The 57,312-nt window shown below is 74.2% G+C and carries 47 protein-coding genes and 1 tRNA gene (1 of these 48 only partly in view); 25 read left to right on the forward strand and 23 right to left on the reverse strand.

The annotated features are described in order from the left end of the window. Positions 1-315: 315 nt before the first annotated feature. Genes AB0O09_RS09200 through AB0O09_RS09210 form a run of 3 tightly spaced genes read right to left on the reverse strand, consistent with a single transcriptional unit; the run spans position 316 to position 5,820 of the window. Positions 316-2,667 (reverse strand): hypothetical protein, encoded by a 2,352-nt coding sequence (locus AB0O09_RS09200; protein WP_363540905.1) that lies wholly within the window; start codon positions 2,665-2,667, stop codon positions 316-318. A 49-nt stretch (positions 2,668-2,716) separates the two neighbouring features. Further along, positions 2,717-4,549, reverse strand: a complete 1,833-nt coding sequence (locus tag AB0O09_RS09205; protein WP_363540906.1) for an ATP-binding protein — start codon at positions 4,547-4,549, stop codon at positions 2,717-2,719. Between the two features lie 23 nt (positions 4,550-4,572). After that, a complete protein-coding gene (locus tag AB0O09_RS09210) occupies positions 4,573-5,820 on the reverse strand; it encodes a helix-turn-helix domain-containing protein (RefSeq protein ID WP_363540908.1) in 1,248 nt (415 codons plus the stop codon). Positions 5,821-5,978: 158 nt separating this feature from the next. On the opposite strand from AB0O09_RS09210, the gene AB0O09_RS09215 reads away from it, so the two are divergent. Together AB0O09_RS09215 and AB0O09_RS09220 are read left to right on the forward strand one after the other, a co-directional pair. Continuing rightward, a complete protein-coding gene (locus tag AB0O09_RS09215) occupies positions 5,979-7,136 on the forward strand; it encodes an acyl-CoA dehydrogenase family protein (protein ID WP_363540910.1) in 1,158 nt (385 codons plus the stop codon). A gap of 13 nt (positions 7,137-7,149) precedes the next feature. Continuing rightward, positions 7,150-8,829: a class I adenylate-forming enzyme family protein gene (locus AB0O09_RS09220; RefSeq protein WP_363540911.1), complete on the forward strand. Its 1,680-nt coding sequence runs from the start codon at positions 7,150-7,152 to the stop codon at positions 8,827-8,829. Positions 8,830-8,842: 13 nt separating this feature from the next. On the opposite strand, the gene AB0O09_RS09225 is transcribed toward AB0O09_RS09220, so the two are convergent. Then, entirely contained in the window at positions 8,843-9,115 is a 273-nt protein-coding gene (locus AB0O09_RS09225) for a hypothetical protein (RefSeq protein WP_363540913.1), read from the reverse strand. Positions 9,116-9,227: 112 nt separating this feature from the next. Between AB0O09_RS09225 and AB0O09_RS09230 the strand changes: the two genes are divergently transcribed. Beyond that, a complete protein-coding gene (locus AB0O09_RS09230) occupies positions 9,228-9,560 on the forward strand; it encodes a cupin (RefSeq protein ID WP_344622760.1) in 333 nt (110 codons plus the stop codon). Positions 9,561-9,566: 6 nt separating this feature from the next. Here the strand turns inward: AB0O09_RS09230 and AB0O09_RS09235 are convergent, their stop codons facing one another. Further along, positions 9,567-10,169: a TetR/AcrR family transcriptional regulator gene (locus AB0O09_RS09235; protein ID WP_363540914.1), complete on the reverse strand. Its 603-nt coding sequence runs from the start codon at positions 10,167-10,169 to the stop codon at positions 9,567-9,569. A gap of 109 nt (positions 10,170-10,278) precedes the next feature. Here AB0O09_RS09235 and AB0O09_RS09240 point away from each other — a divergent pair, with 109 nt between their 5' ends. From AB0O09_RS09240 to AB0O09_RS09255, 4 genes are all read left to right on the forward strand, one after another. After that, the gene (locus tag AB0O09_RS09240) at positions 10,279-11,853 is read left to right on the forward strand and encodes an MFS transporter (RefSeq protein WP_363540915.1); all 1,575 of its coding nucleotides are present in this window, start codon (positions 10,279-10,281) and stop codon (positions 11,851-11,853) included. Positions 11,854-11,975: 122 nt separating this feature from the next. Next, positions 11,976-12,254 carry a Sec-independent protein translocase subunit TatA gene (tatA, locus tag AB0O09_RS09245; protein WP_363540916.1) on the forward strand — a complete coding sequence of 93 codons (279 nt, stop codon included), beginning with the start codon at positions 11,976-11,978 and terminating at the stop codon, positions 12,252-12,254. A 122-nt stretch (positions 12,255-12,376) separates the two neighbouring features. Then, positions 12,377-13,642 carry a hypothetical protein gene (locus AB0O09_RS09250; RefSeq protein ID WP_363540917.1) on the forward strand — a complete coding sequence of 422 codons (1,266 nt, stop codon included), beginning with the start codon at positions 12,377-12,379 and terminating at the stop codon, positions 13,640-13,642. After that, entirely contained in the window at positions 13,639-14,172 is a 534-nt protein-coding gene (locus AB0O09_RS09255) for an ion channel (RefSeq protein WP_363540918.1), read from the forward strand. Before AB0O09_RS09250 ends, AB0O09_RS09255 begins: the two co-directional genes overlap by 4 nt. Before the next feature lie 9 nt (positions 14,173-14,181). Here the strand turns inward: AB0O09_RS09255 and AB0O09_RS09260 are convergent, their stop codons facing one another. The 5 genes from AB0O09_RS09260 to AB0O09_RS09280 all read right to left on the reverse strand — a co-directional run bounded on the left by AB0O09_RS09260 (position 14,182) and on the right by AB0O09_RS09280 (position 20,312). Next, positions 14,182-15,732 (reverse strand): protein kinase, encoded by a 1,551-nt coding sequence (locus AB0O09_RS09260; protein WP_363540919.1) that lies wholly within the window; start codon positions 15,730-15,732, stop codon positions 14,182-14,184. A 63-nt stretch (positions 15,733-15,795) separates the two neighbouring features. After that, on the reverse strand, positions 15,796-17,964 hold the full coding sequence (locus AB0O09_RS09265) for a bifunctional polysaccharide deacetylase/glycosyltransferase family 2 protein (protein WP_363540920.1): 2,169 nt from the start codon (positions 17,962-17,964) through the stop codon (positions 15,796-15,798). 10 nt (positions 17,965-17,974) lie between these two features. Then, on the reverse strand, positions 17,975-18,445 hold the full coding sequence (locus AB0O09_RS09270; protein ID WP_363540921.1) for a hypothetical protein: 471 nt from the start codon (positions 18,443-18,445) through the stop codon (positions 17,975-17,977). Between the two features lie 278 nt (positions 18,446-18,723). Further along, positions 18,724-19,581 carry a hypothetical protein gene (locus AB0O09_RS09275; RefSeq protein WP_363540922.1) on the reverse strand — a complete coding sequence of 286 codons (858 nt, stop codon included), beginning with the start codon at positions 19,579-19,581 and terminating at the stop codon, positions 18,724-18,726. Beyond that, positions 19,578-20,312 carry an RNA polymerase sigma factor gene (locus tag AB0O09_RS09280; protein ID WP_363541057.1) on the reverse strand — a complete coding sequence of 245 codons (735 nt, stop codon included), beginning with the start codon at positions 20,310-20,312 and terminating at the stop codon, positions 19,578-19,580. Before AB0O09_RS09280 ends, AB0O09_RS09275 begins: the two co-directional genes overlap by 4 nt. A 215-nt stretch (positions 20,313-20,527) precedes the next feature. Between AB0O09_RS09280 and AB0O09_RS09285 the strand changes: the two genes are divergently transcribed. Both AB0O09_RS09285 and AB0O09_RS09290 read left to right on the forward strand, forming a co-directional pair. Beyond that, positions 20,528-21,217 carry a DUF4304 domain-containing protein gene (locus AB0O09_RS09285; RefSeq protein WP_363540923.1) on the forward strand — a complete coding sequence of 230 codons (690 nt, stop codon included), beginning with the start codon at positions 20,528-20,530 and terminating at the stop codon, positions 21,215-21,217. Positions 21,218-21,328: 111 nt separating this feature from the next. Beyond that, complete coding sequence (locus tag AB0O09_RS09290) at positions 21,329-22,024, forward strand: tyrosine-protein phosphatase (protein ID WP_363540924.1); 696 nt, start codon at positions 21,329-21,331, stop codon at positions 22,022-22,024. 19 nt (positions 22,025-22,043) lie between these two features. On the opposite strand, the gene AB0O09_RS09295 is transcribed toward AB0O09_RS09290, so the two are convergent. Continuing rightward, entirely contained in the window at positions 22,044-22,613 is a 570-nt protein-coding gene (locus tag AB0O09_RS09295) for a GNAT family N-acetyltransferase (RefSeq protein ID WP_363540925.1), read from the reverse strand. A gap of 17 nt (positions 22,614-22,630) precedes the next feature. Between AB0O09_RS09295 and AB0O09_RS09300 the strand changes: the two genes are divergently transcribed. Further along, a complete protein-coding gene (locus tag AB0O09_RS09300; RefSeq protein ID WP_363540926.1) occupies positions 22,631-23,077 on the forward strand; it encodes a GNAT family N-acetyltransferase in 447 nt (148 codons plus the stop codon). Positions 23,078-23,092: 15 nt separating this feature from the next. Here the strand turns inward: AB0O09_RS09300 and AB0O09_RS09305 are convergent, their stop codons facing one another. Beyond that, positions 23,093-23,587, reverse strand: a complete 495-nt coding sequence (locus AB0O09_RS09305) for an NUDIX hydrolase (protein WP_363540927.1) — start codon at positions 23,585-23,587, stop codon at positions 23,093-23,095. Positions 23,588-23,713: 126 nt separating this feature from the next. Continuing rightward, on the reverse strand, positions 23,714-23,992 hold the full coding sequence (locus AB0O09_RS09310; RefSeq protein ID WP_363540928.1) for a hypothetical protein: 279 nt from the start codon (positions 23,990-23,992) through the stop codon (positions 23,714-23,716). 244 nt (positions 23,993-24,236) lie between these two features. Here AB0O09_RS09310 and AB0O09_RS09315 point away from each other — a divergent pair, with 244 nt between their 5' ends. Beyond that, positions 24,237-26,612, forward strand: coding sequence for a lysylphosphatidylglycerol synthase transmembrane domain-containing protein (locus AB0O09_RS09315; RefSeq protein WP_363540929.1), 2,376 nt, complete (start codon positions 24,237-24,239; stop codon positions 26,610-26,612). A gap of 52 nt (positions 26,613-26,664) precedes the next feature. Here the strand turns inward: AB0O09_RS09315 and AB0O09_RS09320 are convergent, their stop codons facing one another. Further along, positions 26,665-26,889 (reverse strand): hypothetical protein, encoded by a 225-nt coding sequence (locus AB0O09_RS09320; protein WP_030272841.1) that lies wholly within the window; start codon positions 26,887-26,889, stop codon positions 26,665-26,667. Between the two features lie 92 nt (positions 26,890-26,981). After that, positions 26,982-27,908, reverse strand: a complete 927-nt coding sequence (locus AB0O09_RS09325) for an AraC family transcriptional regulator (RefSeq protein ID WP_363540930.1) — start codon at positions 27,906-27,908, stop codon at positions 26,982-26,984. Between the two features lie 167 nt (positions 27,909-28,075). Between AB0O09_RS09325 and AB0O09_RS09330 the strand changes: the two genes are divergently transcribed. Next, entirely contained in the window at positions 28,076-29,005 is a 930-nt protein-coding gene (locus tag AB0O09_RS09330; protein ID WP_363540931.1) for an NADP-dependent oxidoreductase, read from the forward strand. Positions 29,006-29,012: 7 nt separating this feature from the next. Here AB0O09_RS09330 and AB0O09_RS09335 read toward each other — a convergent pair whose 3' ends face one another. The 5 genes from AB0O09_RS09335 to AB0O09_RS09355 are packed head-to-tail and all read right to left on the reverse strand — an operon-like array spanning position 29,013 to position 34,552. After that, positions 29,013-29,609: a GNAT family N-acetyltransferase gene (locus AB0O09_RS09335; protein ID WP_363540932.1), complete on the reverse strand. Its 597-nt coding sequence runs from the start codon at positions 29,607-29,609 to the stop codon at positions 29,013-29,015. Beyond that, positions 29,609-31,675 (reverse strand): penicillin acylase family protein, encoded by a 2,067-nt coding sequence (locus tag AB0O09_RS09340; RefSeq protein ID WP_363540933.1) that lies wholly within the window; start codon positions 31,673-31,675, stop codon positions 29,609-29,611. The genes AB0O09_RS09335 and AB0O09_RS09340 overlap by 1 nt, the downstream gene beginning before the upstream one ends. After that, entirely contained in the window at positions 31,672-32,496 is an 825-nt protein-coding gene (locus AB0O09_RS09345) for an ABC transporter ATP-binding protein (RefSeq protein ID WP_363540935.1), read from the reverse strand. The genes AB0O09_RS09340 and AB0O09_RS09345 overlap by 4 nt, the downstream gene beginning before the upstream one ends. A gap of 53 nt (positions 32,497-32,549) precedes the next feature. Next, positions 32,550-33,578, reverse strand: a complete 1,029-nt coding sequence (locus AB0O09_RS09350; protein ID WP_363540936.1) for an iron chelate uptake ABC transporter family permease subunit — start codon at positions 33,576-33,578, stop codon at positions 32,550-32,552. Beyond that, positions 33,575-34,552, reverse strand: coding sequence for an iron chelate uptake ABC transporter family permease subunit (locus AB0O09_RS09355; protein WP_363541058.1), 978 nt, complete (start codon positions 34,550-34,552; stop codon positions 33,575-33,577). The genes AB0O09_RS09350 and AB0O09_RS09355 overlap by 4 nt, the downstream gene beginning before the upstream one ends. 240 nt (positions 34,553-34,792) lie before the next feature. Between AB0O09_RS09355 and AB0O09_RS09360 the strand changes: the two genes are divergently transcribed. The 9 genes from AB0O09_RS09360 (at position 34,793) to AB0O09_RS09400 (ending at position 47,375) form a co-directional block, all read left to right on the forward strand. Continuing rightward, positions 34,793-35,845: an ABC transporter substrate-binding protein gene (locus AB0O09_RS09360; RefSeq protein ID WP_363540937.1), complete on the forward strand. Its 1,053-nt coding sequence runs from the start codon at positions 34,793-34,795 to the stop codon at positions 35,843-35,845. A gap of 7 nt (positions 35,846-35,852) precedes the next feature. After that, positions 35,853-36,719 (forward strand): siderophore-interacting protein, encoded by an 867-nt coding sequence (locus tag AB0O09_RS09365; protein WP_363540938.1) that lies wholly within the window; start codon positions 35,853-35,855, stop codon positions 36,717-36,719. Positions 36,720-36,853: 134 nt separating this feature from the next. Next, positions 36,854-38,416 carry an aspartate aminotransferase family protein gene (locus AB0O09_RS09370; RefSeq protein ID WP_363540939.1) on the forward strand — a complete coding sequence of 521 codons (1,563 nt, stop codon included), beginning with the start codon at positions 36,854-36,856 and terminating at the stop codon, positions 38,414-38,416. A gap of 34 nt (positions 38,417-38,450) precedes the next feature. Then, the gene (locus tag AB0O09_RS09375; RefSeq protein ID WP_363540940.1) at positions 38,451-39,743 is read left to right on the forward strand and encodes a SidA/IucD/PvdA family monooxygenase; all 1,293 of its coding nucleotides are present in this window, start codon (positions 38,451-38,453) and stop codon (positions 39,741-39,743) included. Further along, entirely contained in the window at positions 39,740-40,306 is a 567-nt protein-coding gene (locus tag AB0O09_RS09380) for a GNAT family N-acetyltransferase (protein WP_363540941.1), read from the forward strand. Before AB0O09_RS09375 ends, AB0O09_RS09380 begins: the two co-directional genes overlap by 4 nt. Continuing rightward, complete coding sequence (locus tag AB0O09_RS09385; RefSeq protein WP_363540942.1) at positions 40,303-42,090, forward strand: IucA/IucC family siderophore biosynthesis protein; 1,788 nt, start codon at positions 40,303-40,305, stop codon at positions 42,088-42,090. Before AB0O09_RS09380 ends, AB0O09_RS09385 begins: the two co-directional genes overlap by 4 nt. A 17-nt stretch (positions 42,091-42,107) precedes the next feature. Then, a complete protein-coding gene (locus tag AB0O09_RS09390) occupies positions 42,108-43,583 on the forward strand; it encodes an MFS transporter (protein ID WP_363541059.1) in 1,476 nt (491 codons plus the stop codon). Between the two features lie 106 nt (positions 43,584-43,689). Further along, on the forward strand, positions 43,690-44,661 hold the full coding sequence (locus AB0O09_RS09395) for a polyphosphate kinase 2 family protein (protein ID WP_363540943.1): 972 nt from the start codon (positions 43,690-43,692) through the stop codon (positions 44,659-44,661). Beyond that, positions 44,658-47,375: an HAD-IC family P-type ATPase gene (locus AB0O09_RS09400; RefSeq protein ID WP_363540944.1), complete on the forward strand. Its 2,718-nt coding sequence runs from the start codon at positions 44,658-44,660 to the stop codon at positions 47,373-47,375. The genes AB0O09_RS09395 and AB0O09_RS09400 overlap by 4 nt, the downstream gene beginning before the upstream one ends. Before the next feature lie 89 nt (positions 47,376-47,464). On the opposite strand, the gene AB0O09_RS09405 is transcribed toward AB0O09_RS09400, so the two are convergent. Then, entirely contained in the window at positions 47,465-50,098 is a 2,634-nt protein-coding gene (locus AB0O09_RS09405) for a valine--tRNA ligase (RefSeq protein WP_363540945.1), read from the reverse strand. A 206-nt stretch (positions 50,099-50,304) separates the two neighbouring features. On the opposite strand from AB0O09_RS09405, the gene gltX reads away from it, so the two are divergent. The 4 genes from gltX to AB0O09_RS09425 all read left to right on the forward strand — a co-directional run bounded on the left by gltX (position 50,305) and on the right by AB0O09_RS09425 (position 56,858). Then, positions 50,305-51,669, forward strand: coding sequence for a glutamate--tRNA ligase (gltX, locus tag AB0O09_RS09410; protein WP_363541060.1), 1,365 nt, complete (start codon positions 50,305-50,307; stop codon positions 51,667-51,669). A gap of 142 nt (positions 51,670-51,811) precedes the next feature. Next, a complete protein-coding gene (locus AB0O09_RS09415; protein WP_363540946.1) occupies positions 51,812-52,543 on the forward strand; it encodes a hypothetical protein in 732 nt (243 codons plus the stop codon). After that, positions 52,540-56,322, forward strand: a complete 3,783-nt coding sequence (locus tag AB0O09_RS09420; RefSeq protein ID WP_363540947.1) for a DUF6531 domain-containing protein — start codon at positions 52,540-52,542, stop codon at positions 56,320-56,322. Before AB0O09_RS09415 ends, AB0O09_RS09420 begins: the two co-directional genes overlap by 4 nt. 20 nt (positions 56,323-56,342) lie before the next feature. After that, positions 56,343-56,858, forward strand: coding sequence for a hypothetical protein (locus tag AB0O09_RS09425; RefSeq protein ID WP_363540948.1), 516 nt, complete (start codon positions 56,343-56,345; stop codon positions 56,856-56,858). A 94-nt stretch (positions 56,859-56,952) separates the two neighbouring features. Here AB0O09_RS09425 and AB0O09_RS09430 read toward each other — a convergent pair. Both AB0O09_RS09430 and leuE read right to left on the reverse strand, forming a co-directional pair. Then, positions 56,953-57,026 (reverse strand) — tRNA-Thr (locus AB0O09_RS09430). A gap of 99 nt (positions 57,027-57,125) precedes the next feature. Beyond that, positions 57,126-57,312, reverse strand: partial view of a leucine efflux protein LeuE gene (leuE, locus tag AB0O09_RS09435; RefSeq protein WP_363540950.1) — the 3' end only. Its footprint extends 479 nt past the window's final position; 187 of the gene's 666 nt are visible here — the last part of the coding sequence; the start codon falls outside the window, past its right edge; its stop codon occupies positions 57,126-57,128.

Here is a 57,312-nt window from a genome sequence, read left to right on the forward strand (position 1 = left end):
GCGGACGGCCCGCTCCGGTGCCCGGTCCGCGGGCGCCGCGGCAGGGGCCGGGGCGGGCCGTCCGCGGCCGCCCCTGGCCTTCTTGCCGCCGCCCGGCCGGCCCCGCTTCGGCACGTCCGCCACTCCTCGCCGCCCCTGGTGGCCGCGCCGGCCACGCTCCGATCCTGCGCCCCACCTTGCCCGATCGAACGCGCGGACGCACATGTCCACCGGGGCCGGGGGCGCGGCAACCGCAGGGCCGGCGGGCGGACGTGACGGACATCACGGACATCCGCCTCCGGGGCGGGGGCACCGGCCGGCCGGTGCCCCCGCGCCTCAGAGTCCGTACCGGCGCACGACGTCCTCGTGCCGGGCGGTGTCCGCGCCCGCCGCCTTCGCCAGGTCGAGCCAGCTCAGCGGGTGCTCCCAGTCCGCCGTCAGCCGCTGCAGCAGCGCGTCTGCGTCCGCCGAGGTGGCGGTCGGCGGCACGCCGAGGGCGGCGTAGACGCCGGGCAGGCCGACGTCCCCGCCGGCCGGGTCGGTGACGGCGTACTGGTCGCCGCTGTACGCCCACAGCCCGTAGCGCTCCTCGGCGAGCGCACCGCGGAGCGCGAACCAGGCGTCCTCACCGGGCCAGGCGCCGTCCAGCCAGTGCGTGGTGTAGCCGGCCGGGTCGAGCAGCGCCAGCTGCCGGAAGACCGGGCGCCACGACTCGCGCTCGGTCCCGTCCTCGGGGCGCTCGTTGAGCACGGCCGGACCGAAGACGACGACGTCCCGGTGGTTGAGCGGCACGTCCTCGCCGAGCACCGGCACGATCCGCGCGGTGGCCGGCCCGGTGCGGACGGCGGGCAGGTCCACGCTCGCCCCGTTGACGCGGGTGGTGCGGACGGTGACCATCTGCCACTCCTCGTCCACCGGCCCCTCGTCGGCGTCGAACTCGATGCCGATCAGCGCGCCGGTGCTGCGGACGACCGCCCAGTCCCGGTTGGCGGTCGCGGCGGTGATCAGGTGCCACAGGTCGGGCTCCTGGACGGTGCGGTGCTCCTCGTCCTCGCCCGCCCGGTCGGCGGGCACCGCGTGCTCCAGCAGTTCCTGGTACAGCCGCTGGGCCCGCGCGTGGTCGCCGAGGCGGGTGGCCGCGGTGGCGGCGAGCCGGCGGGTGTTCAGCGCGTCCGGCTCGTGCGCGAGGACGCCGTCGCAGTGCTCGCCGACCTCCTCCCAGCGGCCCTGCTCGGCGGCCCAGCGGGCCCGGATCCAGTGCGCCTCGGAGGGGTTGGCGGGCATCAGCCGGTCGGCGAGCCGGCGGACGCCGTCGCCGTCCTCGGCGTCGATCAGCACCTGGCCGAGCATGCCGGACAGGTGCTCGTCCGCCGGGTCCTCGTCGAGGCGGGCCCAGAGCAGGTCGGCGGCGGCCCGCGGGTGGCCGAGCGCGTCCAGCGCCCGCGCCCGTTGCAGGACGAGCGCCGCCGCGGCCTCCTCCGACCCGGCGCTCGCCGCGGTGAAGTGGTCCAGCGCCTGCTCGAAGGTGACCCGGCGGGTGCCGAGCCACTCCGGCAGTTCGGCGGCCGGCACCGGGGTCTCGGGCAGCGGCAGCGCCTCGGCGGCGGCCCTCAGCCCGACGAGCCGTTCGGCGACGCCGTCGGTGCGGCGCAGCTGCCCGAGCTTGCGCTCGCCGGTGGCGGCGAGGGTGAGGGCGACCGTCCGGGCGCCGCGGGCGACGGCCAGCCGGCCGGCGATCAGTAGTAGGTCCAGGCAGGGCCGGTGCGAGCCGGCGGTGTCCAGGTAGGCCACCCACCGGGCGAGCCGGACGCCGAGGGCGGCGTCGTTGTCGAGCTCTCCGTGCGGCAGCGCACCGGCCTCGGCGAGGGTCTGCACCGCGGTCGCCCAGCGGTGGCGGATGTCGGGGTAGCGGTCCGCCTCCTCCCCGTCCGGCAGTTGCTCCAGCGCCTGCGCGCTGCGGCCGAGCGCGGCCAGGGCGACGGCCCGGCCGGCGGCGAGCTTGCGCCGGTCGTCGTCGTCGAGCTGGTGGCGGGCCGCGTAGGCCCGTTCCGCGGTGTCGTAGGCCGCCAGGGCGTCCTCGGGGCGGCCGAGGTTCAGCAGCGCGGTGGCCCGGCTGTGCCCGAAGGCCAGCGAGACCTGGTCGCCGGCCGCCTGGATCCGGGCCTGGGCGCGGTCCAGGTGGGTGAGGGCGTCGGCGGGCCGGCCGTCGTCCTCCAGGGTGTCGGCGTACTCCCGGGACAGGCAGTCGAAGCAGGCGCGGGCGGGCTCGACCCGGGCCAGCGTCTCCTCCAGCACGGCCAGCCGCTCGGCGACGTAGCCGGGGCCGTCGATGTTGGCGTGGCAGATGGTGAAGTCCTGCACGGCGCAGACCGACTGGGGGCAGGAGGCGGTCTCCTCGCGGTGCGCGAACTCCAGCAGGTCGACGGCCTCGGCCATCGCGGCCTCGCCCTGGTGGCGCTTGTTCAGCAGGTTCTGCATCCGCCAGTGCCGCAGGAACACCTCGACCCACGGCAGGCCGAGCGCCCGGGCGGAGGCGAGCGCCTCCGGGTACATCGCGTCGAGCTGCTCGTTGCGGCCCTCGACGGCGTGCCCGGCGATCTCCACCAGGGCGGCGGCGAGCCGATGGTGGCCCGCCTCGGACAGCTGCTCGTGGGTGTCCCGCACCCAGGCCCAGATGTCGGTGGTCATACGGTCTGAACTCCTCGGATGAGTGGGGTGCGTCCCCGCAGGGCCGGCCTCAAGCCCAGGTCAGCGCGGCCACCGCGGTGCCGATGCCGGCGAGGGCCGCGGTGAGGTCGCCGTTGGCGGAGCCGCCCGCGGCGGCCATGATCACCTTGAGCGACCGCAGCAGCCCCACGGCGGTGGCGCTCCCGGTGTGCCCGGCGCGGTAGGCGGTGAGCAGGTCCTGGACGGCCGGCGAGGCGAGGTTGAGGTAGAGCCGGGCCTTGACCGTGCCGTCGGTGCGGGCGGTGAAGGCCCGGGCGAGCCGCAGCGCCGCGGAGGGGATCCGGGCGTCCGCCTGGTCGTCCTCGATGCGGGCCTTGAGTTCGGCCTCCCGGTCGGGCACGAGGACGAGCGGCAGCCCCGGCGGGTCGAAGCGGGCGGGTACGAGCTGTTCGCCGTCGTCGGCGAGGGCGGCGGCGAGCCAGGCGGTCTCCTCCGCGGCGAGCGGCTCCGCGGGGTCGCGGAAGAGTTCGCGGTTGCCGCTCTCGCTGCCGAGTTCGACGATCCGGCAGTCCTTGAGCTGGGCGTACCGCCGCAGGAACGGCAGGACGGCGTACCGGTCGCCGCGGGCGATCGGCACCTGCATGGCGCGGTAGAGCATCTCCTCGAAGCCGCCGCCGCTGCCGAGGGCGACGTGCAGGGCGCCGCGTCCGGCGGCGCGCAGGGCGCCGGCGGTGAGGTCGCCCTGGGAGGTGGGGACGGGGACGTCGTCGGCGAGCAGGGTGAAGAGGCGGTCGTCGCAGAGGGCGGCGCCGAGGAGGTCCTGGCCGTGCCGGGCCAGGATGCGGCGCCAGGCGGCGGGGTGCAGCCTGGCGGTCTCGTAGAGGCCGTCGACGACGGCGTCGGCGAGGGCCTTCTGCAGGGCGCGGTAGTGCTCGTCGCGCTGCAGGTCCTCGCGGCTGGCGGTGGGGGTGAGCCGGCTGGACTCGACGACGCCGCCGATGAACCCGGCCCAGCCGGGCAGCAGGTCGCGGGCGTCGTCGGCGAGCAGCATGCCGCGCAGGTAGACGGCGAGGTCGCGGTTGTCGGTGGAGCCGTAGGTGCCGCCGTCCTGGACCCAGAGCAGGCCGACGGCGTCGGTGGCGCCCTCGACCGGGGTGACGGGGAAGGCGGTGAGCGGCTCGAAGCGGCGGCCGAAGGCGGAGGCGAAGCGCATCCGGGCGGTGTGCGGGTCGCCGTCGACGTCCTGCCGCCAGGGCACCGGGACGTCGTTGACGGGGTGTTCGTCCTCGCCGACGTGCACCGGGATCGGCAGTAGGACGCAGTAGCGGCCGAGGACCTCGCGCAGCGCCTCCTCGTCGGCGAGGTGGCCGTGTTCGGCCTTGAGGCGGAGTTCGACGGCGGTGCCGGGGGCGGGCCGCGGTTCGACCGGTTCGACGCTGTACTGCTCGCCGCCGCGGCTGCGGTAGCGGTGGCCGAGGCCGGGTTCGCGGTGCGAGGTGGTGGTGACGGTGACCTCGTCGGCGACCGAGAAGGCGGAGAGGAACCCGAGGCCGAAGGCGCCGATGAGGTCCTGGTTGCCGGTCAGGTCGCGCAGCATCCGGGTGTAGCCGGTGCCGACGGTGGCGAGGTAGGCGTGGATCTCGGGCTCGGTGAGGCCCGCGCCGGTGTCCTCGACGGTGAGGGTGCGGCGGGCGGCGTCGGCCCGGACGCGGATCACCGGGGCGGCGGTGGACTCCGGGTCCTCCAGCCGGCGGCGGGTGTGCGAGTCGTGGGCGTTCTGGACGAGTTCGCGCAGGGCGACCAGCGGGGTGGAGTAGAGGTGGGTGGCGAGCACGCTCACCAGCCCGCCGAGGTCGACCTCGGTCGTACGCAGATTGTCGGCGGGCGGCAGACCTTGGGACATGAGGCCGGATTCTGCCAGTACGACTATCCGTCGACCAGCTCTTTTCCCGTACCGGACGGGGAGGCCGCGGGCAGTCCGAGGACGGCGCGGGCGGCGGGCTCCAGCAGTCCGGCCGCGGCCGTCCCGCTGCCGCCGGGGCGGTGCCGGACGCCGTCGTTGACGACGGCGAACATGGCGTGCACCCGGATCCGGGCCTCGGCGGTGTCATAGTCGGGCCGCACCTGCTGGAGCAGGCCGACCCAGACCCGCAGGAAGTCCCGGCGGAAGTCGACGGCGGCCCGCCGGTCGGCCGGGTCGAGCCGTTCGGTCTCGCTGAGCATGGCGCCGAGGTAGTGGCTGTGCCTGCGGGCGAAGTCCAGGTAGGAGCGCAGGCCGGCGTCCAGTGCCCCGGCCGGCCCGGTGCTGTCGGCGATCGCCCCCTCGACCTCGTGCCAGAGCCGCTCGCGGCTGCGGACGAGGGCCGCGGCGAGCAGCTCGGCCTTGGTGGCGAAGTGCTTGTAGACGCTGGGCCCGGCGATGCCGACGGCGGCGCCGATCCGGTCGGTGGAGACGTTGTCGAAGCCGCGCTCGTGGAACAGCCGGACGGCGGCGAGCAGCAGTTCCTCCCGGCGGGACTCGCCGGCGGCCGGGGCGGCGGGCTGTACGGCAGGTGGGGCGGGCGGCCCGGTGCGGTCCCCGGCCCGCGGGGCGACGGCGAGCAGTTCACCGCCGATCCGCCGCAGCAGCGTCTCGAACCAGCGGCGCGGCGGCGCGAAGGTGTGGTACGAGAGGCTGCCGTACCCGGAGAGCAGCGACCAGCAGAGGAACTCGGCCTGTTCGGCGGAGAGTTCGGGACGGGAGCGGGCGAGGGTGCGGGCCATCGCGCGGACGTCGGTGCGCAGTTCCCGGCGGAGTGCGGCGCGCTGCGCGGGGGCGAGCAGCCGGGCGTCGCGGTGCCAGAGGGTGCCGAGGGCCCGGTGGTCGACGGCGGCCGGGGCGAGTGCGGCGCACAGGTCGGCGGGGCTGCCGGCGCCCGCCCGCACGGCCGTCCGCAGCGCCTGGAGGTCGGTGTCGACGGCGCGCAGCAGCAGTTCGGGCTTGCTGCGGAAGTGCCGGTAGAGCGCGGGGGCGGTGATGCCGACCTCGGCGGCGACGTCGGCCATGGACACCAGGTGGTAGCCGCGCCGGTGGAACTGCTCCGCGGCGGCGGCGAGGATCTGCGCCTTCCGTCCGGGCGGTCGGCGCACCACCCGCCCCGCCGCGCCCGCCCCGGGTACGCGCTCCGCCGCCACGTGCGCTCCTCCACCTCGCCGATGATCGACGCCAGGGTAGCAAGGATTCACTTATGCGCCTGTGACCTGCGCGGAAAAGCCGCCGAGATGCTTTACAGCCGCAGCTACCGGCGATTAACTTGTCTGGCGATCAGCCGCCTACCGAAGGGAGCGCCGCCGTGCGCCGGACGGTGTTCAACGAGGACCACGAGGCGTTCCGGGCGACCATCCGGGACTTCATCGCCAAGGAGGTCGTCCCGGTCTACGAGAGCTGGGAGGCGGCCGGCCACCCGCCGCGCGACTTCTACCGCAAGCTCGGCGCCCTCGGCGTGTACGGCATCGAGGTGCCGGAGGAGTACGGCGGCGCCGGCGAGAGCGGCTTCAAGTACCAGGCGGTCGTCACCGAGGAGGTCGCCCGGGCGGGCGTGAGCTTCGGCTCGTCCGGCGTGCACACCGGCCTGGTGCTGCCGTACCTGCTGGAGTACGCGAACGAGGAGCAGAAGCAGCGCTGGCTGCCCGGCTTCGTCTCCGGCGACATCATGACGGCGATCGCGATGACCGAGCCGGGCGCGGGCTCCGACCTGGCCGGCATCGCGACCACGGCGAAGCTCTCCGAGGACGGCACCCACTACGTCCTGAACGGCGCCAAGACCTTCATCACCGGCGGCGTGCTGGCGGACCTCGTCCTGGTGGTGGCCCGCACCGCCCCGTACGACCCGGCGAACCGCCGGGCGGGCCTGTCGATCCTCTGCGTGGACACCACGTCCGAGGGCTACGCGGTCGGCCGGAAGCTGCAGAAGATCGGCCTGCGCACCTCCGACACCGCCGAGCTCTCCTTCACCGACGTCAAGGTGCCGGTGGAGGACCTGCTGGGCGAGGAGGGCAAGGCCTTCAGCTACCTCACCCACAACCTGGTGCAGGAGCGCCTGGCGATCGCCGTGGGCGCGTACGCCGCGGCGGCCGCCGCGGTGCGCTTCGCGGTGCAGTACGTGAAGGACCGCAAGGTCTTCGGCCAGGCCGTCGCCGAGTTCCAGAACACCAAGTTCACCCTGGCCGACTGCGAGGCGCAGGTGGTCGCCCAGCAGTCGATGGTCGACCGCGCCCTGGAGCTCTACCAGAACGGCGACCTGACGGTCGCGGACGCGGCGGCCGCCAAGCTGTTCTGCACCGAGTCGGCCTCCGACGTGATCGACAAGTGCCTGCAGCTGCACGGCGGCTACGGCTACATCCTGGAGTACCCGATCGCCCGCCTCTACACCGACAACCGGGTGTTCCGGATCTACGGCGGCACCAGCGAGGTCATGAAGACCATCATCGCCAAGTCGCTCGGCCTGTGAGGCCGGAGGGCCGATGACCGCCGCACCGGAGGACTCGCTCGCCGCCGTCGCCCGCGCCCACGCGGCCCTGGCCGCTCCCGGCGCGCCGTTCGAGGCGGAACCCGGCCCGCGGGGGCCGCGGTACGTCCGCGGCCCCCGCACCCTGCGGGAGGTGTTCGACGCCACCCTCGCCCACGGCGACCGCCCGTTCCTGGTGGCGGGCGACCGCACCTGGAGCTTCGCCGAGCACCACGCCGCGGCCTCGGCCCTCGCCCACCGCTGCCGCACGGTGTACGGGCTGCGCCCGGGCGACCGGGTGGCGATCGCGATGCGCAACCTGCCCGAGTGGCAGGTCGCGTTCTGGGCGGCCCAGGCCGCGGGCCTGGTCGCCGTCCCGCTGAACGCCTGGTGGGGGCCGCAGGAGCTGGCCCGGGCGCTGGACGACTGCGTGCCCGGCCTGGTCGTCGCCGATCGGGAACGGGCCGCGCGGACGGCCGCCTGGGCGGCGGCCCGCGGGGTGCCGCTGCTGACCGTCGGCGCCGACGGCCCGCACGACCGCTTCGAGGACCTGCCGCCGGCCGGCGCGCCCGCCCCGGAGCCGTCCGTCGGCCCGGACGACCCGGCCACCCTGATCTACACCTCGGGCACCACGGGCCGGCCCAAGGGCGTGACCGCCAGCCACGCCAACTGGTGCGCCGGCGCACACACCCCGCGGTTCTTCGCGGCGGGCGCGGCACTCCTGCGGGGCGACTCGCCGGCGGCCGCGGCGCCGCCGACGGTGCTGATGACCTTCCCGTTCTTCCACGTCGCGGCCTTCACCTCGGTGTTCCTGGCGATGGCCGCGGGCGGCACGGCGGTGCTGATGGACCGCTGGGACCCGGACGCGGCCCGGCAGCTGATCGCCCGCCACCGGGTCACGATCTTCGCCGGGGTGCCGACCACGGCGCTCGGCCTGCTGGACGCGGCGGAGGCCGCCGGCGACCCGCTGACGGGCCTGACCATGATCAGCACCGGCGGCGCCCCGGCCCCGCCGGGTCTCGCGGGGCGGATCGCCCGGCGGTTCGGCGGACGGGTCGAGGCCCGCAACGGCTACGGCCTCACCGAGACCTGCGGCGGGGTGACGGCCCAGGTGGGCGCCCGCTACCTGGCCCGGCCCGAGTCGATCGGCCGGCCGTGCCCCGCGGTGGAGGTGCGGATCGCGGACGCGGACGGCGCACCGCTGCCGGACGGCGAGATCGGTGAACTGCTGCTGCGCGGCCAGCCGGTGTTCGGCGGCTACCGGGGCGACCCGGACGCGACCGCCGCCGCGTTCACCGCCGACGGCTGGTTCCGCACCGGCGACCTCGCCCGGCTGGCCGACGGCGAGGTGCAGGTGGTGGACCGGTTGAAGGACGTGGTGATCCGCGGCGGCGAGAACGTCTACTGCGGTGAGGTCGAGGGCGTGCTGCTGGGCCATCCGGGCATCGCGGACGCCGCGGTGGTCGGTGTCCCGCACCCGCTGCTCGGCGAGGAGGTGGCGGCCGTGGTGGTGGCGCACACCGGTGCGGCCCCGGACGCCGCGGAGGTCCGCGCGCACGTGGCGGCCAGGCTGGCCGCGTTCAAGGTGCCCGCCCACGTGGTCTTCCGCGACGGGCCGCTGCCGCGCAACCCGACCGGCAAGATCCTCAAGCAGGCGCTGCGCCAGGAGGCCGGGGCGGCGGTGCCCCGGCCCTGACGACGGCGGCGGCTCAGTTGGCGGAGGCCGTCCGGCCCTCGGTCCGCCAGGCCTCCAGCCCGGCCAGCGAGGCGGCCTTGGCCTGCTGCATCGCCCGGCGCGCCTGCTCGCTCGGCGGGACCTCCATCCGGTTGACGTAGTCGCGGCCCGCCGAGGCGAGGGTCGCGCACGCGATCGCCGTGCCGGCCAGCGAGAGCACGGTGCCGATGCCGGCGAGGACCACGCCGGTACCGAGCATGGTGCGGTTGACGCGGAATCCGTTGCTGAACTTCTGGTTGGTCGCCATGCATCCACGATCGGGCCCCGCCGGAGGGCCCGCACGCCGAGCGGGTCCGGGTGCGGCCGGATGCCTGACAGGTGTCTGATGGATCGGAGCGCCGAGCCGCGAGGAGGCCGCGATGACCGAACCCGTCCGCGTCGACATCGACGCGCTCGCCGACGAACACGCCGCACTGGCCGCCGCCCACCCGCACGGGCGCAGCGCCCATCTGGTGCTGCACGACGGCGTCCTGCGGCAGACCGTCATCGCACTGACCGCGGGCAGCTCGCTGGACGAGCACAACGCCCCGGTCGCCGCCAGCCTGCTGGTGCTGCGCGGCCGGGTGTCGCTGACCATCGCCGGTCGCCAGCAGGAGGCGTCGGCGGGCGAGCTGCACGCCATCCCGCAGGAGCGGCACGGCCTGCTCGCCCACGAGGACTCGGTCGTGCTGCTGACCGCCGTCACCAACTGACGGCGGTCAGCCGGCCGCCGACCGGGCGCCGGCGGCCGGCAGCACGGCGGCACCGACCAGCCGGAGCCCCTCCAGGAACTCCTTGCCGTCCGGGGCGAGTTCGGGGGAGACCAGCCACTGGGTGGCGAGCCCGGCGAGCAGTGCCTGGTAGAAGGCGCCGCGGGCCAGCTCGTCCGGGGTGTCGGGCACCTCGGGCACGCCCTGGAACATCGCGGAGAGCCCGAGCCGGGCCTCCTTCTGCGCGCCGCCGAGCACCTCGCGCAGCTCGGGCGAGTGCTCCATCTGCGCGAGGATCTCGATCTGCACCGCCCACAGCCCGCGGTGCTCGGTGAAGCTCTCCACGACCTTGTCCCAGGCGGCGACGAAGCGCTCCTGGGGGTCCGTCTCCTCGCCGAGCGCGGCCAGCACCCTGCCGAGCTCGTCGCCCCACTCCCCCATCGCCTCCATCATCGCCCGCGTCAGCAGGGCGTCCTTGGAGCCGTAGTGGTAGCCGATGGCGGCCAGGCTGACGCCCGCGGACGAGGCGATGTCCCGGGCGGTGGTGCGCCCGTAGCCCTTCTCGAGAAGGCAGCGCTTGGCGCCGGCCAGCAGGTCCTCGCGATTTCCCATGCCCCGATGCTACCGCCGGACTGGACGATCGTCTGGCACGGTCGAGTGACACGATTGATTTAGACGCTCGTACTAGACAAGCGTTTCACACGCTCGTACAGTCACTGCCATGACCGCAACCCACGGCCGCGCCGGCCGACGCGAATGGACCGGACTCGCCGTCCTCCTGCTGCCGACCCTCGTCCTGACCATGGACATGGGCGTGCTCTTCTTCGCCGTCCCGTTCATCTCCACCGACCTGCGGCCGAGTGGCACCCAGCAGCTGTGGATCATGGACATCTACTCGTTCCTGCTGGCCGGGCTGCTGATCCCGATGGGTGCGCTGGGCGACCGGATCGGCCGGCGGCGGCTGCTGATGCTGGGGGCGGCCGGGTTCGCCGCGGCCTCGCTGCTGGCGGCCCGGGCGGACGGCGCCGGCGGGCTGATCGCCGCCCGGGCGATGCTCGGCGTGGCCGGGGCCACCGTCATGCCCTCCACGCTGGCGCTGATCCGCAACATGTTCCACGACCCCAAGCAGCGCCAGGCCGCGCTCGGCATCTGGACGGCCGCGCTGATGGGCGGCGCCACCCTCGGCCCGGTGGCCGGCGGGCTGCTGCTGGACCGCTTCTGGTGGGGCTCGGCCTTCCTGGCCGCCGTCCCGGTGATGCTGCTGGTGCTCGTCGCGGCGCCGCTGCTGATGCCCGAGTACCGCGCACCGCGGCAGGGCCGCTTCGACCTCCCCGGCGCCGCGCTGTCGATCGCCGCCGTCCTGCCGGTGGTGTACGGCGTCAAGACCCTCGCGGTGGACGGCTGGGCCGCGCCGCCGCTCACCGCGCTGGCCGCCGGGGCACTGGCCGCCGCCGCGCTCGTCCGCCGACTGCGCACCGCCGAGCACCCGCTGATCGACCCCGCGCTGTTCCGCATCCGCACCTTCACCGGGGCGATCACCGTCAACACCGTGGCGATGTTCGCGATGATGGGCTTCACCCTCTACACCTCGCAGTACCTGCAGCTGGTCAAGGGGATGAGCCCGCTGACCGCCGCACTCTGGGCGCTGCTGCCCTCGGTCGGCGTCGCGGCGGCCGCCGGGTCGGTGGGCGCGCTGGCCGGGCGGGTCCGGCCGGCCGTCCTGATGACCGCGGGCTTCCTGACCGGTGCGGGCGGCTACGCGCTGATGGTCCTCGTCCGCCCGGACACCCCGCTCTGGCTGCCGCTCACCGCGGCCGGGGTGATCGCGGCCGGCTCGGTCGGCACCATGACCCTCACCACCGAGATGGTCGTCTCGGCCGCGCCGCCCGAGCAGGCCGGCGCCGCCTCCGCCGCCTCCGAGACGGCCTCCGAGCTGGGCGGCTCGCTGGGCATCGCGGTGCTCGGCACGGCCGGCGCCGCGGTCTACAAGTCGCGCCTCTCGGACGGCATGCCCGCCGGGGTGGCCGGCGACGCCGCCCGGGCCGCGCACGACACGCTCGGCGGGGCCGTCACCGCCGCGGCCGGGATCGGCGGCCGCACCGGGGCCGAGCTGCTGGCGGTGGCGCGGAACGCCTTCGCCGACGGCATGCACGTCGCCGCGGTGGCCGGTGCGGTCTTCCTGATCGGTGCCGCCCTGGTCGCCCACCGTCTCATGAAGCACCTGCCGGCCGGTCCGACCAGCCGTCCCGCGCCCGAAATGGTCCAGACCACAACCCAAGAAACACCTGCATTTTGACCGTGGTTTCCGGACCGGTGTATACGCCCGACGACTCGGCCAGGCATACTGGCCGGAGTCGGGCACAACCGTCCGGCGTCCTAGAAACGACGAGAACTCCTCGGAAGGACCGGTGGTCAGGGATGTTCCGTAACGGTCTCGAGCCCTGGCACATCCTCGTGATGGTGGCAGTGCTCGTCCTGCTGTTCGGCTCGAAGAAGCTCCCCGAGATGGCCCGTGGACTCGGCAAGTCCATGCGCATCCTCAAGGCCGAGACCAAGGCGCTCCGCGAGGACGACGCCCAGGCCGAGGGCCAGAACGCCACCGCCTCCTCGACCGCGGCCGACCAGCCGCGTCCGGCGGTCAACCCGAGCAGCATCACCACGTCGGCCGAGACCAACAAGTCGGCCACCAACGCCTGAGACCACCCCGGAGCCGCCGGTACGTCACCCGACGTACCGGCGGCTCCGGCGTTCGCGCCGACTGGCCCGACCGCCGGAGCCGGTGTCTGCTGGGACGGACGCATCCCCGAGTGGAGGCACCGATGGCCAGCAGCACGCCGGACGGGCCCGACCGGCCCGCTCCGGCACCGTCACCGGCACGGCGACCACTGCGCTCAGCAGCGGCCGCCGTGCTGATCGTGCTGGCGGTGCTGCTCACTCCCCCGGCGGTCGTCGCGGCCTGGGCGAAGTCCGAGATCAGCGACCCGGACCGGTACGTCGCGACGATGGCGCCGCTCGCCCACGACCCGGCGGTGCAGGCCGCCGTGACGAACCGGGTGACCGCCGCCGTCGTCGAGCGGCTGCCGGTCGACTCGCTGGTCTCCGACCTCGTCCCCGGCGGCTCGCCGCTGCTGGGCGCGCTGCTGCAGCGGCTCGGCTCGGCACTGGAGGGCGGCGTCACCGGGCTCGTCCACGACGGGGTGCAGCGGCTGGTGCGCAGCGACGCCTTCCCCGCGATCTGGGACGGGCTCAACCGTGACGCGCACGCCGCCGTCGACCGGGCGCTCACCGGCGAGGGCGGCGGCGCCGTCGAGGTCCGCGGGAACACCGTCACCCTCGACCTCGCCCCGGTGATCGACCGCACCAAGCAGGCGCTGGTCGCCGACGGCGTGCCGGCGGCCTCGCGCATCCCGGAGATCCACACCTCGTACGTGCTGGTCAGGTCCGACCAGGTGGCACACGTCCGGACGCTGCTGCGGCTGCTGTCGCTGGCCGGGTACTGGGTGGCGGTGCTGGCGGCGGCCTGCGCGGTGGGCGGGGTGCTGCTCGCGGTGCGGCGGCACCGGGCGGCGGTGGCCGCGGCCCTGGGGGCGGCCGCCGCGGCCGCGCTGCTCGGCCTCGGGCTGACCGCCTTCCGGGCGGTCTACCTGGACCGGCTGCCCGCGGGCGTCGACCAGGAGGCCGCCTCCGCGGTCTACGACACCCTCGTCCGCTACCTGCGGGACGCCGTCCGGCTCGTGGTCGTGCTCGGCGTGCTGGCCGCGCTGGGCGCCTGGCTGTCCGGCCGGAGCCGCTCGGCGGGCGCGGTGCGCGGGTTGTGGGAGGCCGGGCTGGGCGGGGTCCGGACGGCCGCGGGGCGGATGGGGCTGCGGCCCGGGCCGGTGGGCCGCTTCGTGCACCGGTTCAAGGCCTGGCTCTGCTGGGCGGCGGTCGGCGCGGCCGTGCTCGTGCTGCTGCTCTGGGACCGTCCGACCGCCGAGGTGGCGGTCTGGCTCGGAGTGGCGCTGCTCGCCGTCCTCGCGGCGGTGGAACTGCTCGACGAACCGGGCACCGGCCCGGCAGAGGGAACCGGGGAGGTCCGGGTATGAGGCAGCGGCCGAACCTGTGGGGCCTGGTGACCATGCTCGGCGGGCCGGCGCTGATGCTGACCGCCTGGTTCCTGGTGCCGATCGGGGCCTTCGGCCCGGAGCACCCCGCAGTCAGCTGGACGACGTTCGCCGTGGCGCTGGTCGTCCTGGCCGCCGCGCTGATACACGAGATCTGGTCCGAGCTGACCGAGCGGCCCGGCCACCCCGCCTTCGTCATCATGGTGCTGATCGCGGCGGCCCTGATCGTCTTCGCGACGGCGTACCTCTCGCTGGCCCGGACCCCGGGAACGTTCAACGGCATCATGACGACCCGGCTGGACGCCCTGTACTTCACCGTGATCACCATGGCCACGGTCGGCTACGGCGACATCACCCCGGTCAGCCAGGAGGCCCGGGGCATCGTGATGCTGCAGATCCTCTACACGCTGATCTTCCTGACCGCCGGCGCGACCTCGGTCAGCCGGCGGACCCGCAACCTGGTGGGGCGCCGGATCGGCCGCACGCCGGAGGGGTCGTCCGGCCCGGACTGAGCGGGCCGCTCAGTCCGCCTTGGCGTGCACCGCGGCGGTGATCGCGGCGAGGCGGGTCTGCCAGGAGGCGAGGACGGCGGGCGGCAGCGCGTGCCGCTTGCCGAGGTCGCGGACCGTCCGCTGGGCCGACTTCAACTTGTCCTCCGCGGCCGAGAAGTCCTGCTCGCCGATCGCCTCCGAGGCCGCGTCGAGGGTGCGCAGCAACGACTCCTTGCGGTCCTTCTCCTTGGCCAGCTCGGTGTCGGCGACGTCGGAGCGCAGGTCGGCCAGCGCCGCCGCGGCGGTCAGCCGGCCGGCGGAGGGCGAGGCCGATCGGGAGGGCGAGGCCGAGTCCGTCGGGGTGGGCGTCGGCGAGGGGACCGCGGGGGCGGTGACGGAGACCGAAGCGCCGGGGGTCGCGGCCGCCGCGGTGCCCTCGCCGTCCGGGCCGCCGCTGAACGCGAAGGCCGCGACCGCGGCGACGCCCACCAGCACGGCGGCGCCGGCGCCGGCCAGCAGCCAGGGGTTGCGGCGCTCGGGCTCGTCCGACCCGTCCCGGTCGTCGGCCCAGGCCGGGGCGGCGGACGGCGGCATGTCCATCTGCGGCAGCAGCGAGGTGCGGTGCTGCTCCACGTACGGCTGCCCGCCCGCGGCGGGGAAGGGCGGGGGCGTCGGGAAGCCGCCCTGCTGGGCGGCCACCGGCGGGATGACCTGGGTGGCGGCGCCGAGCAGTTCGCTGGTGCGGTCCTGGGCGGCGGCGACCGGCACGGCGGCCAGCAGCTCGGCCCGGGCGGCGCCGGCGCCCGCCGGGCGGTCCTCGGGGTTCTTGGCCAGCAGCCGCATGATCGCGACGTCCAGCGCGGGCGGGATCTCCGGGCGGCGCAGCGAGACGGGGGCGGGCTGCTCGGAGACGTGCTTGAAGGCGATCGCGACGGGGGTGTCGGCGGTGAACGGCGGGGCGCCGGTGAGCATCTCGGTGAGCACGCAGCCGACCGCGTAGAGGTCGGAGCGGCCGTCCAGCGGGGCCGCGGTGGCCTGCTCCGGCGAGAGGTAGGAGGCGGTGCCGAGGACGGCGGCGCTCTGGGTGAGCTGCTGCCCGGCGGAGGCGTTGGCCCGGGCGATGCCGAAGTCCACCACCTTCACCCCGCCGTCGTCGGAGATCATGATGTTGCCGGGCTTGACGTCGCGGTGCACCACGCCGGCGTGGTGCGCGACCTCCAGCGCCTCGCAGACCGCGGCGGCGATGCCGACGGCGCGCTCCACCGGCAGGATCCGCTGCTCGGCGAGCAGCCGGCCGAGCGTCCGGCCCTGCACCAGCTCCATGACGATGTACGGGGAGCCCTGGTCGACGCCGGAGTCGAAGACCATGACGATCCGCGGGTGGACCAGCATCGCGGCGAGCTGGGCCTCGCGGCCGAAACGCTCGGCGAAGCGCGGGTCGTCGGCCAGGCCGCCGTTCAGCACCTTGACCGCGACCTGCCGGCCGAGCTGGTGGTCCGTGCCGCGGTAGACGGTGGCCATGCCGCCGACGCCGAGTATCTCGGTCAGCTCGTAGCGGCCGTTCAGCGCGCGTCCGATCACCCGTCCGGCTCCTCTCGCTTCCGTGAACCGGGCCTCGGCGCCCGCCTCGTGCACCTGTGCACCCTAGCGGCCCGGCGCGGATCCGGCGGCCGGCGGCGGGACGGAGAGGCTGCCGTAGCGCTGCATCCGCTGCCAGCGCAGCCGGGAGCCGGCCAGGGCGGTGCAGACGGACTGGATCACCACGAGGTACATCAGCTGGCGGTAGACGACCTGTTGCAGGGGCAGCGTCCAGAGCGGGCCGAGCCTCTCGCCGTCCAGCCGGAAGGCGTAGGCGCCCATGGCGACCTGCATCAGCATGAAGGCCAGCCAGAGGCCGGTGATCCGGACGGGGTCGAGGAAGACCAGCCCGTACAGGGTGAAGACGTCGACCACCGGGGCGAGCAGCGGCAGCAGGACCTGGAACATCAGCAGGTAGAGCAGGCCGCGGCGGCCGAGCTTGCCGGCCTGGCCGCGCTGGCCGAACGCACCGCGGTGCTTCCACATGGCCTGCAGGGTGCCGTAGCACCAGCGGTAGCGCTGCCGCCACAGGGCGCCGAGCGAGGCGGGGGCCTCCGTCCAGGCCTTGGCCCGCTCTTCGTAGACGACCCGCCAGCCGGCCCGGCAGAGCGCCATGGTGAGGTCGGTGTCCTCGGCGAGGGTCTCCTCGGCGACGCCGCCGATCCGCAGCAGGGCGGAGCGGCGGAAGGCGCCGACCGCGCCGGGCACGGTGGGCATGCACTCGGCGAGGTCGAAGAGCCGGCGGTCCAGGTTGAAGCCGACCACGTACTCGATGTGCTGCCAGCGGCCGAGCAGGCCGCCGCGGTTGACCACCTTGGCGTTGCCGGAGACGGCGCCGACCCGGCGGTCGGCGAAGGGCTGGACGAGCATCCGCACGGCGTCCGGCTCGAACACGGTGTCGCCGTCGACCATGACCACGAGCTCGGCGCGGGCGTAGCGCAGGCCGAGGTTGAGTGCGGCGGGCTTGCCGGAGTTGGGCTGCCGGAAGACCCGGACGTAGGGGAGGTTCAGGGATTCGACGAGGTCGGCGGTGCCGTCGGTGGAGCCGTCGTCGACGACGATCACCTCGACCGGGTGGTCGGAGGCGAGCAGCGAGCGGACGGCGGCCTCGATGCCGGCGCTCTCGTTGTAGGCGGGGACGATCACCGAGACCGGCTCGGTGATCGGCGGGCCCCAACCGCGGGCCCGCAGCCGCTTGTGCCGGCGGGCCGCGACCAGCAGGGCGATCGCACGCAGCACGCCGATCGCACCGGCCGCCCACAGGAGCCAGTCCAGCAGGTCGAGCACCCACGAACTGGCGCCGAGGACGGTGACGAGGGCGAGGCCCTGCCAGTGCTCGGCGGCGGTCGCGGGGTGCACCGGGTCGGTCGTGCCGACGGCGGCGGAGACGGTGTCGAAGCGCCAGCCGGCCGCCTGCAGCCGGGGCAGCAGGGCGTCCAGGGCGGCCACGGTCTGGCCGCGGTCGCCGCCGGCGTCGTGCATCAGCACCACCTGGCCGTCGCGGCCCTTCGGGGTGGCGCCGGCGATGATCTGCTCGGTACCCGGGCGGCGCCAGTCCTCGCTGTCGAGCGTGGTGAGGACGGTGAGGTAGCCGTCCCGGCCGGCCTGCCGGACAGCGTCCCAGCCGGCGTCGGTGAGCGCGTCGTTCCCGGCGGAGTACGGCGGCCGCAACAGCGTGCTGGTCACTCCGGCGGCGCCGGCCAGGGCGAGCTGGGACTCCCGGAGTTCCAGCGTGCGCCGCCAGGGTGCGACGGCCGAGAGGTCGGCGTGGGTGAAGGTGTGCACGCCGACCTGGTGGCCCTCGGCGACGATCCGGCGGGCGAGGTCGGGGTGGTCGGCGACCTGGGTGCCGACGGTGAAGAAGGTGGCGTGCACGCCGTGGCGGCGGAGCACGTCGAGGATCTGCGGGGTCCAGCGCGGGTCCGGGCCGTCGTCGAAGGTGAGCGCGATCGTCCCCGCCGCTGGCCTGGCGGTCCGGGCGGAACCGTCCTCGGACGTGGCGATCACCGGGCCGCCGGTGCGCACCTGCTCGGGGACGGCCGCACTGCTCCCGTCGGCGCGGGCGGCACCGTCCGCGGTGTTCCCGTACATGTGCCGGGTGTAGCCCTGGATCAGCAGCGCGGCCGCCAGGGTGAGGACGAGCACGGTCAGCAGCAGCCAGTGGGTGCGCAGCGGTGCCTGCCGGACGGCGGCCCGGCGGCCGCGGCTCCTGCGGGGGTGGGTGGCAGTGGTCACGGGGCGGCGCTCACGGGGTCTTGGTGGGCTTGCGGCCGGGCTGTGCGGTGGAGCGACCGTGGGTCGGGCTCGGCACGGTGGTTGCCGTGGCGGTCGGCTGCGGGGTGGCGGACGCCGCGGTGCGGGTGGCGGGCGCCGCCGGCCGGGTGGTCGCGGTGCTGCGGGTGCCCACCGGTCCGGCCGCACCGGTGGGGCCGGACGCCGGTTCGGAGCCCGCTGCGGCCGGTACGGGGGACTCGGCGGGCACGGTGGCCGCCGGGGTCGCGGTGTGCGCGGGCAGGGCCGGCAGGAAGGGGGCGTCCAGGACGGGGCCGCCGACCAGGCTGGAGGCCAGCAGGCCGAGGTAGCCGACGGCGGGCACGGTGAGCAGCCAGCCGGCCCGGCGGACCAGCCGCCGGCGGCGCCCGCTGCCGTCCACGAACACCGGGGCGTCCGGTGGCGGCGCCGTCACGCGGGGGATCCGCAGCGTGTCCTCGGTCACGGGTGCTCCAATCGTCGCCCCCGGGCCCGGCACGGCCGGGCGGGCGGTGGACACGGGGGAATCCACCGCCCGCCCGGGGTTCCGGGGCGCCCGTCGGGGCGGATCCGGACGGGCGCAAGGACCCGGGGGAGTTCCTGCGCCCGTCCGGAGCGGTTCCCGGGGAGGCGGTGGGCACGGGGGAACCCACCGACCCCCCGGAGTCTTCGGGGTGGTGCGGTCACCGGACGGCCGCCGAGCCCGGGGGGGGTGTGCCCGCCGGCCGTCCGGAGTCTGTGGCGTCACCTCACCGCGGTACCGGCCTTGTCGGCGGTGTCGGTGAGGTTCTGGGCGGCGGTGCGGGTCGGGGTCCGCTCCGCCTTGGTCGGCGAGGCGCTCGGCTGGCCGCCGTCGTGCCCCGTACCGGTGGTCGCGGACGGGCTCGCCGTGGCGGTCCGGCCCTTGCCGGACTTGCAGTACGCGTCGACCTTGGCGGCGCCGCCGGCCGCCGCGACCAGTGGTGCCATCCGTGGCTCGGCCAGCAGGTCGCGCTGCTTGGTGCCGCTGCGCGAGCGGTCCGTCCAGACCTGGCAGAGCGCCGTGAGGTCGGGCAGCGCGGAGGCCGCCGAGGCGGAGCCCCCCACTTGGGAACCGGCCGACGGGGAGCCGGCCGCGTCGGTGCGGCCCGTGCTGCCGGACGGGGTCGGACGCCCGCTCGGGGTGCCGCCGCCGGAGGCGGAGGCCGGGTCGGTCGGGGAGGCGTCCGGAGCGGCGGGGGCGTGCCCCTTGGCCGGGCTGCCGCCGAGGGCCTGCGGCAGGTTGCCGGTGCCCGCGGCGACGGCGACGCCGCCGACGGCGGTCACGGCGAACGCCGCGACGAGTGCCTTCAGCGTGAAGGTCCTCCTTCGCGCGTGGTCCGCCATGGTCGCTCTCCCGGGTTGCGGTGCAGGTGTGCGACGAGCCTCCCGGAAGGCGGCCACGGCCTGTTCCTCCCCGGGCAGTGCGCCGTCGGCGGGTGGGGCTGCCGCGGCGGCGAGCAGCCCGGCGAGGGCCGCATGACCGGTGAGGGAGGCCGGACCGGCCTCCGAGCCGACCGCGGCGCCGCCGAGCAGCTGCTCGGCGGTGTCCCGGTCGATCCGGTGGGATCGGTTCTTGCTCATCTCATGTCCTTCAGCGTCGCGGTCCGCGCGCGTGTCACACCCTGCGCGGAATTTTTTTCGGCGGGCTGCTGCCGGGGCAGTCCGGCGGCCGGTCCGCCGGTCTGGTCGAGCAGCTTGGCCAGCCGCTTCAGCCCGCGGTGGGCGGCCATCCGGACGCTGCCGGAGCGCTTGCCGAGCACCCTGGCGGCGCTCTCCGCGTCGAGCTGGAGCAGCACGCGCAGCAGGACGGCCTCGGCCTGGTCCCGGGGCAGCCGGGATATCAGGGCGAGCGCGTCCCCGGTGGTGACGGTGGCGATGGCGCTGTGCGCGGTGTCCTCGGCGGCCGCGAGGTCGAGCAGGTGCTCGACGGGCAGGTCGGCGACCGGGCGGCGGCGCTGGCGGCGCAGGTGGTCCATGGCGCGGTTGCGGGCGATGGTGGCCACCCAGCCGCGGAAGCCGTCCGAGTCCCCCTGGAATCCGGCGAGGTCGCGGGCGACCTGCAGCCAGGTCTCGGAGGCGATGTCCTCGGCGTCCTCGGGTCTGCCGCCCACCAGCACTCTCAGGTAACGCAGCATTCCGGGCTGGACGGCTCTGAACAGCTGGCGGAAGGCCTGCTCGTCCCCGTTCCGGGCGGCCGCCACGGCCGCAGTGAGGTCCGGGCCGCGGTCCGGCGGGTGGTCCGGGCTGGTGGTGTGGCCCGCCGGGTCGCCGACGCCCGGCCCGTGGTGGTCTGCACTGTGCACCCGCCACATCATGCGCCATCCCGGCGCGGCCGTGGGCCGAAGGGCGAGGTCCGCTGTGCGGGCCCGAGGTCCGGGGCGGGTAGGACCAATGTCCTGGCAGCAGCTGTCATTCGTCCGCAGCCGTCAGAGGTGACCGGGGCATACGTTGGACCGGGTCGCTCCACCCCTCGCGGCCCGCCCGGTTCCGCCCACCCCCGGACCCCGCCTACCCCCAGGACACCGTGATGACCACTGCCCGGACGCTCTTCGCGGAGGGCATGCGCGACCACCTCGCGCCCGCCCTGCGCGCCATGGGCTTCACCGGCTGGCGGCACACCTTCGCCCTGCCCGACGAGGAGCACTGGGCGCTGCTCGGCGTCGAGCTCGGCACCGCCGACGACCGCGTCGTCCGCTACACGGTGAACCTGGGGCTCACCCGCAAGTCCGCCTGGGCGGCCGACCGGCCCGGGCGGGCGGTGCGGCCGGACCCGAACGCGGTCACCGGCCTGGAGTCCTGGCACACCCGGATCGGCCGGCTGCTGCCGGTCGGCGGGGACGTGTGGTGGCAGATCACCCCCGGCCCGCGCTGGGCGGTCGCCGTCCAGGACACCGTGGCGGCCGTCCGCCACTACGGGCTGCCCGAACTGCTCCGGCGCCTGGAGGCGGCCTCCGGCGGGACGGAGCGCTACCTGGGCCCCGAGGAGCTGGTGGACGTCAACGCCGCGCTGCGGCTCGCCGACGTCGCCCCGATCCGCCGGACGGAGCTGGCCGACCGGGTGCTGCGGCTGTACGGCGACTGGTCGCCTGCGGACCCGGTCGCCCGCGAGGTGCTCCGCGGCGCCGCCACCGGCTTCCTCTCGGTCGGCGACACCCGCTTCGGCTCCGTCGGCTGCCGCGACACGGCCGGCCGGCCCCTCTGGTCCTTCGGCGGCTGAGCCGGCCGGAGCCGCCGCCGGGCGGCGTCCGGGGAACCATCGGCGCACCCCCGGGAGTCTGTTCCGAGGGGGATCCGCAGGGGCCCCGCAACGGCTTGGGGGGAACGGGACATGACGGACGACCGGCGCCTGGTGTGGGACGGCTGCCTCAATGTGCGCGAGCTCGGCGGGCTGCCCACCCGGGACGGCCGACGGACGCGGCACGGGGCCGTCGTCCGCGCCGACAACCTGGACCGGCTGACCGCCGAGGGCTGGGCCGCGCTGCAGGCGTACGGCATCCGCACCGTGATCGACCTGCGCAACGAGGAGGAGTACCGGCCGCTGCTGCAGCGCCCGGACGGCATCGAGCTGGTCCGGGTGCCGCTGGACGAGCTGGCCGGACCGGAGTGGTGGGCCCGGTTCGGCGGCCTGGACGGCACCCCGCTGGCCTTCCGGCCGTACCTGGACCACTGCCCCCGGGCGGTGGCCGAGGTGGTGGCCGCGGTCGGCCGGGCGGCGCCGGGCGGGGTGGTGGTGCACTGCGGCGCGGGCCGCGACCGCACCGGGCTCGCCGCACTGGTGCTGCTCGCCGTGGCCGGGGTCGCGGCCGACGCGATCGTCGACGACTACCTGCTGAGCGCCGGGAACCTGCGCCCGCTCTGGGCGATGCTGGGCCGGCCCGACGAGACCGCCGCGATCGAGGCGGTGCTGGACCGGGCCGGCACCACGGCCGAGGCGGCCCTGCTGGAGACGATCGCCGAGTTCGAGCCGGCCGTCTTCCTGCCGGCGGCCGACACGGCGGCGGTCCGGGCCCGCCTGCTGGCCTGACGCACCCGGGCCGGGCCCGCTACCAGAGGCGGTCGACGGTGCCCGGGTGGAGCGCGATCCGGGCGCCGTCGAAGCCGGGCCGGCGGGCCCGGCCGTGCGCGGAGAAGAACCCGGCGAGGACGACCTTGTCGAAGCCGGGCCGGTCGCTCGGGAAGGGCTCCTCGGCCGTTCCGCCGACCAGGACGGCCCCGGGCAGCACCTCCCAGCCGGCCCGCTCGTAGAACCCCTGCAGCGGCCGGTCGCAGGTGAACAGGCCGAGGTCGGCGCCGAGCGCGGCGATCCGCGCGCGGGCCGCCGTGACGAGGGCCAGCCCGTGGCCGCGGCCCCGGCGGGCCGGGTCGGTGACCACCGCGGACAGGCCCCGGGCCGCGAACACCTCGCCGCCGTGCCGGAGGTCCTTGCCGAGCAGGTCGAGCGCGGCCACCACCCGCGGCCCGTCGACCAGCAGCATGCTCCGCGGGTCGAGCGCCGGGTCGTGGCTCACCCCCGGGTCGGGCGCCCCGGTGGGCCAGACGCGCTCCTGCAGGGCCCACACCTGGGCCCGGAGCCGGGCCGGCACCTCGGCCTCCGGGTACTCCACGATCTCCATCTGTCAGACTCCCCCGTGTGATCGTCCGTACCGCCGTCCGCGGCGACCTGCCTGCCGTGCTCGCCCTGCTCGCCGACGAGTCCGCCGTCACCGATCCGGCGTCGGTGCGGGTCGGTGCAGCGTACGAGGCGGCCTTCGCCGCCATCGAGGCGGATCCGCGCAACGAACTGCTGGTGCTCGACGAGGGCGACGGCACGGTGCTCGGCTGCCTGCAGCTGACCCGCATCCCCGGCCTCGGCCGGGGCGGGGCGGAGCGGGCGCTGATCGAGGCCGTCCGGATCCGGGCCGACCGGCGCGGCGGCGGGCTGGGCCGGCTGCTGCTGGCCCGGGCGATCGACCGGGCCCGCGAACAGGGCTGCTCCCTCGTGCAGTTGACCAGCAACAAGCGGCGGACCGAGGCGCACCGCTTCTACGCCTCACTGGGGTTCGAGCGCAGCCACGACGGCTTCAAGCTCGTCCTGTGAGGCGGCGGCCGCCGCTCAGAGGCCACTGACCGGGCTGGTGACGACCCGGGTGCGGCCGTCGGCGCGGGCGGCGAGGCCCGCCGACAGGCGCAGCGAGCGGGCCGGGCCGAGGAGTTCGAGCGCCTCGTCGACCTCCGCCCAGCGGTGGTCGTCGAGTTCGCCCGCGGGCAGGGTGATCGGGGTGTCGGCCGGCAGGGTGCCCAGGTCGAAGAGGAAGTGGCAGGCGGGGTGGTCGAGTTCGCCCGAGGGGTTGGTCCAGGCGACGGCCAGCAGCTCACCGGCCTCCTTCTCGATGCCGGTCTCCTCGTGCAGTTCGCGGGTGGCGCACTGCTGCGGGTTCTCGCCGGGGTCGACCGTCCCGCCGACGAACTGCCAGTGCTCGCGGTAGCCGGCCTTGACGATCAGCGCCCGGCCCTGCGGGTCGGTGATCAGGCAGCCGGCGGCCGCGTACACCCTGGTCAACGAGGCGAGCCACTCCTCACGGGTCTGCAGCAGGGGGCTGTCGGACATGTGGTGCTCCTCCGCGTCGGGGACGGCCGCCGGGCGGCGGCGCGGGCCCCACTCTTCCGCACGGACGCACACGGCCGCGCCCCGTCGGCTCCGGCGGGGCGCGGCCGGGTGCGGGCGGGGGCCGTCTCAGTGCGCGGAGTGCTTCTCCGCACCGCGGTGCCGGTGGCCCGGCAGTTCGACGTGGTGGGCGACGCCGGCCATCGGCCCCGCCGTCGTGTCGGAGCGGCGCCCGCCGTGGCTGAACACCGCGTCCCCGAAGTACGGCCCGCTGCGGGCGGCGGAGGCGGTGTCGGTGTGCAGCTGCGGGGCGAGCGGGCCGGGGTTGGTGGCCATGCCGCGGCGTTCGAGCAGGTCCTGGGTGCCGCGGCGGAGCTTGGTCATCTTGCCGGTGGTCTGCTTGGCCATGGTCGGCCTCCCTTCCGCAGCCGGGCCGCCCGCGGGGGCCGCGGGACTCGGGGAACGCCGACCGCACGGGGTGTTATGTCCGGATTTTAGCGTTTTAACTCCTTCCTGTACCCCCCGCCCGCCGACCCCGCACCTCCGGCCCGGACACCCGCCCGACGTGCCTCCGCAGGCCCGGCCCGGCAACCGGGCGGATCCCGTGACCGGCATCGCACTCCCCCGTCCGGGGGATGTGGGAGCATGCCGCGTGGCCACGCTGACCCCTGCAGGAGAACTGCGGACCGCGCCCGCGACACCGCGTCACCGCCGGGTGCGGCACCCCGCGGCGCTGATCCGCGCCCTGATCGGGCTCGCCGCGATCGGCCTGCTCCTGCTGCTCGCCCAGTACGCCCAGGGCACCGCCGGCGGCCTGGACGCCGACGTCGTCGAGGGCACCGGCCTGCTCCCCCGGCCCCCGGTACGGCTGCTGGCCGCATGCAGCGCCGCCGCCCTGCTGCTGGTGCCGCTCGCCTTCGCCGTCGGCCGGGTGCTGCGCCGGGCCGGCCGGCAGGTCGCCGACGGGGTGCTCGCCGCCGTCCTCGCCTACGCCGTCTCGCTCCTCCTCGACCTCGCGGTCGGCGGGCTCACCGCGCTCACCCACCCCTTCCCCGAGGGCCCCGGCCGCACCGACCCGGTGTACGGGCACCTGGCCCCCGTCCTGGCCTTCATGACCGCGGTCGGCACCGGCGGACTGCCCCGCTGGCGCGCCTCGCTCGCCGCCACCCTCACCGCCGCCGGGCTGTCCGGCCTGCTCACCGGCTACGCCACCCCGCTGTCGGTGCTGCTCTCGCTGCTGGTCGGCTGGACCACCGCGCACCTGGTCGCCTGGTCCGTCGGCGAACCCACCCGGGAGCCGTCCGAACTGCAGCTCTGGGTGACCCTGCGCAACGCCGGGACCCGCCCGAACACCGTGCGGGTGGCCGGCCCCTGCCGGTACCTGGTGACCCAGCACCAGGACCGGCCCGACCTCGACGTCCGGCTGCTCGACCGGCGCGCCGCCGCCCTCGGCCTGCCGCAGCACGTCTGGCAACTGCTGCGGCTGCGCACCGCACCGCTGCCGCTCGGCCTGCGCTCGCTGCGCGAAGGACTGGAGCACCAGACCCTGGTGGCGCACGCCGCCTTCGCCGCCGGGGTACGCACCCCGGAGCCGCTCGCCGCCGCCGAACTCGGCCCGGACGCCGCCCTGGTGGCCTACCGCCACCTGCCCGGCCGGCCGCTCGGCGACGTCCCCGCGGACGAGGTCACCGACGAGGTGCTGCACGACGCCTGGCAGCAGCTGCGGCTGCTGCACCGGCGCAGCATCGCCCACCGCACCCTCGGCCCCGACACCGTCCGCCTCGGCCCGGACGGCGCGGTGCAGCTCACCGAACTCGCGTACGGCGAGATCGCGGCCGGCGAACTCCTGCTGCGCCTCGACGTGGCCGGGATGCTCACCGCGCTGGCCCTGAAGACCGGTCCGAAGCGGGCGGTGGCCGCCGGTGCCGCGGTGATCGGACCCGCCACGATCGGCGCCGCGCTGCCGCTGCTGCAGCCGATCGCCCTGCCCCGCGCGACCCGCGACGCCCTCGCCGCACAGCCCGAACTGGCCGCCGCGATACGCGCGGAAGTGCTCCGGCTGCGCCCGCAGGCACCGGTGGAACCCGTCCGGCTGGAACGGCTGCGGCCGCGCACCCTCGCCACCGTCGCCGCCGGCATGGCCGGCGGGTACCTGCTGCTGCAGGCACTGTTCGGCTCCGGCCTCGACTCCTTCCGCGCGGTCGCCGACGCCGACCCGTTCTGGCTCTCGGCGGCCGTCCTGGCGGCCGTCGCCAGCTACGGCGCGGCGGCCCTCGGATTCATCGGCTTCGTCCCGGAGCGGCTCGACCCGCGCGGCGCGCTCGCCGCCCAAGTGGCGGGCTCCTTCGTCAAACTGGTGTCGCCCGGCGGAGTGGGCGGCATCGCACTGAACACCCGGTTCCTGCAGGCCAGCGGGATCCCCACCGCACAGGCGCTCTCCAGCGTGGGCGCCTCCCAGCTGGTCGGCCTGGCACTGCACATGCTGCAACTCGCCTTCTTCACCACCCTGGTGGGCCTCGGACCGCAGACCGAACTGCCCAGCCCGGCCTGGCTCGCGGCCGGACTCGGCCTGGTCGCCGCCGTCCTGCTGTCCGCGCTCGCCGTCCCCTGGCTGCGGCGGCGGATCGTCGGCCTGCTGCGGCCGCTGCGGGCCGAGGTGCTGCCGCGCCTGCTCGACCTGCTGCAGCAGCCGGGCAAGCTGGCGGCCGGCATCGCCGGGCAACTGCTGGTCTCGACGGCCTTCGTGGCCTGCCTGTACTGCTGCGCACTGGCGGTCGGCGCCCGGCCGTCCTTCAGCGCGGTCGCGGTGGTGTTCCTGGCCGGCAACGCGGCCGGCTCCGCGGCGCCCACGCCGGGCGGCGCGGGCGTGGTGGAGGGTCTGCTCACGGAGGGCCTGGCGCACACCGGCGGCATGGACCAGGGAAGCGCGTTCGCCGCGGTGATGCTCTTCCGGCTGCTGGTCTTCCTGCTGCCCGTCCTCCCGGGCTGGCTCGCCTTCTCCTGGCTCCAGCGCCGCCGGGCCCTGTGAAGCCACCAGCGGGAGTCGTTCAGGGGCGACCGCCGTCCCTGAGGGTCGCGTCTCAGTCCCGGTAGTCGTCCTCGTCGAGGGAGACCACGATGGACTGCTCGACGGCGTCGCCGTCGTCGGCCTGGTCCGCGCCGAGGGCCCGCCGCTCGCGCAGTTGCTCCAGTTCGTCGCCCTGGCGCTCGGCCACCTCCCGCTCCTCGTCCTCCGCCTCCATGACGGCCGGCGACTCCTCGTCGTAGTCTTCGGGGAACTCCGGGTTCTCTGGGTTCTGGACCATGGCGCCAGTATCCGCCGCGGACCGCCCGCCCGCGCCCCCTCGGCCGACCTCGGCGTGTTGGACGCACCGGACCGAGCGCCGCCGCGCAGGGGTCAGGCGGCCTCGCGGGCCCGCCGCCGGTACTGGCCGGGCGGTTGCCCGTACGCGCGTTTGAAGGCCTTGGCGAAGGCGAATTCGGAGCGGTACCCGACCCGGTCGCCGACCACCGCGATCGGGGTGTCGGAGTGCCTCAGCAGGCCGGCCGCGGTGGTCATCCGCCAGCGGGTGAGGTAGGCGAGCGGCGGTTCGCCGACCAGGGCGGTGAAGCGGCGGGCGAACGCGGCCCGGGAGAGGCCGACGCCCGCACCGAGGCTCTCGACCGTCCAGGTGCCGCCGGGGTCGGCGTGGATCGCCTTCAGGGCGGGGGCGATCGCCGGGTCGCGCAGGGCGGCGGCCCAGCCGGCCGCCGCGGCGTCGGGCTGTTCGTCGAGCCAGGTCCGCAGGATGTAGAGCAGCAGCAGGTCGATCAGCCGGGCGACGATGCCGTCGGAGCCGGGCCCGGGCCGCTCCAGTTCGGCGGCGAGCAGGTCGACGGCGGAGGCGAGGGCGGTGTGGCGGCCGCGCCGGGCCGGCAGGTGGATCAGCGGGGGCAGGGTGGCGACCAGCGGGTGCGGGCGCTCCTGGTCGAGGAGGTAGGAGCCGCAGAGGATCGTGGTGACCGGGCCGGTGCCGGGATCGGCGGGGCCCGGCGTCGGCGGCCGGGGCCAGCTGAGGTCGGCCCGGTAGTCGACGACCGGGGAACCGGGGTCGTCGGCGAGGACGTGCTCGCGGCCGCTGCGCACGAAGACGACGTCGCCGGGGCCGAGCCGGGTGGTGGCGCCGCCGGGTTCGATCAGCCAGCAGGTGCCCGCGAGCACCACGTGGAAGCCGGCGCCGGCCTGCTCGGCGAAGCGCAGGCCCCAGGGCGCCCGGCAGTCGGTGCGGGCGGAGACGGGGTTGCCGGTCCGTACGGAGGCGACGGCGTCGGTGAGGACGTCCACCCGGCGAGCCTATCCGCCCGACCACCCCGTGGAGACGATCGGACATCGAATCGAGTCGATCAGCCATTCGTCGTCTCTCGAAGGCTTCCTACGGTGGACACCGAACCGATCGGCGGGACCGTCCCGCCGCACCCCCGCCGCACCCCCGCCGCCACCAGGAGCACCCCTTGCGCGCCGTCGTCCAGCAGTCCTTCGGCACCCCCGACGTCCTCGTCCCGGCCGAGGTCGCCCGCCCGGTCGCCGGCCCCGGCGAGGTGCTCGTCCGGGTGCACGCCGCCTCGGTCAACCCGGTGGACGCCCACGTCCGGGCGGGTGCGCTGCCGATGCTCGGCGAGCCGCCGTTCGTGCTCGGCTGGGACGTCTCGGGCGTGGTCGAGGAGGTCGCCCCGGACGTCACCCGCTTCCGGGTCGGCGACGAGGTCTTCGGCATGCCGTGCTTCCCGCGGCCGGCGGGCGCCTACGCCGAGTACGTCGCGGCGCCGGCCGGGCACCTCGTCCGCAAGCCGGCCGGCCTGGACCACGTGCGGGCCGCCGCGCTGCCGCTGGCCGGCCTGACCGCCTGGCAGGCGCTGGTCGGCACGGCCGGCCTGCGGGAGGGCATGCGGGTGCTGGTGCACGGCGCGGGCGGCGGGGTCGGCCACCTCGCGGTGCAGATCGCCAGGGCCCGCGGCGCGGAGGTGCTGGCCACGGCGAGCGCGGCCAAGCACGACTTCGTCCGCTCGCTCGGGGCGGACCGCGTCATCGACTACCGGGCCGGCGACTTCGCCGCCGGGCTGGGCGGGCTCGACGTGGTCCTGGACGGCGTCGGCGGATACGGGCGGCGTTCGCTGCCGCTGCTGGCCGAGGACGGCGTGCTGATCACCCTGATCGAGCGGAACAACCCGGAGCTCACCGCAGCGGCCGCGGCGGCCGGACGGCGCCTCACCGGGCCGGTCGTCGCGCCGGACGCCGCCGGGCTGGCGGCCCTGGCCGAGCTGGCGGAGCAGGGCCGGCTGCGCCCGCACGTGCAGGACGTGCTGCCGCTGGAGGAGGCCGCGAAGGCGCACGCGCTGATCGAGTCGCGCGGCACCCGGGGCAAGATCGTGCTGACCGTCTGAGTACGGGTCAGGCCCGTTCGGCGGCCTCCCGGTCGAGGAAGACCAGCCGGGCCCGCTTCTCCGGCTTGTCGATCTCCGGGCCGGGTTCGAAGCCGCAGCGCCGCAGCAGCGCGATCGCCCGGTCGTTGCGGGCGTCGGGCTCGGCGACGATCCGGCGGCGGCCCGGGTCGGTGAGCAGGAAGCGGACGAACACGCCGACCAGCGCCCGGCTGACGCCGTGCCGCGGGGGGCCGTCCGCCGGGCCGATCAGCAGGTGCATCCCGTGGTCGCCCGGCCGGACGTCGTAGCACTCGCCGACCGGGTCGTGCTCGGGCTCGTAGCTCTGGAAGAGCGCGGCCGGACGGCCGTCGCGCAGCGCGAGGAAGGCGTGGTGGGTGGTCAGCGAGTCGACGAACTCGTAGGTCTGCCGGACCTGTTCGCGGTCGGCGTCGAGCATGACCCAGTAGCGGGCGCGCGGTTCGGTGACCCAGCGGTGGACGAGTCCGGCGTCGGCGGCCGGATCCAGTTCGACGATCCGGACGGCTCCCAGGACGGGCAGCTGCTCCTCGTGCAGCGTCGGGCGGTCCGCGGGCGGGGCCGCCCGGGCGGGGGTGTCGGCGGTCATCACGGCTCCTCGACGAGGCGGGTCCAGTCGGTGGTGACGGGTGCGAGGCCGCCGCTCAGCCACAGCGGCAGCTGGTCGCGCCGGTGCGGGTGACCGGGCAGCCCGGAGGCGCCGAACGGCACCACCCAGCGGCTGTTGTCGCGGTCGGCCAGGTCCCAGACGTACCGGGCCGCCGGTCCGCGGGCGCTGCGGTCGGTGAAGCCGGGCACGCTGGAGGTGGAGAGCACGCAGTCGTGGTCGCCGGCCAGCCCCGGCCGGTCCTCGTCGGATCCGCCGTCGGCGCCGGGCAGCGCCTGCCAGGGCGCCAGCCGGTGGGTGGCGCCCCAGGTCCGCCCGGTGTCCTCGGCGGCGGCGGTCTCCTCCGCGGCGGCCCGCACCAGTGCGGCGCGGTCCACGCCGGGCAGCCGGTCCTCCGCCAGCAGGGTCTCCAGCGCGTAGGCGATCCTGGGCAGCAGTGCCAGCCAGGGCAGGAACGGCTCCGGGTACGGCGAGGGCCCGGTGAGGCCGGCGAGCGCCGGTTCGGCGGCGAACCGGCGGACGACGGCGGAGCGCAGCTCGGCGAACCGGGCGGCGTCGGTGGAGTCGGCGGCCATCCGGCGGTCCCAGGCCAGCAGCCGGTCGCGGAGCTTCTCGGCGGCCGGGCTGAGGGCGTCGAGGGCGGCGAGCAGGTCGAGCAGCGGGGCGGCGGAGGCCAGGTGGGTGTCCATGTGGACGAGCGCCATGTCGGCCGCCGTCCAGGCGACCGGGGCGGCGAGCAGGTCGGCGATCCGGTCGGCCCGGTGCGACGGCGCGAACTCCACGCCGAGCGGGGCGGCGAGGCCACGCTGATTGGCCATCACCGCGGTGCCGTCCACCTCGGCACGCGGCATCGGGCGCCGGCCGCGCCAGGCGTGCTCGGCCTCCCAGGCGGGGACGGGCCGCAGGCTGTTGGCGCGGGACCGGTCCGGGACGGCGCCGGCGACCCGGTGCAGCAGGCCGCCCGCGGTGTCGGCGGCCTGGACGACGTTGACCGGCTCGATCCAGTGGTCGAAGGCGCGGTCGACGTCGTCGACGGTGCGGGCGCGCAGCAGGGCGGGCAGGGCGTCGAAGCCGAGTTCGGCGTCGACCCGCGGCAGGCAGCGGAGGCTGAGGGCCTCCCCTTCGCCGTCGGCGCCGCCGGTGATCACCGGTCCGCGGGCGGTCTCGACGATCTCGACCTCCACCGGTCCGGCGCCGGCGACCTCGACCGTCTCGCGGTGGACGGCGGCGGGCTGCCAGCCGTCCGGGCCGAGCGCCTCGACGCCGGGGCCGCCGGGGCCGCCGGTGCGGCGCAGCCGTTCCCGGTAGAGGTCCTGGTAGTCGGCCATGGCGTTGGTGATCGCCCAGGCGACGCCGCCGGTGTGGCCGAAGTGGCCGATGCCGGGGACGCCGGGCACGGCCAGGCCGATCACGTCGAACTCCGGGCAGGCCAGCCGGACCTGCTGGTAGATGCCCGGGTCCTCGACGAAGCGGTGCGGGTCTCCGGCGATCAGGGCGGCGCCGCTGCCGGTGCGTTCGCCGGCGATCAGCCAGCCGTTGCTGCCGGAGGTGCCGGGGCCGTCGGTGGCGAAGAGTTCGGTGTGCTCCTCGCCGAGGACGCGGGCGACCCGGTCGCGCCAGAGCTTGGTGGGGAAGCCGGCGAACAGGACGTGGTGGGAGAGCCAGACGGAGAGCGGGGTCCACGGCTCCCAGTGACCGGGGGTGGTCCCGGCGGCGGCGAACTCGGGGGCCCGGTGGCCGTGTTCGGCGAGCCCGTCGTTGACGCCGTCGACGTAGGCGCGGACCCATGCGGCGGTCGCCGGGGCGAGGGCTTCGTAACAGCGGCGGGCGGTGTCGGCGAGCCGGGCCCGCCGGGCGAAGACGTCCCAGCCGAGGGCGTCGGCGCCGAGGAAGGCGGCGGAGGTGCCGCGGGCGCGGTGCCGCTCGACCTCGATCTGCCAGGCGCGGTCGACGGCGGCGTTGCGGCCCTGGGCACGGGCGAGTTCGAGCGGGTCGTCGGCGCGCAGGTGCGGGATGCCGTACGCGTCGCGGTAGGTGCGGGCGGTCATGCCCGGTTCCCTTCGGGGCGGGCGGCGCTGCGGCGGGCGGCGGGGATGACCAGCGGGGTGCCGGTCTCGGGGCAGTCGATGACCCGGCAGGGCAGTGTGAAGACCTGTTCGACGAGGTCGGCGGTGACGATCTCGGCGGGCGGCCCGGAGGCGACGACCTTGCCGTCGCGCATGGCGATCAGGTGGGTGGCGTAGCGGGCGGCGTGGTTGAGGTCGTGCAGCACGGCGACGAGGGTGCGGCCCTGCTCCTCGTGCAGCCGGGCGCACAGGTCGAGGACCTCGATCTGGTGGGCGATGTCGAGGTAGGTGGTGGGCTCGTCGAGGAGGAGCAGCGGGGTCTCCTGGGCGAGTGCCATGGCGATCCAGACGCGCTGGCGCTGGCCGCCGGAGAGTTCGTCGACGAGCCGGTCGGCGAGGGTGTCGACGCCGGTGGCGGCCATCGACTCGGTGACGACCTCCTCGTCGCGGGCGGACCACTGGCGGAGCAGGCCCTGGTGCGGGTAGCGGCCGCGGGCGACGAGTTCGGCGACGGTGATGCCGTCGGGGGCGACGGAGGACTGGGGCAGCAGGCCGAGGGTGCGGGCGACCTTGCGGGCCGGGATCGTCGCGATGTCCTGGCCGTCGAGCAGCACCGAGCCGGCGGCCGGCCTGAGGGTGCGGGAGAGGGCGCGCAGCAGGGTGGACTTGCCGCAGGCGTTGGGGCCGACGACGACGGTGAACGACCGGTCGGGGACGGCGACGGTCAGGCCCTCGGCGATGGTGCGCTTCTCGTAGGCGAGGGTCAGCTCGGCGCCGGCGAGGCGCGTTCCGCCGCTGTCCATGGTCGGTTCTCCGTTCCGGGGCGTGGTGCTGCTGCGGGGGGCGGGCTGTCTGCTCAAATCCGGCCTGCCCTGCGCTCGGTGGCGAGGAGCCAGACGAGGTAGCCGCCGCCGAGGACGCCGGTGACCACGCCGACCGGCAGCTGGTGGCCGGCGAAGGCGTGCTGGGCGGCGTAGTCGGCGGTGACGAGCAGGGCTGCGCCGGTGCACGTGGCGGCGAGCAGGTTGGGGCCGGGCGCCCGGGTGAGCCGCTTGGCCAGCTGGGGCGCGGTGAGGGCGACGAAGTTGACCGGTCCTGCGGCGGCCGCGGCGAGCGAGGCGAGCAGGACGGCGCAGACGAGCAGGGCGAGGCGGACGCGCTCGACCCGGATGCCGAGGCCGCCGGCGGCGTCGTCGCCCATCTCCAGCATCCGCAGGGCGCGGCCGCAGCCGAGCAGCACGGCGGGGCCGAGGACGGCGAGGGCGATCAGCAGCGGGACGGCGTCGCGCCAGCCGCGGCCGTCGAGGCTGCCGGTGAGCCAGAGCATCGCGCGGGCGGCGTCCATGAGCTGGGTGCGGGTCAGCAGGTAGCCGTTGATGCCGGTGAGGATGGCGGCGCTGCCGATGCCGACGAGGACGAGCCGGCTGCCCTGGACGCCCTGCCGCCAGGCGAGGGCGTGGATCGCGGCGCCGGTGGCGGTGCCGCCGGCGACCGCGCCGCCGGCCAGGGCGAGGCTGCTGCCGCCGGCGAGGACGACGAGCAGGGCGCCGGCGCCGGCGCCCTGGGTGAAGCCGAGGATGTCGGGGCTGCCGAGCGGGTTGCGGACGAGGGACTGGAACAGCGCGCCGGACAGGGCGAGCGCGGCGCCGACCAGCAGGGCGGTGACGACGCGGGGCAGCCGCAGGTCGTTGACGACGAAGTCCTCGGCGGGGCTGCCGCCGCCGGTGAGGGTGCGCAGCACGTCGGAGGTGCTCATCGGGTAGTCGCCGCTGCCGAGGGCGAGGACGCCGACGGCGAGGGCGAGCAGGGCGGCCGAGGCTCCGACGGCGAGGGCGCGGGGCCGGTGGCGGACGGAGACGGCGGAGCCGATGCGGAGGGTGCTCATGCCCGGGCCACCTTTCCGCGACGTGCGAACCAGAGGAAGAAGGGGCCGCCGAGGACGGCGGTGACGATGCCGACCTGGAGTTCGCCGGGCCGGCCGAGGGCGCGGCCCAGCACGTCGGCGCCGAGCAGCAGGACGGGGGCGAGGACCGCGCAGTAGGGGAAGAGCCAGCGCAGGTCGGGGCTGGTGAGGGCGCGGACGAAGTGCGGCACCATCAGGCCGACGAAGACGATCGGGCCGCAGGCGGCGGTGGCCGCGCCGCAGAGCAGGGTCACGGCGGCGATGGCGGCGGCGCGGATCAGTTCGGGCCGGGCGCCCAGCGCGCGGGCCGAGTCGTCGCCGAGGGCCATGGCGTTGAGCGGCCGGGCGAGGGCGAGGGCGAGCAGCAGGCCGGTGGCGATGAACGGCAGCACCTTGAGCACGGTGGAGGCCTGGGCGTCGGCGAGCGAGCCGACCGTCCAGAAGCGCATCTTCTCCAGGGCGCCGGTGTCCAGCAGCATCAGGGCGCTGACGTAGCTGTAGAGGGTGGCGTTGAGGGCGGAGCCGGCGAGGGCGAGCCGGGCGGGGGTGGCGCCGCGGCCGCCGCCGACGGCGTAGACCAGGGCGGCGACGGCGGCGGTGCCGGCGAGGGCGAACCAGACGTAGCCGTCGAAGGTGGCGATGCCGAGGAAGGTGCCGGCGGAGACGACGGCGGCGGAGGCGCCGGCGTTGATGCCGAGCAGGCCGGGGTCGGCGAGCGGGTTGCGGGTGAGGGCCTGCATGACGCCGCCGGCGAGGCCGAGCGCGGTGCCGGCGAGCAGGCCGAGCAGGGTCCGCGGCAGCCGCATCTCGTGGACGACGGTGTACGAGCCGGAGGCGGGGTCGGTGAGGCCGTGCCAGACCTCGGCGGGCGCGAGCTGCTTGGCGCCGACGCCGATGCTCAAGGCCAGGACGGCGATCAGGACGGCGAGGGCGGCGAGGAGTCCGGCGGCGCGCAGCGCGGTGCGGGCGCCGGGCGGGCGTCGTCGGAGGTCGGCGGGTTCGGCCGAACCCCCTTGGGCCGGTGGCGGCTTGGTGAGGGACACGGGTGGTGCTCCGGCGCTGGCGGGGACCGGATTCCGGAACCCCCTCTGGACAAAGACTTAGGTTAGGTTAACCTAAGTCCCGCTGCGGGTCAGCTGCCGGTCCCCGCCTGCGCCGACCGCTGCGCCCTCCTTCGAACCGAGAGAGACACCGTCATGCCGCGTTCCGGAACTGCCGCTCACCTCTCCCGTCGCGGCCTGCTCGCCGCCGGTGGCGCCACCGCCCTCGGTGCCGTGCTGGCCGCCTGCGGCAGTGGCGGCGGTTCGGGATCCGACGGCGCCTCGGGCTCTTCGGTGAAGCCCGCCGGTGCGGGCCCCTGGTCGTTCACCGACGACCGCAAGAAGGAGGTCACCGCCAAGTCCGCCCCGAAGCGGGTCGTGGCGTACACCGGCACCGCGGCCGCCCTGGTGGACTTCGGCCTGGACGAGCGGATCGTCGGCGTCTTCGGCGAGACGAAGACCGCCGACGGCAAGGCCGATCCGACGGCCGGCGACCTGAAGGTCGACAAGGTCGAGATCCTCGGCAACGTCTGGGGCGAGTTCGGCGTCGAGAAGTACGCGGCGCTGCGGCCCGAGCTGCTGGTGACGCACATGTACGACCCGGACGCGCTCTGGTACGTGCCGGACGAGAGCAAGGACAAGATCCTGGGGCTCGCCCCGAGCGTCGCGATCACCACCGCCCGCGTCCCGATGACCAAGCCGATCGAGCGGTACGCCGCGCTCGCCGAGTCGCTCGGCGCGGACCTGAAGGCGAAGAAGGTCACCGACGCCAAGGCCCGCTTCGAGAAGGCCGCCGAGGAGCTGCGCCAGGCCGCCAAGGCCGCCGGCGGCCTCAAGGTGATGGCCTGTTCGGGCAGCGCGGACATCTTCTACGTCTCCAACCCGAAGGTCTCCACCGACCTGATGTACTTCGCCGAGCTCGGCGTCGACATCGTGGTGCCGACCAAGCTGGAGGCCGGCGACTACTTCGAGGCGCTCAGCTGGGAGAACGCCGACAAGTTCCTCGCCGACCTGATTCTGCTGGACAACCGCTCGACCGCGCTGCAGCCCAAGGACCTCGCCGCCAAGCCGGCCTGGGGCCGGCTGCCCGCCGTCAAGGCCGGCCAGGTCACCCCGTGGGACGCCGTGCCGCGCTTCTCGTACGCGGGTGCCGCGCCGCTGCTGGAGAACCTCGCCAAGGCGATCCGGAACGCCAAGAAGGTGAGCTGACGCCGCCATGGCCACCGCTTCCGCGATCGCGGCGCAGTACGGATTCTTCGAGGCCGGGGTCGTCCGCACCCGCCGGCTCGGGCCGACGATGCTGCGGGTCACCTTCGGCGGCGCGCAGCTGGCCGGCTTCGCCTCGGGCGGCCGGGACCAGAGCTTCTCGCTCTTCCTGCCGCACCCCGGGCAGGACACCCCGGTGCTGCCGGTCGAGGAGGGCGAGGGCTGGTTCGCCGCCTGGCGGGCGCTCGGCGAGGACGTCCGGGCGGTGATGCGCTCGTACACCGTCCGCGCGCAGCGCCGTGACCCGGACGAGGTGGACGTCGACTTCGTGCTGCACGGGGTCGACGTGCCCGGTGCGGCCGGACCGGCCGCCTCCTGGGCGGCGAAGGCCGCACCGGGCGACCGGGTGGTCCTGCTCGGCCCGGCGGTCGAGGACAACCGCAGCGTCTGCTTCCAGCCGCCGGCCGGCACCGACTGGGTGCTGCTGGCCGCGGACGAGACGGCGCTGCCCGCGGTCGGCGGCATCCTGGAGGCGCTGGCGCCGGCCACCCGCGCCCGGGTCTGGATCGAGGTCCCGTACGCGCAGGACATCCAGGACCTGGCCGCCGGACCGGAGGTGGAGATCACCTGGCTGGTCCGGGAGAGCGGGGCGACCCCGCTGGTGGAGGCCGTCCGCGCGGCCGACCTGCCCGGGGGCACCCCGTACGCCTGGATCGCGGGCGAGTCCGGGAGCGTCCGGGCGCTGCGCCGGCACCTGGTCGGCGAGCGCGGGACGGACCGCGCCGCGGTGACCTTCTCCGGCTACTGGCGGCGCGGCGCCTCCGAGGAGCAGCTGCGCCTGGAGGCCGCGTCCGGCACGTCTTCTGACGAGGGCTGATTCGACACACCGTCAATCGCACGTTCGAGACGGCCCGTTCCCCGACACCGGGGTGCGGGCCGTCGCACATGCATGGAACTTAGGGTAGGCTAACCTAAGTTCTACTCCCCGTCCGCGACCGTTGAGGACTGACCATGAGTTTCCGGGGCCACACCGTCGAGCCGTCGGCAGGCAGCACCGCCACCCTGGAGGACGCCAGATCACACCTGTTCAACGACCGCACGGTGGAGCGCTACCGGGAGTCCCTGCGGGCCGGCGTCGAGACCGTCGCCGCCAAGGTCTCCACCACCACCCGTCCCTTCACCGGGACGACCCCGGACCGGCTCGCCCCGGAGATATCCGGCATCGACCTCGACCGCCCGCTCGGCGACCTTGCCGAGGCGCTCGCCGAGCTGGAGGACGTCTACCTCCGCGACGCCGTCTACTTCCACCACCCCCGCTACCTGGCCCACCTCAACTGCCCGGTGGTGATCCCCGCCCTGCTCGGCGAGGCCGTCCTCACCGCCGTCAACTCCTCGCTGGACACCTGGGACCAGAGCGCCGGCGGCACCCTCATCGAGCGCCGCCTGATCGACTGGACGGCCGAGCGGATCGGCCTCGGCCCGGACGCCGACGGCGTCTTCACCAGCGGCGGCACCCAGTCCAACTTCCAGGCCCTGCTGCTCGCCCGCGAAGAGGCCTGCACCGCCCTCGCGGCCGCCGCCGGCACCCCGCCGGCCAAGCACGAACTGCTGCCGAAGCTGCGCATCATCGCCTCCGAGGCCAGCCACTTCAGCGTCAAGAAGTCCGCGGAACTGCTCGGCCTCGGCATGGACGCGGTGATCTCCGTGGAGACCGACCGCGGCCGCCGGATGAAGCCCGAGGCGCTCGCCCGGGAGCTCGCCCGCTGCACCGCCGAGGGCCTGACCGTGATGGCCGTGGTCGCCACCGCCGGCACCACCGACTTCGGCTCGATCGACCCGCTGCCCGAGATCGCCGGCCTGTGCGCCGCCGCCGGGGTGTGGATGCACGTGGACGCCGCCTACGGCTGCGGACTGCTCGTCTCCCCCACCCGCAGGCACCTGCTGGACGGCATCGAGCGGGCCGACTCGGTCACCGTCGACTACCACAAGTCCTTCTTCCAGCCGGTCAGTTCCTCCGCCGTGCTGGTCCGCGACCGGGCCGCGCTGCGGCACGCCACCTACTACGCGGACTACCTCAACCCGGCCCGGACGGCCGAGCGGCGGATCCCCAACCAGGTCGACAAGAGCATCCAGACCACCCGGCGCTTCGACGCCCTCAAGCTCTGGCTGACCCTGCGCACCATGGGCGCCGAGGCCGTCGGCCTGCTGTTCGACGAGGTCGTCGACCGCGCCGCCGCCGCCTGGGAGATACTCACCGAGGACCCGCGCTTCGAGGTCGTCACCAAGTCGCAGCTGTCCACCGTCGTCTTCCGCTGGCTGCCGCCCGCCGGCCCGTCCCGCGACCTCGCCGACGAGGCCAACCTGTACGCCCGCGAGGCGCTCGCCGCCTCCGGCGAGGCCGTCGTCGCCGGCACCAAGGTCGACGGCCGCCACCACCTGAAGTTCACCCTGCTCAACCCGGAGACCACCCTGGACGACATCGCGCACGTCCTCGACCTCCTCGCCGAGCACGCCGGCCGGTACGTCAACGACCGGACCGCCGTCGCCCCCGAGCTCTGCCCCACCGCGGTCTGATCCCCGCCCGCCCCCTCCGCACCACGGGAGAAGCATGTCCACCCACGACTTCGTCGCGATCGGGCTGGGTCCCTACAACCTGGGCCTCGCCTGCCTCACCGAGCCGGTCGACGGCCTCGACGGCGTGTTCCTGGAGAGCAAGCCTGACTTCGACTGGCACCCCGGGATGCTGCTCGACTTCGCCACCCTGCAGACGCCGTTCATGGCCGACCTGGTGACGCTCGCCGACCCGACCTCGCCGTACTCCTTCCTCAACTACCTGAAGGAGCGCGGCCGGCTGTACCCGTTCTACATCCGCGAGATGTTCTACCCGGTGCGCAGCGAGTACAACGAGTACTGCCGCTGGGCCGCCGCCAAGCTGCGCAGCGTCCGCTTCGGACACACCGTCACCCGGGTCGAGTACGACGAGGCCGACGGCCTGTACACCGTCGTCTCCGAGGCCGGCGGCGAAACCGTCCGGCACCGCGCCCGGCACCTGGTGCTCGGCACCGGCACCCCGCCCTTCCTGCCCGGGCCCTGCCGCGGGCTCGGCGGCGACCTGGTGCACAACTCCGGCTACCTGGAGGCCAAGCAGACGCTGCAGAAGAAGCGCAGCATCACCGTCGTGGGCAGCGGCCAGAGCGCCGCCGAGATCTACTACGACCTGCTCGCCGAGACGGACGTGCACGGCTACCGGCTCGACTGGGTGACCCGCTCGCCGCGGTTCTTCCCGCTGGAGTACACCAAGCTCACCCTGGAGATGACCTCCCCCGAGTACGTGGACTACTTCCACGCCCTGCCGGAGGAGACCCGCTACCGCCTGGAGTCCGAGCAGAAGGGCCTCTTCAAGGGCATCGACGCCGACCTGGTCAACGGCATCTACGACCTGCTCTACCAGAAGAGCGTCAAGGGCCCCGTCCCGACCAGGCTGCTCACCAACTCCGCGCTGCGCAGCGCCTCGTACGACGAGACGCTGGGCACCTACACCCTCGGGCTGCACCACACCGAGCAGCAGCGGGACTTCTCGCTGACCACCGAGGGCCTGGTGCTGGCCACCGGCTACGCGTACACCCCGCCCGCCTTCCTGGAGCCAGTGCACGACCGGATCCGCTGGGACGGCCGCGGCCGCTTCGACGTCGCCCGCAACTACAGCATCGACACCACCGGGCGCGGGATCTTCCTGCAGAACGGCGGCACCCACACCCACAGCATCACCTCCCCCGACCTCGGCATGGGCCCGTACCGCAACTCGTGGATCGTCCGCGAGCTGACCGGCCGCGAGGTCTACCCGATCGAGAAGACCATCGCCTTCCAGGAGTTCGGCGCGCCGGAGGGCGCCCCCGCATGACGCCCTTCACCCGCACCGACGCCCGCCTCGGCGAGTTCTCCGTCCGTCCGCTCGACCCGGACGCCGACGCCGCACTGCTGCACGGCTGGGTCACCCACCCCAAGGCCGCGTTCTGGATGATGCAGGACGCCACCGAGGACGACGTCCGCGCCGAGTACCGGCGGATCACCGAACACCCGCACCACGACGCCTTCCTCGGCCTGGTCGACGGCGTGCCGGCCTTCCTGGCCGAACGCTACGACCCGGCCCGGCTCGAACTCGTCGGCCTCCACGACGCCGAGCCCGGCGACGTCGGCATGCACTTCCTGTGCGCGCCCACCGACACCCCGGTGCACGGCTTCACCCGGGCCGTCATCACCACCGTGATGGCCTTCCTCTTCGACGACCCGGCCACCCGCCGCGTCGTCGTCGAGCCGGACGTCCGCAACACCGCCGTCCACGCCCTGAACGCCGCCGTCGGCTTCGAGGTGGTCGGCCCGATCGCCAAGCCGGAGAAGGACGCCCTGCTCAGCGTCTGCACCCGCGCCCAGTTCCAGCACGCCCTCGCAGGAGCCGCCGCATGATGCCCGCCGGAGCCGTCGCCCACCTGACGCCGGACGCCTGGGCACGGGCCAACCGGCTGCTCGTCCGCAAGGCGCTCGCCGAGTTCTCGCACGAGCGGCTGCTCGCCCCCGAGCGGCTGCCCGACGGCCGGTACGCCGTGCGCAGCGACGACGGCACGGTGGAGTACCGCTTCACCGCCCGGCTGCGCGCCCTCGACCACTGGCAGATCCCGGACGGGTCCGTCACCCGGCACCGCGGCGAGCAGGAACTGCCGCTCGACGCCCTGGACTTCTGCATCGAACTGCGCGGCGCGCTCGGCCTGACCGACGAGGTGCTGCCGGTCTACCTGGAGGAGATCTCCTCCACCCTGGCCGGCACCGCCTACAAGCTCTCCCGGCCGGCCCTCGGCGCCGACGAGCTCGCCGAGGCCGACTTCCAGACCGTCGAGACCGGCATGACCGAGGGCCACCCCGGCTTCGTCGCCAACAACGGCCGGATCGGCTTCGGCGTGCACGAGTACCACCGGTACGCCCCGGAGGCCGCCGCCCCGGTCAAGCTGGTCTGGCTCGCCGCGCACCGCGACCACTCGGTCTTCACCTCCTGCGCGGACACCGACTACGACACGCTGATCCGCCAGGAGCTGGATCCGGCCACCCTGGCCCGGTTCGCCGCCGCGATGGCCGCCCGCGGGCTCTCCCTCTCCGACTACCACCTGCTGCCGGTGCACCCCTGGCAGTGGTGGAACAAGCTGTCGGTGACCTTCGCCGGCGAGGTCGCCCAGCAGCGCCTGGTCTGCCTCGGCGAGGGCGACGACGAGTACCTCGCCCAGCAGTCCATCCGCACCTTCTTCAACACCACCGACCCGTCCCGGCACTACGTGAAGACGGCCATCTCGGTGCTCAACATGGGCTTCATGCGCGGCCTCTCGGCCGCCTACATGGAGGCCACCCCGGCCATCAACGACTGGCTGGCCGAGCTGATCGCCGACGACGAGGTGCTGCGCGGCACCGGCCTGACGATCATCCGCGAGCACGCCGCGATCGGCTACCGGCACCGCCAGTACGAGGCCGCCACCGACCGGTACTCGCCGTACCGCAAGATGCTCGCCGCGCTCTGGCGGGAGAGCCCCGTGCCCTCCCTCGCCCCCGGGGAGCGGCTGATGACGATGGCCGCCCTGCTGCACACCGACCGGGCCGGCCGCTCGCTGGCCGCCGCCCTGATCGGGCGGTCCGGCCTCGCCCCCGAGGTGTGGCTGCGACGCTACCTGGACGCCTACCTGACCCCGCTGCTGCACAGCTTCTACGCCTACGACCTGGCGTTCATGCCGCACGGCGAGAACACGATCCTCGTGATGGACGGCGGCACCGTGCAGCGGGCGGTCTTCAAGGACATCGCCGAGGAGATCGTCGTCATGGACGAGAACGCGGTGCTGCCGCCCGCCGTCCGGCGCGTCCGGGCCGCGGTGCCCGAGGACATGAAGCTGCTGTCGATCTTCACCGACGTCTTCGACTGCTTCTTCCGCCACCTTGCCGCGACCCTCGCCGAGGACGGCGTGCTCGACGAGGACGGCTTCTGGCGGACGGTCGCCGAGTGCGTCGCCGACTACCGCGACTCGGTGCCGCACCTCGCCGACCGGTTCGACCGGTACGACCCGTTCGCGCCCGAGTTCGCGCTGTCCTGCCTCAACCGGCTGCAGCTGCGCGACAACCGGCAGATGGTCGACCTGGCCGACCCGTCCGCCGCCCTGCAGCTGGTCGGCACCCTGGCCAACCCGATCGCCCGCTTCGCCCCCGCGGCCCGGTGACCGCCGCCACCGCGCCGGTGGAGTCCGCCCGCGGGGCCCGGCTGCCCGGCCGGTGGCCGGCCCTCGCGGTGATCTGCCTCGCCCAGCTCGTCGTGGTGCTCGACAACACCGTGCTGAACGTGGCCGTCCCCACCCTCGGCCGGGAGCTCGGCGCGGACACCGCCGGCGTCCAGTGGATCGTCAACGCCTACTCCCTCGTCCAGGCCGGGCTGGTGCTCGCCGCGGGCGCCGCCGCCGACCGGTACGGCCGGCGGCGGCTGCTGCTCACCGGGCTCGCCCTCTTCGGCCTCGGCTCGCTCGCCGCCGGGCTCTCCAGCACCACCGGGCAGTTGATCGCCGCCCGGGCCGGTATGGGGGTGGGCGGCGCCCTGCTGATGACCAGCACGCTCGCCGTGGTGATGCAGCTCTTCGACGCCGAGGAGCGCACCCGGGCGATCGCCGCGTGGAGCGCCGTCAGCGCGCTCGGCTTCGCGGCCGGCCCGCCGGTCGGCGGCCTGCTGCTGGCGCACTTCGCGTGGGGCGCGCTCTTCCTGGTCAACGTCCCGGTGGTGCTGCTCGGGCTGGCGGCCGCCCGGCTGCTCGTCCCCGAGTCCCGCGCCCCCGGCGGCGGCCCGCCCGACCTGCCCGGCGCCCTGCTCTCCACGGCCGGCACGACCGCGGTGGTCTACGCCGTCGTCTCCGGGCCCGAGCACGGCTGGGCCTCCGCCCACGTGCTGCTGCCCGCCCCGGCCGGCCTGCTGCTGCTAGCCGCCTTCGCCCACTGGGAGCGGCGGACGGCCCACCCGATGCTCGACCCGGCGTTCTTCCGCGACCGGCGGTTCACCGGGGCGGTCACCGGCGTCGTGCTGATCACCTTCGGCAGCGCCGGCGGGCTCTTCCTGCTCACCCAGCAGCTGCAGTTCGTCCGCGGCTACCCGCCGCTGGAGGCCGGCCTGCGGACGGCGCCGTTCGCGCTCACCGTCGTCGCGCTCAACTTCACCGGCCTCACCGCCCGGCTGATCGCCCGGCTCGGGACGCCCCGCTCCATCGCCCTCGGCACGACGGTGCTCGCCGCCGGCTTCTGCACCGCCGCGTTCGCCGCCGGCGGCTACGGGCCGCTGCTCGCCGGGCTGGTGCTCATGGGCGCCGGCTGCGCGGTCGCCAACCCGGCCGTCGTCGAGGCCGTGGTGGGTGCGATCCCGCCGGACCGGGCCGGAGCCGGCGCCGGCGTCGACGGTGCGATGGCCGAGGCCGGCAGCAGCCTCGGGGTGGCCGCGCTCGGCGCCGTGATGAACGCCCGGCTGGCGGCCGTCCTGCCGGCCGCGGCCTCCGTACCGGCCGCCCTCGCCGCGGCCCGCACCGAGGCGGACCGCGCCGCCGTCCTCGACGCCTTCACCGAGGCCTCCCGCACCGCCCAGCTGGTCGGCGCCGCCGCCGTCCTCGCCGGCGGTCTGGCCGCCGCCCTGCTGCTGGCCCGCGCCGCCCGGACCTCCCCCGGCCACGACCCCGCCTGACCCGGCCCGAACGGCCGTACTCCGATTGCCGCACCCGGACCCCGGGCGGAGCGTGGCAGGTGACTCCCGCCTCCGCCGAGGCGGGCCGGCGGAAGGGGGCCCGGGCATGGCGGACGACCGAGCCGAGGCCATCGCGCGCTTCATCGCGCCGCTCCGTGTGGAGCCCGGGTCGAGGGTCGACCTCGCCCGCGACTTCGACCCCCGCTACCGGGCCCACCTCAAGAAGCGGGACGGCGCAGAGCTGCTGCGCACCGGCGTCGAACTGCTCGCCGAGTACCAGGACCGGCTCGCCGCCCAGGACACCTACGGCGTACTGCTCTGCCTCCAGGCGCTCGACGCCGGCGGCAAGGACGGCACGATCCGCCACGTCATGAGCGGCGTGAACCCGCAGGGCGTGAAGGTCAGCAGCTTCAAGGTGCCCTCCCCCGAGGAGCTCGACCACGACTACCTGTGGCGCTACAACCTCCGGCTGCCCGGCCGCGGCGAGATCGGCATCTTCAACCGCTCGCACTACGAGGAGGTCCTCGTCGTCCGGGTCCACCCGGAGAACCTGGAACGGCAGCGGCTCCCCGAGGCCGCCCGCGGACCGGACGTCTGGAGGCGCCGCTACCGCGACATCAACCGCTGGGAGCGCCACCTCACCGACAACGGCTTCAAGGTCGTCAAGGTCTTCCTCAACCTCTCCCGCGAGGAGCAGCGGATCCGCTTCCTGAAGCGGATCGACCTGCCGGAGAAGAACTGGAAGTTCTCCGCGGCCGACGTCCGGGAGCGCCGCTTCTGGGACGACTACCAGCTGGCCTTCTCCGAGATGCTCTCCGCGACCAGCACCGAGTGGGCGCCCTGGTACGTGGTGCCGGCCGACCGCAAGTGGTTCGCGCGGATCTGCGCGGCGGCCGTCCTGGTGCACACCCTGGCCGGGATCGACCCGCAGTACCCGACGGTCGACGCCGAGGCCCGCAAGCAGCTGCGCCTCGTCCGGCGCGACCTGGAGGCCGAGGCCCCGCCCGGCGCCGAGGCCGACCCGTACGAGGCGGAGCACGGGAAGGGCGAGAAGCGGAAGAAGAAGGGGAGCCGATGACCCAGCAGGCTGACCCGGCGGCGGCTGCGCCCGCACCGAGCTGGTACACGCGGCCGCCGACGGAGGTGCTGGCCGCCTTCGGCGTCGATCCGGCCGTCGGCCTGAGCGCCGCCCGGGCGGCCGAGCGGCTCGCCGCGGACGGCCCGAACGCGCTTCCCGAGGAGAAGCCGAAGCCGACCTGGCGGCGGTTCCTCGACGAGTACCGCAGCTACATGCAGATCATCCTGGTGGCCGCCGCGGTGGTCTCGCTGGCCATCAAGCAGTGGAGCACCGGCATCCTGCTGGTCCTGCTGACCCTGCTGAACGCCGTGGTCGGCCTGCGCCAGGAGGGCAAGGCCGAGAGCGCGATGAACGCGCTGAAGTCGATGATGAAGGCCACCGCGCGGGTCCGCCGGGACGGCACCGAGTCGGAGATCCCCGCCGAGCAGCTGGTCGTCGGGGACGTCGTGCTGATCTCGGCGGGCGACCAGGTCCCCGCGGACGGACGGATCGTCGAGGCGAGCGCGCTGCAGATCGACGAGTCGGCGCTCACCGGCGAGAGCGTCCCGGCCGCCAAGGACGCGGGCACGCTGACCGGCGAACGGCTGGCGCCCGGCGAGCAGTCGAACATGGCGTTCATGAACACCCCGGTGACGCACGGCAGCGGGCTGCTGGTCGTCACCGGCACCGGTTCCGGCACCGAGCTCGGCAAGATCTCCGGCCTGCTCTCGGCCACCGAGAAGGAGCAGTCCCCGCTCGACCGGGAGCTCAACACCCTCACCCTGTGGATCGCCGGCGCGGCCGGCCTGACCATGATCGTGATGTTCGCGCTCGGCCGCAGCCGCGACCAGGCCTGGGACGCCCTCTTCGTCAGCGCGGTCTCGCTGGCCATCGCGGCCATCCCGGAGGCGTTGCCGACCGTCTCCCAGGTGATCCTCTCCGTCGGCAGCCTCAACCTGGCGAAGCGCCACGCGATCGTGAAGGAGCTGCCCTCGGTCGAGACCCTGGGCTTCACCTCGGCGATCAACTCCGACAAGACCGGCACCCTGACGATGAACCAGATGACGGCCGTGGAGGTGGTCAGCCCGACCGACCGCTACACCGTCTCCGGGACCGGCTACGGCCTGGAGGGCCGGATCCACCACGCCGCGGGCACCTCGGCCGGCGTCGAGGACGCGGTGCTGCCGTACCTGGTCGCCAGCGACGCCAAGCTGGTGGACGGCCGGGTGGTCGGCGACCCCACCGAGGGCGCCCTGCTCGTGCTCGGCCACAAGGCCGGCCTGGACGTCGAGGCGACCCGGGAGCGCTACCCGCGGCTCGCCACGCTGCCCTTCGACCCCGGCTACAAGCTGATGGCCACCTTCAACTCGGCGGTGGACGCCATGGGCCGGCCGGTCGTCCGCTGCTTCGTCAAGGGGGCCGCCCCGGCGGTGATGGACCGGGCCGCCACGGCGCTCTCGGCCGGCACCACCGTCCCCTGGGACGGCGAGCTCGCCCGGCGGGCCGTCGCGGCCACCGAGCGGATGGGCGGCGAGGGCCGCCGGGTGATGGCCGCCGCCGTCCGCGACATCGACCCGGCGCACTTCGATCCCGGCGGCGACCTGCTCGCCCTGGTCACCGAGCTGCAGATGACCAGCCTGGTCGGCATGGTGGACCCGCCGCGCGAGGAGTCCAAGGCGGCGGTCGCCGAGGCGCAGGCCGCCCACATCCGGGTCCGGATGGTGACCGGCGACGACGTCACCACGGGCGCCGCCATCGCCCGGCAGCTCGGCATCGAGGGCGAGGCCGTGCTCGGCGCCGACTTCGCGGCCCTGTCCGAGCAGGAGCAGATGGAGCGGATCGACACCATCGGGGTGGTGGGCCGGGTCGCGCCCGAGCACAAGGTGCTGCTGGCGAACACGCTCAAGAAGAAGGGCGCCGTCGTCGCGATGACCGGCGACGGCGTCAACGACGCGCCGGCGATCAAGGCCGCCGACATCGGCATCGCCATGGGCAGCGGCACCGACGTGGCGAAGAACGCCAGCCGGATGATCCTCTCCGACGACAACTTCGCCACCATCGTCTACGCGGTGGCGGAGGGCCGGAAGCTCTACGACAACCTGACCAAGTACATCCGCTTCGTGCTCCTGCTGCTGGTCACCTTCGTGCTGACCTTCCTCGGTGCGACGATCCTCAACATCGCGAGCGGCGAGCCCTTCCCGCCGCCCCAGGTGCTGTGGATCCACTTCGTGGTGAACGCGCCGTTCGGCTTCGCGCTCGGCTTCGACCAGGAGAGCCCCGGGCTGATGAAGCGGACGCCGCGGCCGCGCGGGGAGTCGGTGCTGACCCGGCCGGTGATGGTCACCGTGGGGCTGAGCGGCCTCGCCATCACCGTCTTCCTGCTCTCGCTGATCAAGCTCGGCGAGTCGCGCTACGGCGACGTGGACACGGGGAGCTCGATCGCCTTCACCGCCTTCTCGCTCTGCCTGATCGTCGCGGCCTTCGAGTGCCGCAGCGAAACGGCCTCGGTGTTCAGCACCACGACCTTCGACAGCAAGCAGATGAACTGGGCCGCGCTCGGCGAGTTCGTGCTGGCCGTGATGGTCACCCAGATGGACGGCTTCCGCCGCATCCTGGGCACCACCCGGATCAGCGTCCAGCAGTTCGGCTGGGCGCTGCTGGCGCCCTTGGCACTGCTGGTGCTCTGGGAGCTCGGCAAGTGGCTGGCCCGGCGGATGCGGCCGGCCGTGGCCTGAGGACCCCGAGGGGCCGAGCGGCCGGACGTGCCGGAGGGCCGCACCCGCGCGCGGGTGCGGCCCTCCGTCGTCCGTGCCGGGCGGCCCGGTCAGCCCTGCGGCAGGCCGGCCAGCTGGGCGGTGATCCGGGCGATGTCGGCCTCGGCGGCCTCCTGACGACCGCGGATCTTGGCGACCACCTCGTCCGGGGCCTTCGCGAGGAAGGCCTCGTTGCCGAGCTTGGCGGTGGTCTGCGCCTTCTCCTTCTCGGCGACGGCGAGGTCCTTCTGCAGGCGCTTGCGCTCGGCCGCCACGTCGATGGTGCCGGAGAGGTCCAGCGCGACGGTGGCACCGGCGACCGGCAGCGAGGCGGTGGCGGCGAAGCCGTCGCCCGGCTCGGTCAGGCGCAGCAGCGAGCGGATCGCGTCCTCGTGGACGCCGAGCACGGTGCCGGCCAGCTCGAGCTGCGCGGGGACGCGCTGCGCGGGCTGCAGGCCCTGGTCCGAGCGGAACCGGCGGACCTCGGTGACCACCTGCTGCAGGGTGGCGACCTCGGCCTCGGCCTCCGCGTCGCGGAAGCCGGAATCCTTCGGCCACGCGGTGACCACCAGCGACTCCGCGCCGGTGAGGGTGGTCCACAGGGTGTCGGTGACGAACGGGACCACCGGGTGCAGCAGGCGCAGGGTGAGGTCCAGGACCTCGCCGAGGACCCGGCGGGCCGCGTCGGCCTGCGGGCCGCCCTTGGCCAGGGTGGTCTTGGAGAGCTCGACGTACCAGTCGAAGACCTCGTCCCACGCGAAGTGGTAGAGCGCGTCCGAGACCTTGGCGAACTCGTAGTCGTCGTACAGCGCGTCGACCTCGGCCACGGTCGCGTTGAGGCGCGAGAGGATCCAGCGGTCGACCGAGGTCAGCTCCTCGGCGGCCGGGAGCGGGCCCTCGACGGTGGCGCCGTTCATCAGCGCGAAGCGGGTGGCGTTCCAGATCTTGTTGCAGAAGTTCCGGGAGCCCTTGACCCAGTCCTCGCCGATCGGCACGTCGGCGCCGGGGTTGGCGCCGCGGGCCAGGGTGAAGCGGACGGCGTCGGCACCGTAGGCGTCCATCCAGTCCAGCGGGTCGACGGCGGTGCCGGACGACTTCGACATCTTCTTGCCGAACTCGTCGCGGACCAGACCGGTCAGGGCGACCGTCTTGAACGGCGCCTGGCCGTCCATCGCGTACAGGCCGAACATCATCATCCGGGCGACCCAGAAGAAGATGATGTCGTGGCCGGTCAGCAGGACGTCGGTCGGGTAGAACTTCTCGAGGTCGGCGGTCTTCTCCGGCCAGCCGAGCGTGGAGAACGGCCACAGGCCGGAGGAGAACCAGGTGTCCAGGACGTCCGGGTCCTGGTGCCAGCCCTCGCCGGTCGGCGGCTGCTCGTCCGGTCCGACGCAGACGACCTCGCCGTCCGGGCCGTACCAGACCGGGATCCGGTGGCCCCACCAGAGCTGGCGCGAGATGCACCAGTCGTACATGTTGTCGACCCAGTCGAAGTAGCGGCGCTCCAGCTCCTTCGGGTGGATCTCGACCCGGCCGTCGCGGACCGCGTCGCCGGCGGCCTGGGCCAGCGGGCCGACCTTGACCCACCACTGCAGCGACAGCCGCGGCTCGACCACGGTGTGGCAGCGCGAGCAGTGCCCGACCGAGTGCTCGTACGGGCGCTTCTCGGCGACGATCCGGCCCTGCTCGCGGAGCGCGCCGACCACGGCCGAGCGGGCCTCGAAGCGGTCCAGGCCGAGGAAGGGGCCGTGCACGGTGATGACACCGCGCTCGTCCATCACGGTCACGTTGGGCAGGCCGTGGCGCTGGCCGATGGCGAAGTCGTTGGGGTCGTGCGCCGGGGTCACCTTGACGGCGCCGGTGCCGAACTCCGGGTCGACGTGCTCGTCGGCGACGACCGGGATCTCGCGGTCCGTCAGCGGCAGCTTGACGGTCCGGCCGACCAGGTGCTTGTAGCGCTCGTCGTCCGGGTGGACGGCGACCGCGGTGTCGCCCAGCATCGTCTCGGCGCGGGTGGTCGCGACGACCACCGAGTCCTCGCCCTCGCCGTAGCGGATCGAGACCAGCTCGCCGCCGCGGTCCTTGTGCTCGACCTCGATGTCGGAGAGCGCGGTGAGGCAGCGCGGGCACCAGTTGATGATGCGCTCGGCGCGGTAGATCAGGCCGTCGTCGAAGAGCTTCTTGAAGATGGTCTGGACGGCCTGCGACAGGCCCTCGTCCATGGTGAAGCGCTCGCGCGACCAGTCGACGCCGTCGCCGAGGCGGCGCATCTGGCCGAGGATCTTGCCGCCGTAGTTCTCCTTCCACTCCCAGACCTTCTCGACGAAGGCCTCGCGGCCCAGGTCGTGGCGGGAGAGGCCGGACTCGGCGAGCTGCTGCTCGACCTTGTTCTGGGTGGCGATGCCGGCGTGGTCCATACCGGGCAGCCACAGCGCCTCGAAGCCGAGCATCCGCTTGCGGCGGGTCAGCGCGTCCATCAGCGTGTGCTGGAAGGCGTGGCCGAGGTGCAGCGCACCGGTCACGTTCGGCGGCGGGATGACGATGGTGTAGGCGGGCTTGTCGCTCTTCGCGTCGGCGCTGAAGTAACCCCGCTCCACCCAGCGCTCGTACAGCACGCCCTCTACCTCGGCCGGGGCGTAGGCGGTCGGCAGTTCGGGGTGGCTGATCGGCCCGCGGTCGGGGGCCTGCTGAGTGTCATCGGTCACCCCGCCATCCTAGAGGACGGGCCACGAGCGGCCGGACGCCGTCCGTGGTGCGGCGCCGTGCGGCGGGCCGGGCGGGGGCGGTGGGGCGGCGGGTGCGTGCCCTCGGGGCGGCGGTCGGGCGGAGCAGGGGCGGGTGCGGGATCGGTAGGCTGTGCGGCATGTCTGCTCCCGCTGTTCGCGTCCGTTTCGCACCGTCCCCGACCGGCATGTTCCACGTCGGCGGCGCTCGTTCCGCCCTCTACAACTGGGCTGTGGCGCGACAGTCCGGCGGCACCTTCGTCCTGCGCATCGAAGACACCGATGCGGCCCGCAACAAGCCCGAGTGGATCGACGGGATCGTCAACGCCCTCTCGGCGATCGGCATCAACGAGTCCGACCCGGCCTTCGAGGGCCCCTACTTCCAGTCGCACAACGCCGACCGGCACCGCGAGGCGGCCGGGCAGCTGCACGCCGCCGGCAAGGCCTACTTCTGCGACTGCACCCGCGAGCAGGTCCAGGAGCGCACCGGCTCGCAGCAGTTGGGCTACGACGGCTTCTGCCGCGAGCGCGGCCTCGACTGGGAGGCCGGCCGGGCGATGCGCTTCCGCACCCCGGACGAGGGCGAGACCGTGGTCGTGGACCTGATCCGCGGCGAGCCGGCCTTCCCGAACAGCGCCATCGAGGACTTCGTCATCGCCCGCGGCGACGGCACCCCGGTCTTCCTGCTCGCCAACGTGGTCGACGACCTCGACGAGGGCGTCACCCAGGTGATCCGCGGCGAGGAGCACCTCTCCAACACCCCGAAGCAGCAGCTGCTCTGGGAGGCGCTCGGCGCGCAGCCCCCGGTGTGGGCGCACCTGCCGGTCATCGTCAACGAGAAGCGGCAGAAGCTCTCCAAGCGCCGCGACAAGGTGGCGCTGGAGGACTACCTGGCCGAGGGCTTCCTGCCCGAGGCGATGGTCAACTACCTGATGCTGCTGGGCTGGGCGCCGGGCGACGACCGCGAGATCCTGCCGTTCGAGGAGCTGCAGCAGCTCTTCCGCGTGGAGAACGTCAACAGCTCCTCGGCGTTCTTCGACATCAAGAAGCTGACCGCCTTCAACGGCGACTACATCCGGGCGCTGGGCGCGGAGCGGTTCGCCGCGGCCTGCGCGCCGTGGCTGGCCGCCCCGCACGCGCCGTGGCGGCCGGAGGCCTTCGACGCCGCCGTGTTCGAGAAGGTCGCGCCGCTCGCGCAGACCCGGATCGCGGTGCTGTCGGAGATCACCGCGCAGGTGGACTTCCTCTTCCTCGACGAGCCGGTCGCCGACGAGGCGTCCTGGGCGAAGGCGATGAAGGCGGGCGCCGCGGAGCTGCTGCGGGACGTCCGGGCGGAGCTCGCCTCGGCGGCCTGGACGGCCGAGGACCTCAAGACCGTCCTGGAGAAGGTCGGCGCCGAGCACGGCCTCAAGCTCGGCAAGGCCCAGGCCCCGATCCGGGTGGCCGTCACCGGCCGCACCGTCGGCCTGCCGCTGTTCGAGTCGATGGAGCTGCTCGGCCGCGACCGCGTGCTGGCCCGCCTCGACGCCGCCGCGGAGCGCCTGGCCGCCTGATCCCCTCTTCGTCCCGTCCGCCCCCGGACCGCCGGCCCCGCCGGTGGTCCGGGGGCGGCGGCGTTCGTGCAACCCGCGGCATCGGCGCTGTCGTCCTGCTGTGCGATCGTAGGTTCACATGCCGTGACGGGGGAGGAACAGCATGGCGATCGAGTTGCCCGGTGAGGTGGAGTCGTTCCTGGCGTTCATCGGGATCCGCTGGCCGTCGGTGAACGAGGACAAGGTCCGTGAGTTCGCCGACCACGTCCGGGAGTTCACCGACAAGGTGGACGAGGCGCACCGGGAGTCGACGGCGACGGTCCATGCGCTGTCCGAGGCGTACGAGGGTGCATCGTACGAGGCGCTGCTGGCGAAGTGGGCGTCGCTGTCGGACTCGCACATGAACGAGTTGGTGCAGGCCTGCCGGGTGGTGGCGACGGCGCTGGACGTGGCGGCGGACGTGATCGTGGCGATGAAGGTGGAGGCGATCGCCGAACTCGTCGTGCTGGCAGCGACATTGATCGCGGAGCAGGCGGCGGCGGTGGCCACGTTGGGTGCGGCGGAGGCGGCTGCGGCGGCGACGGTGCTGGCGGGGCGCAAGCTGGTGCAGTTCCTGGAGCAGCAGTTGGAGGACTACATCATCGGCCAGGTGATCGAGGCCGCGATCGACCCGCTGGTGGGGGTTGTCGCGGGCGCGGTGTCGGGCCTGGTGTTCCAGACCGCCGAGTCGGCGCTCGGTGTCTCCGGCGGCGGTGGAGGCGGGGGCGGCACCGGCTTCCGGATCAACCCGGACGCGCTGGAGGCGCACGCCCGCACCATGCACCAGCACGCCGAGACCGTGGCCGGCCATGCGCAGGCCTTCCAGTCCAAGCTCGCGGGGGTGAGCTTCGAATGAGCAACCGGATCGTCAAGGCGCTCGAACACGGCGCGCAGAAGCTCGGCAAGACGCTGGCCGACGATGCCGGCAAGGCCGTGCACAAGCTGTACAAGCAGGCCGGCGACAACCTGACCACGGTCGCCAAGAACGTCCGCGAGGTCGAGGCGAAGCACGCCAAGGACCTGGAGAAGATCCTCGCCGGGCACGAGGGCAAGGGTGTCCCGCACCCGCGCTCCGGCGGCGGGGGTCGGGGCGGACGCGGTGACACCCACGGCGGCGAGGGGCGCCGCCAGGTGGCGGATCCGCGGCAGGCGGGCCGGCGAGAGGACGCGGTGTGCGGCGGCGGCGAGCCCGTCGACATGGCCACCGGGCGGATGTTCATCGACCAGGACGACGCCTCCCTGCCCGGTTCGCTGCCGCTGGTGTTCACCCGCAACTACGAGTCCGGCTACCTCGCCGGTCGCTGGATGGGCCCGCGCTGGGTCTGCACCTTCGACGAACGACTGGAGATCGACGACGAGGGCGTCGTCCACCTCTGCCCGGACCGCACCACCCAGGCCTACCCCCATCCCGAGCCCGGCGACCCGGTCCAGGCCTCCGCGGGCGGCGCCCGCCGCGATCTCGACATCGACCCGGACAGCGGCACCTACACCCTCACCGACCGCTCCGCCGGCCTGACCCGCACCTTCACCACCCTGCCCGGCGCGCAGATCGCCCTGCTCACCCGGGTCCGAGACCGCCACGGCCGCCACTACGACCTCGCCTACGACGCCGATGGCGTACCCGTCTCCATCACCCACTCCGGCGGCTACCAACTGCTGGTCACCGTCGACGCCGGCCGCATCACCGCCCTGCGACTGGCCGGTGGCGGCGAGGACGGCCACGACGCCCTGCTGCTGCGCTACGGCTACACCGACGGCCACCTCGCGTCCGTCTACAACTCCTCCGGCAAGCCGATGCGCTTCGCCAACGACGCGAGCGGCCGCATCCTGTCCTGGACCGACCGCAACAACTCCCAGTACGTCTACACCTACGACGCGCACGACCGGGTCGTCGACGAGGGCGGCACCGACGGCGCGCTGCGCTTCCGCTTCAGCTACGGCGAGGCGGACCCCGCCACCGGTCTCAAGGTCCACACCGAGACCAACGCACTCGGCCACACCACCGCCTACGAGGTCAACGAACACTCCCAGATCACCGCGATCACCGACCCCCTCGGCCACACCACCCGCTACGAACGCGACGAGCACGACCGGCTCCTGTCGGAGACCGACCCCCTCGGCCGCACCACCCGCTACGACTACGACGGCGCCGGCGACCTCATCTGCATCACCCGCCCCGACGGCGAACGGTCCACCGCCGCCTACCACGGCGAACTCAGCCTCCCGGCGACCGTCACCGAACCCGGCAGCGCCACCTGGCAGCAGACCTACGACCACAACGGTCTGCGCACCTCGCTCACCGACCCGCTCGGTGCCACGACCCTCTTCTCGTACGACGAGAACGGCCACCTCACCGCCGTCACCGATGCCCTCGGCCATACCACCAGCGTCCGTTGCAACCTCGCAGGTCTCCCCGTCGAGGTCACTGACCCCATCGGGGCCACCACCCGCTACGAGCGGGACGCCTTCGGCCGTATCACCACCATCACCGACCCACTCGGCAACACCATCCGCACCACCTGGACCGTCGAGGGCCACCCGGCTTCGCGCACCACCTCCGACGGCGCCACCGAGACCTGGACCTACGACGGTGAGGGGAACTGCCTCACCCACACCGACCAGCTCGGGCAGACCACCGCCTACGAGTACACCCACTTCGAAACGCTCGCCGCCCGCACCACCCCCGACGGCGCCCGCCTCGCGTTCACGCACGACGCCAACATGCAGCTCGTCGCCGTCACCAACGCACTCGGCCAGCAGTGGAGCTACACCTACGACCCGGCCGGCCGCCTGATCGGCGAACGCGACTTCCACGGCCGGACGCTGACGTACGACATCGACGCCGCAGGCCGCCCCACCGGCACCACGAATCCGCTCGGCCAGCGCATCCAGTACACCTACGACCTGCTCGACCGCCTCATTGCCAAGGACGCCGCAGGCCGCACCACCACCTACACCTACGACAGCGCCGGCAACCTCTGCCGCGCGACCAACCCGGACGCCGCCGTCACCCGCACCCACGACGCGTGCGGCAACCTCCTCACCGAAACGGTCGACGGAAGCACCACCACCTACGCCTACGACGTCCTCGGCCGCCGCACTCACCGCGCCACTCCGACGGGCCGCACGACGACGCGGACCTACGACCCCGCCGGCAGACCCGTCTCCATGGCCACACCTGGTGGCAGCATCGATTTCGCGTACGACGCAGCGGGCCGCGAACAACAGCGCACCATCGCGGGCCATCTCACCCTCACCAACACCTGGGACGCCCGGCACCGCCTCACCGGACACACTCTGCGCACCCCCCGGTCCGTTCTCCGGCAGCGCAGCTACGCATACCGGCCCGACAACAGCCTCACCGCCGTCCATGACGACCTCTCCGGGGCACGAACCTTCGAACACGACGCGGCTGGCCGTGTCACCGCCGTTCATTCCGCCGCGTGGACCGAGACCTACGCCTACGACCCGGCGGGCAACCTCACCGGCGCCGACTGGCCCGCCACCGGCGCAGGTACGGCCGCCCACGGCAGCCGTACCTACATCGGCACCCAACTCATCGGCGCCGGCCGAGTCCGTTACGAGCACGACGGGGCCGGCCGCACCACGCTCCGCCAGGTCACCCGCCTTTCCAGGAAGCCGGACACCTGGCACTACACCTGGGACGCCGAGGACCGCCTCACCGACGTCACCACCCCCGACGGCACCCGCTGGCGGTACCTGTACGACCCGTTCGGCCGCCGCACCGCCAAGCAGAAGTTCGCGGCGGACGGCACCACCGTCGAGGAGCAGACCGACTTCGCCTGGGACGGGGCCGCCCTCGCCGAGCAGACCACCCACGCCCCCTACCTCCCCGGCCCCCACACCCTCAGCTGGGACCACGAGGGCCTGCACCCGCTGGCCCAGACCGAGACCATCACCACATCCGGTCAGGACGACGTCGACCGGCGTTTCTTCGCCATCGTCACCGACCTGGTCGGCACCCCGACCGAACTGGTCGACCCCGAGACCGACACCATCGCCTGGCGCACGACCCGGACCCTGTGGGGACATACCACCTGGCCCGGCGACAGCACCACCTACACCCCGCTCCGCTTCCCTGGCCAGTACTACGACCCCGAAACGCGTCTCCACTACAACCTCAACCGTTACTACGACCCCGAAACAGCCCGCTACACCAGTCCCGACCCTCTCGGCCTGCTCCCCTCCCCCAATCCCGACGCCTACGTCGTCGACCCCCACACCTGGGCCGACCCGCTGGGCCTGTCACCGCACCGCAAGCCGGAGCAGGACAAGGAGATCAACTGGTCTCCCAAGAGCGTCAAGACCTTCGGGCACTCGTTCAGCGACCACGGTCAGAAGAAGACCGTCCAGCAGATGGCCGACCGCGCCCGGAACAAGGGGAAGCCGCAGGGCAAGTGGCTCGACGACGCGAAGGCTGCGGAAGTGATGCGGGCCAATTACCGCCCAGGTCTGACGCGGGCCAACGAGGCGTACATCATCGACATCCCCGAGGGCCTCGGCATCGAGGTCTCGGCGGACGGTACGTTCGTTCCCGTGCTCCGCGCGATCGTGGTCCCGAACCCGGCCGGGCTCATCAAGAGCGGCTATCCGACGAGCAAAAGCTCCCCGTAACCAGTCAGGAAGACGATACCGTGGCGATCCACTTCTCCTTCACCGCACCGACCGTCGACCGGCTCCCCGACGAATACCTGGACGAGAGGGAGCCGATCGAGGATCCGGACGACTACGTCTACCTGGTCATGCGCGGCTGCGCGGACCTGGCCGAGACGGATGCTTCCTTCCACATCGGCGGTTTCGGGAGGGACGACTGGGCCTTCGACATGTCCTACGACGCGTCGGCCTTCCTGGAGAGCCTCCGGGAACTGCTGCGCGCCGTACGAGAGCGCTCGGCCTTCGAGATCGACCTCTACCCGGAGGGGGTCGAGCGTTCCCTGGTGTTCCGGTTCGAGGACGAGACGGTTCTGGTGGACTGCATCTCCCGAACCGACTGGGTCCCCTCTCCGCCCACCGAGGCCTGCCCCCACCGCGAGTTCCTCGCCATGTGCACCGCGCTGGCGCAGGACTTCGCGTTCTCGCTCCACGCCGTCGGATCGGACGTGGCTGACCTGGCGCCGTTCCGCGACTGGCGCCAGGGCGTCTTCGGCTGACCACCCGGCAGTCGTCCCGCCACCGGCCTTGGGGCGCCGTACCCGACAACGATGAAAGCCCAGATCACTCGGGAGTGACCTGGGCTTTCTTCCGAGCCGCCTGCGGGATTCGAACCCGCGACCTACGCATTACGAGTGCGTTGCTCTGGCCAACTGAGCTAAGGCGGCGCCGTTGCCGGGGCTCCCCGACGGGTCGAGGATCGCATCGGCAACGCGGGCCAGTCTACACAGTTTCCGGAGGTGGTCCGCACCGCGGCCGGCTCGGGGTCAGGCGGAGGAGACCGCGAGCTTGGCGGCGAAGCCGGCGAAGAGCAGGGCGACGCCGCTGGTGAGCCCGGCGGAGAGGCGCTTGCGGCGGCGGAAGGCGGTCGCGAGCGTGGTCCCGGCGAAGATCAGCAGGGAGAGGTAGAGGACGCTGAAGGTCTGCAGGATGCCGCCGAGCAGGCCGAAGGAG

It is taken from the genome of Kitasatospora sp. NPDC093679, from assembly GCF_040683455.1.
GTDB classification, from domain to species: Bacteria; Actinomycetota; Actinomycetes; order Streptomycetales; family Streptomycetaceae; genus Kitasatospora; species Kitasatospora arboriphila.

Bases quoted from the DNA above. Each gene is read 5' to 3' on its own strand.
- AB0O09_RS09200 (WP_363540905.1), bottom strand. From the start codon at position 2,667: ATGACCACCGACATCTGGGCCTGGGTGCGGGACACCCACGAGCAGCTG.
- AB0O09_RS09205 (WP_363540906.1), bottom strand. From the start codon at position 4,549: ATGTCCCAAGGTCTGCCGCCCGCCGACAATCTGCGTACGACCGAGGTC.
- AB0O09_RS09220 (WP_363540911.1), top strand. From the start codon at position 7,150: ATGACCGCCGCACCGGAGGACTCGCTCGCCGCCGTCGCCCGCGCCCAC.
- AB0O09_RS09225 (WP_363540913.1), bottom strand. From the start codon at position 9,115: ATGGCGACCAACCAGAAGTTCAGCAACGGATTCCGCGTCAACCGCACC.
- AB0O09_RS09230 (WP_344622760.1), top strand. From the start codon at position 9,228: ATGACCGAACCCGTCCGCGTCGACATCGACGCGCTCGCCGACGAACAC.
- AB0O09_RS09235 (WP_363540914.1), bottom strand. From the start codon at position 10,169: ATGGGAAATCGCGAGGACCTGCTGGCCGGCGCCAAGCGCTGCCTTCTC.
- AB0O09_RS09240 (WP_363540915.1), top strand. From the start codon at position 10,279: ATGACCGCAACCCACGGCCGCGCCGGCCGACGCGAATGGACCGGACTC.
- tatA (WP_363540916.1), top strand. From the start codon at position 11,976: ATGTTCCGTAACGGTCTCGAGCCCTGGCACATCCTCGTGATGGTGGCA.
- AB0O09_RS09250 (WP_363540917.1), top strand. From the start codon at position 12,377: ATGGCCAGCAGCACGCCGGACGGGCCCGACCGGCCCGCTCCGGCACCG.
- AB0O09_RS09255 (WP_363540918.1), top strand. From the start codon at position 13,639: ATGAGGCAGCGGCCGAACCTGTGGGGCCTGGTGACCATGCTCGGCGGG.
- AB0O09_RS09275 (WP_363540922.1), bottom strand. From the start codon at position 19,581: ATGAGCAAGAACCGATCCCACCGGATCGACCGGGACACCGCCGAGCAG.
- AB0O09_RS09280 (WP_363541057.1), bottom strand. From the start codon at position 20,312: ATGTGGCGGGTGCACAGTGCAGACCACCACGGGCCGGGCGTCGGCGAC.
- AB0O09_RS09285 (WP_363540923.1), top strand. From the start codon at position 20,528: ATGACCACTGCCCGGACGCTCTTCGCGGAGGGCATGCGCGACCACCTC.
- AB0O09_RS09290 (WP_363540924.1), top strand. From the start codon at position 21,329: ATGACGGACGACCGGCGCCTGGTGTGGGACGGCTGCCTCAATGTGCGC.
- AB0O09_RS09295 (WP_363540925.1), bottom strand. From the start codon at position 22,613: ATGGAGATCGTGGAGTACCCGGAGGCCGAGGTGCCGGCCCGGCTCCGG.
- AB0O09_RS09305 (WP_363540927.1), bottom strand. From the start codon at position 23,587: ATGTCCGACAGCCCCCTGCTGCAGACCCGTGAGGAGTGGCTCGCCTCG.
- AB0O09_RS09310 (WP_363540928.1), bottom strand. From the start codon at position 23,992: ATGGCCAAGCAGACCACCGGCAAGATGACCAAGCTCCGCCGCGGCACC.
- AB0O09_RS09320 (WP_030272841.1), bottom strand. From the start codon at position 26,889: ATGGTCCAGAACCCAGAGAACCCGGAGTTCCCCGAAGACTACGACGAG.
- AB0O09_RS09335 (WP_363540932.1), bottom strand. From the start codon at position 29,609: ATGACCGCCGACACCCCCGCCCGGGCGGCCCCGCCCGCGGACCGCCCG.
- AB0O09_RS09340 (WP_363540933.1), bottom strand. From the start codon at position 31,675: ATGACCGCCCGCACCTACCGCGACGCGTACGGCATCCCGCACCTGCGC.
- AB0O09_RS09345 (WP_363540935.1), bottom strand. From the start codon at position 32,496: ATGGACAGCGGCGGAACGCGCCTCGCCGGCGCCGAGCTGACCCTCGCC.
- AB0O09_RS09350 (WP_363540936.1), bottom strand. From the start codon at position 33,578: ATGAGCACCCTCCGCATCGGCTCCGCCGTCTCCGTCCGCCACCGGCCC.
- AB0O09_RS09360 (WP_363540937.1), top strand. From the start codon at position 34,793: ATGCCGCGTTCCGGAACTGCCGCTCACCTCTCCCGTCGCGGCCTGCTC.
- AB0O09_RS09365 (WP_363540938.1), top strand. From the start codon at position 35,853: ATGGCCACCGCTTCCGCGATCGCGGCGCAGTACGGATTCTTCGAGGCC.
- AB0O09_RS09370 (WP_363540939.1), top strand. From the start codon at position 36,854: ATGAGTTTCCGGGGCCACACCGTCGAGCCGTCGGCAGGCAGCACCGCC.
- AB0O09_RS09375 (WP_363540940.1), top strand. From the start codon at position 38,451: ATGTCCACCCACGACTTCGTCGCGATCGGGCTGGGTCCCTACAACCTG.
- AB0O09_RS09380 (WP_363540941.1), top strand. From the start codon at position 39,740: ATGACGCCCTTCACCCGCACCGACGCCCGCCTCGGCGAGTTCTCCGTC.
- AB0O09_RS09385 (WP_363540942.1), top strand. From the start codon at position 40,303: ATGATGCCCGCCGGAGCCGTCGCCCACCTGACGCCGGACGCCTGGGCA.
- AB0O09_RS09395 (WP_363540943.1), top strand. From the start codon at position 43,690: ATGGCGGACGACCGAGCCGAGGCCATCGCGCGCTTCATCGCGCCGCTC.
- AB0O09_RS09400 (WP_363540944.1), top strand. From the start codon at position 44,658: ATGACCCAGCAGGCTGACCCGGCGGCGGCTGCGCCCGCACCGAGCTGG.
- gltX (WP_363541060.1), top strand. From the start codon at position 50,305: ATGTTCCACGTCGGCGGCGCTCGTTCCGCCCTCTACAACTGGGCTGTG.
- AB0O09_RS09415 (WP_363540946.1), top strand. From the start codon at position 51,812: ATGGCGATCGAGTTGCCCGGTGAGGTGGAGTCGTTCCTGGCGTTCATC.
- AB0O09_RS09420 (WP_363540947.1), top strand. From the start codon at position 52,540: ATGAGCAACCGGATCGTCAAGGCGCTCGAACACGGCGCGCAGAAGCTC.